The sequence below is a fragment of the Porphyrobacter sp. AAP82 genome (assembly GCF_000331285.1).
Taxonomy (GTDB): domain Bacteria; phylum Pseudomonadota; class Alphaproteobacteria; order Sphingomonadales; family Sphingomonadaceae; genus Erythrobacter.
Genome location: NZ_ANFX01000008.1, coordinates 1 through 57260 on the forward strand (window position 1 = coordinate 1; position 57260 = coordinate 57260).

Annotated in this window: 53 protein-coding genes (1 of these 53 running past the window's edge); 19 read left to right on the top strand and 34 right to left on the bottom strand. The window is 64.7% G+C overall.

What is annotated here, in order from left to right:
- Positions 1-269: 269 nt before the first annotated feature.
- Genes D620_RS0100865 through D620_RS0100885 form a run of 5 tightly spaced genes read right to left on the bottom strand, consistent with a single transcriptional unit; the run spans position 270 to position 9388 of the window.
- The gene (locus D620_RS0100865; RefSeq protein ID WP_017663889.1) at positions 270-2957 is read right to left on the bottom strand and encodes a DEAD/DEAH box helicase family protein; all 2688 of its coding nucleotides are present in this window, start codon (positions 2955-2957) and stop codon (positions 270-272) included.
- Positions 2950-4890, bottom strand: coding sequence for a site-specific DNA-methyltransferase (locus tag D620_RS0100870; RefSeq protein WP_026091849.1), 1941 nt, complete (start codon positions 4888-4890; stop codon positions 2950-2952). The genes D620_RS0100865 and D620_RS0100870 overlap by 8 nt, the downstream gene beginning before the upstream one ends.
- 40 nt (positions 4891-4930) lie before the next feature.
- Positions 4931-7861 (bottom strand): ATP-dependent helicase, encoded by a 2931-nt coding sequence (locus tag D620_RS0100875; RefSeq protein WP_017663891.1) that lies wholly within the window; start codon positions 7859-7861, stop codon positions 4931-4933.
- Positions 7842-8333: a hypothetical protein gene (locus D620_RS0100880; RefSeq protein ID WP_017663892.1), complete on the bottom strand. Its 492-nt coding sequence runs from the start codon at positions 8331-8333 to the stop codon at positions 7842-7844. Before D620_RS0100880 ends, D620_RS0100875 begins: the two co-directional genes overlap by 20 nt.
- Positions 8330-9388 carry an XRE family transcriptional regulator gene (locus D620_RS0100885; RefSeq protein WP_017663893.1) on the bottom strand — a complete coding sequence of 353 codons (1059 nt, stop codon included), beginning with the start codon at positions 9386-9388 and terminating at the stop codon, positions 8330-8332. The genes D620_RS0100880 and D620_RS0100885 overlap by 4 nt, the downstream gene beginning before the upstream one ends.
- Before the next feature lie 351 nt (positions 9389-9739).
- On the opposite strand from D620_RS0100885, the gene D620_RS0100890 reads away from it, so the two are divergent.
- Together D620_RS0100890 and D620_RS0100895 are read left to right on the top strand one after the other, a co-directional pair.
- Positions 9740-10162: a type II toxin-antitoxin system MqsA family antitoxin gene (locus D620_RS0100890; RefSeq protein ID WP_017663894.1), complete on the top strand. Its 423-nt coding sequence runs from the start codon at positions 9740-9742 to the stop codon at positions 10160-10162.
- 125 nt (positions 10163-10287) lie between these two features.
- The gene (locus D620_RS0100895) at positions 10288-10851 is read left to right on the top strand and encodes a hypothetical protein (protein ID WP_155799918.1); all 564 of its coding nucleotides are present in this window, start codon (positions 10288-10290) and stop codon (positions 10849-10851) included.
- A 38-nt stretch (positions 10852-10889) separates the two neighbouring features.
- On the opposite strand, the gene lpdA is transcribed toward D620_RS0100895, so the two are convergent.
- The 3 genes from lpdA to D620_RS0100910 form a co-directional block, all read right to left on the bottom strand.
- A complete protein-coding gene (lpdA, locus tag D620_RS0100900; RefSeq protein WP_017663896.1) occupies positions 10890-12302 on the bottom strand; it encodes a dihydrolipoyl dehydrogenase in 1413 nt (470 codons plus the stop codon).
- A gap of 171 nt (positions 12303-12473) precedes the next feature.
- A complete protein-coding gene (locus D620_RS0100905; RefSeq protein WP_017663897.1) occupies positions 12474-12854 on the bottom strand; it encodes an acyl-CoA thioesterase in 381 nt (126 codons plus the stop codon).
- Between the two features lie 76 nt (positions 12855-12930).
- Entirely contained in the window at positions 12931-14376 is a 1446-nt protein-coding gene (locus D620_RS0100910; protein WP_017663898.1) for a 2-oxo acid dehydrogenase subunit E2, read from the bottom strand.
- A gap of 138 nt (positions 14377-14514) precedes the next feature.
- Between D620_RS0100910 and D620_RS0100915 the strand changes: the two genes are divergently transcribed.
- On the top strand, positions 14515-14967 hold the full coding sequence (locus D620_RS0100915; RefSeq protein WP_017663899.1) for a universal stress protein: 453 nt from the start codon (positions 14515-14517) through the stop codon (positions 14965-14967).
- Positions 14968-14977: 10 nt separating this feature from the next.
- On the opposite strand, the gene rnr is transcribed toward D620_RS0100915, so the two are convergent.
- The 10 genes from rnr to radA all read right to left on the bottom strand — a co-directional run bounded on the left by rnr (position 14978) and on the right by radA (position 26512).
- The gene (rnr, locus tag D620_RS0100920; RefSeq protein ID WP_026091850.1) at positions 14978-17278 is read right to left on the bottom strand and encodes a ribonuclease R; all 2301 of its coding nucleotides are present in this window, start codon (positions 17276-17278) and stop codon (positions 14978-14980) included.
- A 1-nt stretch (position 17279) separates the two neighbouring features.
- Positions 17280-17714, bottom strand: coding sequence for a GxxExxY protein (locus D620_RS0100925; protein WP_026091851.1), 435 nt, complete (start codon positions 17712-17714; stop codon positions 17280-17282).
- A gap of 34 nt (positions 17715-17748) precedes the next feature.
- Complete coding sequence (locus tag D620_RS0100930) at positions 17749-19131, bottom strand: M28 family peptidase (protein WP_017663902.1); 1383 nt, start codon at positions 19129-19131, stop codon at positions 17749-17751.
- Positions 19132-19168: 37 nt separating this feature from the next.
- A complete protein-coding gene (locus D620_RS0100935) occupies positions 19169-20713 on the bottom strand; it encodes an aminoacyl--tRNA ligase-related protein (RefSeq protein ID WP_017663903.1) in 1545 nt (514 codons plus the stop codon).
- A gap of 44 nt (positions 20714-20757) precedes the next feature.
- Complete coding sequence (gene phaR / locus D620_RS0100940; protein ID WP_017663904.1) at positions 20758-21342, bottom strand: polyhydroxyalkanoate synthesis repressor PhaR; 585 nt, start codon at positions 21340-21342, stop codon at positions 20758-20760.
- Between the two features lie 88 nt (positions 21343-21430).
- Complete coding sequence (alr, locus tag D620_RS0100945) at positions 21431-22486, bottom strand: alanine racemase (RefSeq protein WP_017663905.1); 1056 nt, start codon at positions 22484-22486, stop codon at positions 21431-21433.
- Positions 22479-24092: an MFS transporter gene (locus D620_RS0100950; protein WP_017663906.1), complete on the bottom strand. Its 1614-nt coding sequence runs from the start codon at positions 24090-24092 to the stop codon at positions 22479-22481. Before D620_RS0100950 ends, alr begins: the two co-directional genes overlap by 8 nt.
- A gap of 57 nt (positions 24093-24149) precedes the next feature.
- Positions 24150-24590, bottom strand: a complete 441-nt coding sequence (locus tag D620_RS0100955) for a hypothetical protein (RefSeq protein ID WP_026091853.1) — start codon at positions 24588-24590, stop codon at positions 24150-24152.
- The gene (locus D620_RS0100960; RefSeq protein ID WP_017663908.1) at positions 24587-25132 is read right to left on the bottom strand and encodes a CvpA family protein; all 546 of its coding nucleotides are present in this window, start codon (positions 25130-25132) and stop codon (positions 24587-24589) included. Before D620_RS0100960 ends, D620_RS0100955 begins: the two co-directional genes overlap by 4 nt.
- 12 nt (positions 25133-25144) lie before the next feature.
- A complete protein-coding gene (radA, locus tag D620_RS0100965) occupies positions 25145-26512 on the bottom strand; it encodes a DNA repair protein RadA (protein WP_017663909.1) in 1368 nt (455 codons plus the stop codon).
- Between the two features lie 75 nt (positions 26513-26587).
- On the opposite strand from radA, the gene D620_RS0100970 reads away from it, so the two are divergent.
- The gene (locus tag D620_RS0100970) at positions 26588-28903 is read left to right on the top strand and encodes a patatin-like protein (protein WP_017663910.1); all 2316 of its coding nucleotides are present in this window, start codon (positions 26588-26590) and stop codon (positions 28901-28903) included.
- Here D620_RS0100970 and D620_RS0100975 read toward each other — a convergent pair.
- The 3 genes from D620_RS0100975 to dnaK form a co-directional block, all read right to left on the bottom strand.
- Entirely contained in the window at positions 28900-29520 is a 621-nt protein-coding gene (locus D620_RS0100975; protein ID WP_017663911.1) for a DUF6445 family protein, read from the bottom strand. The two genes, D620_RS0100970 and D620_RS0100975, sit on opposite strands and share 4 nt — an antisense overlap.
- Before the next feature lie 9 nt (positions 29521-29529).
- Positions 29530-30666, bottom strand: coding sequence for a molecular chaperone DnaJ (gene dnaJ, locus D620_RS0100980; protein WP_017663912.1), 1137 nt, complete (start codon positions 30664-30666; stop codon positions 29530-29532).
- 72 nt (positions 30667-30738) lie between these two features.
- Entirely contained in the window at positions 30739-32658 is a 1920-nt protein-coding gene (gene dnaK, locus D620_RS0100985) for a molecular chaperone DnaK (protein WP_026091854.1), read from the bottom strand.
- A gap of 167 nt (positions 32659-32825) precedes the next feature.
- Here dnaK and D620_RS0100990 point away from each other — a divergent pair, with 167 nt between their 5' ends.
- The 3 genes from D620_RS0100990 to D620_RS0101000 all read left to right on the top strand — a co-directional run bounded on the left by D620_RS0100990 (position 32826) and on the right by D620_RS0101000 (position 34401).
- Positions 32826-33311 (top strand): copper chaperone PCu(A)C, encoded by a 486-nt coding sequence (locus D620_RS0100990; protein ID WP_033375841.1) that lies wholly within the window; start codon positions 32826-32828, stop codon positions 33309-33311.
- A gap of 62 nt (positions 33312-33373) precedes the next feature.
- The gene (locus D620_RS0100995) at positions 33374-33832 is read left to right on the top strand and encodes a hypothetical protein (protein ID WP_017663915.1); all 459 of its coding nucleotides are present in this window, start codon (positions 33374-33376) and stop codon (positions 33830-33832) included.
- Positions 33829-34401, top strand: a complete 573-nt coding sequence (locus D620_RS0101000; RefSeq protein ID WP_017663916.1) for a hypothetical protein — start codon at positions 33829-33831, stop codon at positions 34399-34401. Before D620_RS0100995 ends, D620_RS0101000 begins: the two co-directional genes overlap by 4 nt.
- Before the next feature lie 7 nt (positions 34402-34408).
- On the opposite strand, the gene D620_RS0101005 is transcribed toward D620_RS0101000, so the two are convergent.
- Complete coding sequence (locus D620_RS0101005) at positions 34409-34681, bottom strand: YMGG-like glycine zipper-containing protein (RefSeq protein ID WP_017663917.1); 273 nt, start codon at positions 34679-34681, stop codon at positions 34409-34411.
- A gap of 165 nt (positions 34682-34846) precedes the next feature.
- On the opposite strand from D620_RS0101005, the gene D620_RS0101010 reads away from it, so the two are divergent.
- Positions 34847-35248 carry a hypothetical protein gene (locus tag D620_RS0101010; protein ID WP_017663918.1) on the top strand — a complete coding sequence of 134 codons (402 nt, stop codon included), beginning with the start codon at positions 34847-34849 and terminating at the stop codon, positions 35246-35248.
- Here the strand turns inward: D620_RS0101010 and D620_RS15600 are convergent.
- From D620_RS15600 to D620_RS14370, 4 genes are read right to left on the bottom strand one after another with little or no spacing between them, the layout of a single operon-like run.
- A complete protein-coding gene (locus D620_RS15600; RefSeq protein WP_051020495.1) occupies positions 35245-36213 on the bottom strand; it encodes a cobaltochelatase CobT-related protein in 969 nt (322 codons plus the stop codon). The two genes, D620_RS0101010 and D620_RS15600, sit on opposite strands and share 4 nt — an antisense overlap.
- A gap of 4 nt (positions 36214-36217) precedes the next feature.
- Positions 36218-36793 (bottom strand): nucleotide exchange factor GrpE, encoded by a 576-nt coding sequence (locus D620_RS0101025; RefSeq protein WP_017663919.1) that lies wholly within the window; start codon positions 36791-36793, stop codon positions 36218-36220.
- 17 nt (positions 36794-36810) lie between these two features.
- A complete protein-coding gene (gene hrcA / locus D620_RS0101030) occupies positions 36811-37854 on the bottom strand; it encodes a heat-inducible transcriptional repressor HrcA (RefSeq protein ID WP_017663920.1) in 1044 nt (347 codons plus the stop codon).
- Between the two features lie 33 nt (positions 37855-37887).
- The gene (locus tag D620_RS14370; RefSeq protein ID WP_017663921.1) at positions 37888-38373 is read right to left on the bottom strand and encodes a hypothetical protein; all 486 of its coding nucleotides are present in this window, start codon (positions 38371-38373) and stop codon (positions 37888-37890) included.
- A gap of 77 nt (positions 38374-38450) precedes the next feature.
- Between D620_RS14370 and rph the strand changes: the two genes are divergently transcribed.
- From rph to rdgB, 3 genes are read left to right on the top strand one after another with little or no spacing between them, the layout of a single operon-like run.
- Positions 38451-39164 carry a ribonuclease PH gene (gene rph, locus D620_RS0101040; RefSeq protein ID WP_026091857.1) on the top strand — a complete coding sequence of 238 codons (714 nt, stop codon included), beginning with the start codon at positions 38451-38453 and terminating at the stop codon, positions 39162-39164.
- A 1-nt stretch (position 39165) separates the two neighbouring features.
- Entirely contained in the window at positions 39166-39687 is a 522-nt protein-coding gene (locus D620_RS0101045; protein ID WP_033375816.1) for a YcxB family protein, read from the top strand.
- Positions 39684-40313: an RdgB/HAM1 family non-canonical purine NTP pyrophosphatase gene (rdgB, locus tag D620_RS0101050; protein ID WP_017663924.1), complete on the top strand. Its 630-nt coding sequence runs from the start codon at positions 39684-39686 to the stop codon at positions 40311-40313. Before D620_RS0101045 ends, rdgB begins: the two co-directional genes overlap by 4 nt.
- A gap of 4 nt (positions 40314-40317) precedes the next feature.
- Here rdgB and D620_RS0101055 read toward each other — a convergent pair whose 3' ends face one another.
- Positions 40318-40872: a CAP domain-containing protein gene (locus D620_RS0101055; RefSeq protein ID WP_017663925.1), complete on the bottom strand. Its 555-nt coding sequence runs from the start codon at positions 40870-40872 to the stop codon at positions 40318-40320.
- 96 nt (positions 40873-40968) lie between these two features.
- Here D620_RS0101055 and hemW point away from each other — a divergent pair, with 96 nt between their 5' ends.
- Complete coding sequence (gene hemW / locus D620_RS0101060; RefSeq protein ID WP_420705275.1) at positions 40969-42102, top strand: radical SAM family heme chaperone HemW; 1134 nt, start codon at positions 40969-40971, stop codon at positions 42100-42102.
- The gene (locus D620_RS0101065; RefSeq protein ID WP_017663927.1) at positions 42099-42989 is read left to right on the top strand and encodes a tyrosine recombinase XerC; all 891 of its coding nucleotides are present in this window, start codon (positions 42099-42101) and stop codon (positions 42987-42989) included. Before hemW ends, D620_RS0101065 begins: the two co-directional genes overlap by 4 nt.
- Before the next feature lie 10 nt (positions 42990-42999).
- Here D620_RS0101065 and D620_RS0101070 read toward each other — a convergent pair whose 3' ends face one another.
- The 4 genes from D620_RS0101070 to rsmI are packed head-to-tail and all read right to left on the bottom strand — an operon-like array spanning position 43000 to position 45896.
- Positions 43000-43617 carry a DedA family protein gene (locus D620_RS0101070; RefSeq protein ID WP_017663928.1) on the bottom strand — a complete coding sequence of 206 codons (618 nt, stop codon included), beginning with the start codon at positions 43615-43617 and terminating at the stop codon, positions 43000-43002.
- A 29-nt stretch (positions 43618-43646) separates the two neighbouring features.
- Positions 43647-44615, bottom strand: coding sequence for a glutathione synthase (gshB, locus tag D620_RS0101075; RefSeq protein WP_017663929.1), 969 nt, complete (start codon positions 44613-44615; stop codon positions 43647-43649).
- A gap of 19 nt (positions 44616-44634) precedes the next feature.
- Positions 44635-45027 carry a YraN family protein gene (locus D620_RS0101080; RefSeq protein ID WP_017663930.1) on the bottom strand — a complete coding sequence of 131 codons (393 nt, stop codon included), beginning with the start codon at positions 45025-45027 and terminating at the stop codon, positions 44635-44637.
- Positions 45024-45896: a 16S rRNA (cytidine(1402)-2'-O)-methyltransferase gene (rsmI, locus tag D620_RS0101085; protein ID WP_233991922.1), complete on the bottom strand. Its 873-nt coding sequence runs from the start codon at positions 45894-45896 to the stop codon at positions 45024-45026. Before rsmI ends, D620_RS0101080 begins: the two co-directional genes overlap by 4 nt.
- A 155-nt stretch (positions 45897-46051) precedes the next feature.
- Here rsmI and D620_RS0101090 point away from each other — a divergent pair, with 155 nt between their 5' ends.
- The 3 genes from D620_RS0101090 to D620_RS0101100 all read left to right on the top strand — a co-directional run bounded on the left by D620_RS0101090 (position 46052) and on the right by D620_RS0101100 (position 50155).
- The gene (locus D620_RS0101090; RefSeq protein WP_233991923.1) at positions 46052-47140 is read left to right on the top strand and encodes a penicillin-binding protein activator; all 1089 of its coding nucleotides are present in this window, start codon (positions 46052-46054) and stop codon (positions 47138-47140) included.
- A 64-nt stretch (positions 47141-47204) separates the two neighbouring features.
- Complete coding sequence (parE, locus tag D620_RS0101095) at positions 47205-49208, top strand: DNA topoisomerase IV subunit B (protein WP_017663933.1); 2004 nt, start codon at positions 47205-47207, stop codon at positions 49206-49208.
- A gap of 131 nt (positions 49209-49339) precedes the next feature.
- Positions 49340-50155, top strand: coding sequence for a hypothetical protein (locus D620_RS0101100; protein WP_155799920.1), 816 nt, complete (start codon positions 49340-49342; stop codon positions 50153-50155).
- On the opposite strand, the gene D620_RS0101105 is transcribed toward D620_RS0101100, so the two are convergent.
- Positions 50149-51246, bottom strand: coding sequence for a glycosyltransferase family 87 protein (locus tag D620_RS0101105; RefSeq protein WP_081596496.1), 1098 nt, complete (start codon positions 51244-51246; stop codon positions 50149-50151). The two genes, D620_RS0101100 and D620_RS0101105, sit on opposite strands and share 7 nt — an antisense overlap.
- Between D620_RS0101105 and D620_RS14375 the strand changes: the two genes are divergently transcribed.
- Positions 51205-52533, top strand: a complete 1329-nt coding sequence (locus tag D620_RS14375; protein ID WP_017663936.1) for a serine hydrolase — start codon at positions 51205-51207, stop codon at positions 52531-52533. The two genes, D620_RS0101105 and D620_RS14375, sit on opposite strands and share 42 nt — an antisense overlap.
- Before the next feature lie 82 nt (positions 52534-52615).
- A complete protein-coding gene (locus D620_RS0101115) occupies positions 52616-53473 on the top strand; it encodes an AAA family ATPase (protein ID WP_017663937.1) in 858 nt (285 codons plus the stop codon).
- Positions 53474-53710: 237 nt separating this feature from the next.
- Here D620_RS0101115 and D620_RS0101120 read toward each other — a convergent pair whose 3' ends face one another.
- Entirely contained in the window at positions 53711-54655 is a 945-nt protein-coding gene (locus tag D620_RS0101120) for a L,D-transpeptidase family protein (RefSeq protein ID WP_267878677.1), read from the bottom strand.
- Positions 54656-54819: 164 nt separating this feature from the next.
- Between D620_RS0101120 and D620_RS0101125 the strand changes: the two genes are divergently transcribed.
- Positions 54820-55902, top strand: coding sequence for a hypothetical protein (locus D620_RS0101125; RefSeq protein ID WP_017663939.1), 1083 nt, complete (start codon positions 54820-54822; stop codon positions 55900-55902).
- Positions 55903-55924: 22 nt separating this feature from the next.
- On the opposite strand, the gene D620_RS0101130 is transcribed toward D620_RS0101125, so the two are convergent.
- On the bottom strand, positions 55925-57260 hold the 3' portion of the coding sequence (locus D620_RS0101130; protein ID WP_026091861.1) for a methyl-accepting chemotaxis protein. 65 nt of this gene lie beyond the right edge of the window; 1336 of the gene's 1401 nt are visible here — the last part of the coding sequence; the start codon falls outside the window, past its right edge — the gene reads right to left on this strand; its stop codon occupies positions 55925-55927.

The following is a 57260-nucleotide window of genomic DNA, read 5'->3' on the forward strand; positions in this document are numbered from 1 at the left end:
GCGCCGATGCGCAAAACAACCGCCAGACTCTAATCCAAGCTGGGGGAAAGCTGGGGGTCACGTCATCGTGGACATGGAGATCTGGGCCACTCGGATACCGTCCGGATCGCCATCGAGCAGGAAGATGTTGATGGAACGGGGTCTCATTTATGCACGACCTTGTCCATTTTCCAATAGTGAGCGGTCTGATCTGTGGGCCTTTATCATCGCGCGTACAGCCATACGTAGCGTCGTATCCTGCAAGACGGCCACATTGAGGATTGAATACATCAATTCAAATCAAGTGTGGCTGCAGATGTCGGGCCACTGTAATTTTGCCAACCAGAGACTTCACTTAGGGAGTCCTGGAAATCGTCTTTCGTAACCAATGCGTAGTGGAATCGACTTCCTTCCGCCAACCGCTCTGCAGCTTCCCTTTTTGCCACCACGACAGGATCGTTCGCTTTCCACCCGGATTTGACCTCCACGAGGTGTGTTGAACCGTCCTCACGCAGGATTAGGAAATCTGGGTAGTAGTTACAGACCGTATGGGATTCCGGGTGGATATAATTGACCCGAAATCCCGATTGTCCGTGCACAAGCATTCCGGTGAAATAGATCTTGTCGCCATCGTTCAGTTTCAAAACTTTCTCGAAGAAGTCGAGCTCTGGCTGGCTATCGAAGCAGTAGTGATCCAGGTGGAAAGTCCGATGTCGCGTTGTTGCGTATTGCGGGAAATCCCTGCTCGCGACGAGATGAGGTTTTGCTTTAAACGTGAACGAAGGCACGCGATTGGCCTCGGGGTTATAGCCCTTCACCAGCTCAATCTGTTCCTCGACCGGATCCTCAAACGTCTTGATCTCAAACAGAGCCTGGAAGACAGCGGGGACGATTAGGTCGTAAATCACATCATTTGACATGTTCACGGCCTCGACCAATCGGCTCAGGCCAACCTCAGTCTCTTCGAGCATCGCGCTGATATCAAATGGCGAAACGTTGTCTCCAGCGAAATAGCGGGCGATTTCAGCGACCAGCGTGTATTCTGAGAACTGACGGTTCTCCAGCTGGTCGGTTACATCTTCCTGTTCATCAATGGCGGCATTCACCGCCTTGCGACGGCGAAGAGTTGCCCGGTATTGTTCCAACGCGGTGTTGGAAAGGTCGAATGAAAGCTTCCCCGGTTCATCCTTCCGTCGCGTCTGGAACAGCTCCCGGCGACGAGTGATCGTCAGAACAATTGGCGGGGGAACTGCGGTGACCGTGTACGTCTCGCTCTCGTCAGATTTCTTGGGACCAATCTCGTCCGTGGTGACCCGGAAATTCTGTTGCAACTCGTCTTTAAGAATCTCCATGTTCTCGGCCGACAGGTAGATATGCCCGGTCTCCTGCGTCTCTCCGATCGCTCGAAGGCAGCGCATGGTCGATTGCAGCACGAAAATGCGGGACTTGGGCTTGCGATAGAGCGCCACGCCGAACAGCGAGCGGCAATTCCAACCCTCTCGGCCCTTGCCGACCAGCAGGATGAATTGCTTCTCAGACTCTTCGGTATCAAGCCGATTGAACTCGCGAATGTCTTCCGCCGTTGTCAGTTTCTCATCACCGACATTTACAAGGATGCGGTTGGTCGGCACACCGAGGTCCGATAGAATTTTTTCCAATGCCGGTCGCAGTTCCGAGGTCAGCTCGTCGATGGTGGAGGCAAAAATTGCCAGCTTTGGCAGCATTCCTTCGCGCCGGTTCTCCCCTTCGCGCTCCCAGAAATCTTGCACTGCCAGCTTTAGGAAGTCGCCCGACTTAACATTGCCGGAGTAGTCCACGAAATCCGGCTGTTTCAGATAGGCTTTGTCGATGGCGGCCTTCAGGCCATAGGCATAGACCACCTCGGGCATGATGGTGTCTTTGACATACGGCGTGCCGGTGAAATTGTAGCAGCCGACGACACTGGTTTTCTTGTGCTCAAGGGCGCGCGCGAGCTCATCGATTGTGGTCCGCAGGGCTGAATCCTGCTTTGCCTGGCCGAGATCCTTCTCGAGTGCCGCACCCATCGAGTGGTGGGCTTCATCGACATAGATGCCGAGTTGCGGCAAGCGAGCAATGCGCTGGAAGCGGGCGTTGACAGCGAGGTCGGCATCGGTCTCCGGAGCGGCTTCGCCCAACATTTCATAAAGCTCGCCATAGACTTCCGAGAGCGTACCGGTCTTCTCCGAAAACAGCTTGTCGGTGACCGTCTGTTCTGCCGAGCGCCGCTTCAGGATGATCTTTTGAGTGTTCGAGATGATGACGTTGAACGACGATCCGTCCTGTGCCCCGATGGTCGACGCGGTATCGTCGAGAAAGTGGAACTTCAGGTTTGACCGCAGGAAATTGGCATATTCGGGCGGGACAACCAGATCTAGATCGAACGTCTGGATTTCCTTCAGCGATTGCAGCACAGTCTTGTCCGGCGCGAACACCAGTGCATTCTTGCAGAACCGCGTGTCCTTGCTAAATTTGTTGGCCAGCAGGAACTCGTAGAAGATGCAGGTTGCCATCAGGATGGTTTTGCCCAGGCCCATGGTCAGCGCAAAAATGTAGTTCGGGTAGGAACGAGCGCGCTCGCTCAGGCGGGTAAAGATCGCCTGATATTGATCTTCGCCCTCCAGTTCCATGAAGGGCAGCAAGGTGCCCTGGCCCTTGCGATCGGCGCCCGTCGTCTGGAATTCTTCGAACAGCCCCGCATTCTTCGCCCATTGCTGAAACAGCTCGTGGACGTGGGCGTTGTCGCCGAACTCCTTCAGGAATACATAAATTTCCAGCGCCTCGAACTGCGGCTTGCGCAGGAAGGCATCCGTGCGAAGATCGGGATCGTTGAAATCCAGGATCTGCTTGGAAAGTTGCTTGTAACGCTTCCGGATCGTTCCGCGATTGTCGGTATAGAACTTGAGCAGCGCCTGAAAAAAGGCGAAGTCTTGGCGGACCGTCTTCTTCCCCTTAGCCATTTTCGATCACACCTTCCCAAGACTCTGAGAGGAGGTCGGTGATCTTGACTCGGATAGTGGCGGCATCAGCGGGGATCGCGTAGCGGCCTGCCACCAGATCGTCATTGCCCGGCGCATCGACGATCGCCGGCGTCAGCACGGCTCCGTCATAGTGGAAATCAACCTTCACGCTTTCAACCAGCTGACGCCAGTCTTCCACCGCGTCGCTTTCCAGCGACAGCTTCTGCAACAGGTTCATCGGATAGAAGCCCTTGATGACCAGCTCGCCGTTTTCGATGGCGAGCCGGGCGTCCGAGGATTTCTTGAAATGCAGATGCGCCTTGTCGCGGATCAGGTCGGTGACCATCACTTCGATATCGAAGCCGGATTTCTTTGCCTCAAGGGTCAGATGCGAGCCGAGGTCGGGTTCGTGGCCCATGCACACTAGATGGATGCGCTCGACCGGTTTATTCGGCGCCTCGACTTTGCGGCGCTCGAAGGCCTTGAAGTCGAGCCCGTTGATAACCTCGTTTAAATCCTGCCGCGTCGCGATACGGTTCACCGGCATGATCTTGACCAGATAACCATCGCGTTGGCCGTCGAAAGCGCTGCTGGGGGGCAACGGCTGCATTTCCATTGCTTCGCGAATGAGTTCTTTTGCTTCCACAGGATTTCGGAACAGGTCGTAATTGTTTACATTATAGACCTCGAAGCCAGTGTAAAGCGTAGTCGGATTCTGGGGATTGTCTGCTGCGAAAAGGTTGCTCTGCCTCTCACTTTGAGCAGTCCTAATGGCATTCAAGCGGCCCACAGTGGTTTCGATCGCGCCAAGGTTAATGTCTGCACCGAGAAATTTGCGGCCGCTTTTCATGGCAACGGCTTGTGTCGTGCCAGAGCCCATAAAGCAGTCGAAAACGATCCCGCCCGGCGGGCAAGATGACTCGATAATCCGTTGAAGGAGGGCAGCGGGCTTCTGCGTCGGATAGTCCACCCGCTCAGCAGCTTGGCTATTCACCGCTTTGATGTCCGTCCAAATGCTTTGAATTGCAGCCCCTTTCAGCTCATCGAGGTAGCTCTTCAAACGTGGCCAACCATCTTCCTTCTGTGGCCAGTAAATTCGCCCCTCGGCATCGAGGCGATCAAGTTCTTCCGTGGCAAACTTCCAATGATTGCCCTTTGCCGATGGCGAAAACCCCCTCCAATCGTTACCCGAGGAGCCATTGCGTAGTCCCGCTTGGGTAGCATTGATTGTTGCAAATCGCCTCCCATCAGTCTCCCGATAGCTGTAGTATTTATCGATATACGACTGCTCATGAGGAATATATATCTGATTAAAATAATAATTATCAGATTTGGAATATATAAATATTACATCGTGGATGTGGTTAAATGTGCTAGAATCGCTGCGGGCTGACGTTCTTTTCCAAACGATCTCATTTACAAACCGCTCCGGTCCAAATATTTCATCCATTATGCAGCGAACGTGATGTGATTTGTGAAAATCACAGTGGACGTAAAATAGGCCATTCTCGGAAAGAAGCTCTCGGCATACGGCTAGCCGTTCAAAAATGAACTGGTTATATTCGTCGTTTGACCAAATATCTTTGTACTGCTTTTCCTCGAAGGCCTGGCTGTCGCTCTCGATATTTTTAGAGAGAAGCTTTATCTTCTTTTTATAGTCGGCGTTAGATGAAAAAGGCGGGTCAAGATAAACGAGATCCACCTTGCCGCGAAACTCGCGCAGCAAGTGCGACATCACCTGAAGATTGTCGCCCCAGTAGATACGATTCCACCAGCCATCCGTCGGATCGCCATAAGCTTCCTTCTTCTGGGCGGGAAAATACTGGGTCGACTTGAACGGGCGCTTGCCCGCCCAGCGCAGTTCGGGGAACCCACGGATCGGAGGCAGATCGAATTCAAATGTCTCAAATGCTTCCGGGTTATCCTTGTTCATGCCGCCCCTTTGAATCCTTGTCGTCTTACTGTGCCAGCCGTCAGGCTCGGCAGAATGTCATGTCGCAGAATGACCGGAAATCGCAGTTCTTGCACAGCTTTTCCGGTCGCTCATGCAACCCATAGTCCTTGGATACGATTTTGCCGATCACGGAATCAACCTGCTCGATTGTGCCCTTGATATCGGCTGTCTCCCTGGGGAAGGTGATCCGCGGATTTCCTGATTCTTCCCCGGTGTAATAGAGCGCCATCCGGTCCACGCGAACTCCTCGCTTTTCCTCGAAGAGGTGGGCGTAGATCTGCAGCTGCCGCCGATATCGCGCCAGCTTTTCGGCATCATCGATCAAGTCGGGTTTTTTCTCAGTCTTGAAGTCGATGATTTCCCAGGCTCCGTCGTCGGCCTGGATCAGGTCGACATTGCCGGTCAGGACATAATTTGCCTTCAGCAGGCTGAGTTCGACCTCAGCCTCGCGCAGCCGGTGCCAGTTGGCGCGCTCCCGATCGACATAGGTCGCGACGTGCCGGCGCGCGATGCGCAGCACCGGCTCGCCTAGATAGACCCGCTCTTTCTGCGAGATGTTGGCATAGTTGGTACGAAACCACTGATCGATTTGCTCGGTGGTGACCTTCCGCTCATCTCCGCGCAGCACCGCCTTGTGAATGTCCTCGATCGTCTGATGGACCAGAGTGCCGAACAGGATGGCGTTGGTCCGCACAGGGGCGAACTCAAGATCCTTGAAAAAACGGTACTGCTGCGGACACGCCTCAAAAATGAGGACGTCCGACGTGAAGGAATAGCTGTGCTTGAGGTTGGCCTCCTTGATCGTGGCCAGCTTGACTGCTGCAGGATCAAAAATCAGCTGACGCCAGCTCTTCAACGGGGTGTAGACCGGCTGAAAATATTGCGATGGCACGTTGCGTTGCCCGCGCCCCTTTGGGGTGTTCTCCTGGCAGGAAAGCACGAGCATGTTCTGGGCGCGCGAAAACGCGGTGTAGAACAGACGCCAAAAGTCAAAAGTCTTGATCCGGTCAAGCGGCTCGAACGGTTCGCCGTCGCTGAATTCTGCTTGGAGCAAATCGTCAAGTGGCGACTGTTGGCGCCGGGGCACGGCATCGAGCGACCCGGCAACCACAATCGGAAATTCCAGCCCCTTGGACTGGTGAATCGTCATGAATGAGACGCAGCCGGAAGGGGCGTACTCTGCCTCGTCCTCATACTCTTCGATTCCGCCGTCCCAGAGGAAACGCAGGAAGTAATTGAACAGCGTCAGCAGGTCGCGTTCAAGGCGCTCCGGCTGGAGAATGATGACGTTGTAGAGGTATTCGTACTTGTTGAGCAGGCGCGAAAATTTGGCGAGGTTGCGCGCCGGTCGGCTGTCTCTCACCCCGGCATGGGCCAGATCTTCGCCAAGGTATCGGCTGAAAGTCGGGAACTGGATCAGGTCGTAGAACAGGCTGGCAAAGGAGTAGTTTGTGTTCTCGGACAGGGTCAGGTGCTGCTTGGCCTTGTCCTTGACCCAAGCGGCGATCTGCTCGTCCGCACCCGATTTGAGGTGGGCGATAAAATCGCCAAGGCAGCGATCGAAATAGGCCCAAACATCGAGCTGCATGCCCTCCCGCGTTGCCCGGATCGCCCCGTATTGGGGGAACAGGAACATATAGGCGCCGATCAGCAGCCGGATCTCGTCACGCTCGAAATACATGTTTGAGCGTGGTGCGTAGATCGGGATGCCTGCGGCCTCGAGGTCGTTGGCAAACTGCGCTACCTTGGGATTACGGACTGACCGAAACAGGAAAGCGACCTGATTCCAGTCTTTGATGATTCCGTCGGCACGCAGCTTGGTTAGGAAGCCGACGGTCTCAGAGGCCCAATTGGCTTCCCCGTCGTCCCCAGACACTTTGAACACAACCGGACGGGTGGCACGATCGTTACCGGCAGCCTCGATAACCTTCGGGAAGCGATAGGAACGCTCAGGACCTTGCCAGTCGGCCAGCCCCATCCACTGATTGTAGAAGTCGACGATGTCTGGGTGCGATCGGTAGTTCTTCGTCAGATAGATCTGCCGGCATTTCCCAGGGGCGAACCTATCGGGAAATTCGAGAATATTTCTGATTGATGCCCCGCGAAATCGATAGAGAGACTGGTCATCGTCACCAACCACGCAGAGGTTGCTGTGGCCCGAAGCCAGCTTCAAAACGATACGTTCCTGGATCGTGTTGGTGTCCTGGTACTCATCGATCATCAGGTAGTCGTATCGCGAACATAGCTGATCGGAGACTTCAGGGAGGTCGAGGAGGCGCAAAATCTCGACCTGAATTGTTGAAAAATCGATATAATTGTACTGCTCGAGGAGGGTCTGGTAGAGGGTGTAGGCCTCGCCAAGGACCTGCAGCTCTTTGGCAGATGCTGTGGCCAGCGCTCTTGGCGCTACAGCTTCCTCCGATATCTTGTTGAGGTATTCGCCCAGCCGCTCTGCCACCCGCCATGACGAAATCCCAGGTGATGGCCGTAAGAAGGCTTCGAGGCCGTCGATCTGCCTGAATTCCGGCATCCTCTGGAACAGGAAATACTGCTGATCAAACTGATCCAGGATGGTGTAATTGCGCCGGATCCGAGAGAAGGCTCGGAACTCATCGATGATGTCGAGAAAAATCGAGTGCAGTGTGCCGACCGTCAGGTCGAGCGGGTTGATCTTTGTGTTCCCTCGTTGAAGCTTATCGGTGATGCGGGTTTTAAGCTCCTTGGCCGCCTTCTCGGTGAAGGTGGAGATAAGAACCCGTTCAGGGGCAACATCGCGTGATGCCAACAGATTTGCGGTACGCTCGACCAGGCAGAAGGTTTTGCCGGACCCGGGCCCGGCAACGATGAGTACAGGCCCGTCGAGGGTGTCGATGGCTTCCTGCTGCTGAAGATTCGGGCTCTGGCTCAATGAGGCACCTTCGTGGTCTGAGTCATTTTCCGCGCCATCCATTCAGACGGGATTGGCATTCTCCGGCTGGCAGCCGAGCTCCATGATCCAGCATCAGTTGAAGCGCGTCGGCAGCAGTCAATGGCTGCAGCACGCCATGCTCGACCATCTGGTCAAGAAGCCAAAGCCCGCCGTGCACCTGCAACCCATCCTTGGATGCTTGCTTTCTGAGCTTGCCGTCGCCGGTGAGAAGTGGCCGGCCAGTCTCAGCAGCAAGAAGGTAGCAGGAAACATCGGCCAATGAACTGTTGTTGTGCGCATCCCTCAAGGCGAAAAGCTTGATGATGCGAGAGTCGTCCATGGATTCAACCATCAAGCCGTTTGCTACAAGATCAGCCTGCGGCAGATCTTGTAGCTCGCGAAGCACGAAATCTGTGCAGCACAACGAAAATGGCAGCTGAAACATGTGATCGAGCAGGCCTGCGTTCCTGAAGTCGATCCATATGTTTGTGTCGCTGATATAAACGACGTTCATAACGGCGCCCCGGATCCCACAACGTCGGGATCCAGGGCGCTGATTGGCCTTTTCAATAGCTCAGCCGCACGAGACTTGCTGAAGATGCCTTCTGCCAGGCCCCAGAAAACCAAGGACTCAAAACGCTGCGGTGGCTTGCAGGGAAGCGGCTCTGGTTCGTCTTTGCGCCACCCTTTCCGGCTGAACTGAATGCTGAGCGACTTGTAGCCGCCATCGCTAAGTAGCCCCAAATCTTTCAAACGACGGACTATTGCCTGCATCGAGAGGCCATATTGCCGTTTGGCGATGAGAAGTTCCTGAGGGTGAACATGCGAGCGCTGATGGCTGCCAAAATCACCGGTGACGCAGTTTGCGGGATAGAGAAAAGCGCCAGCGAAGCGGTGGCAGCATTGTTCTGCGTCCCGCTCAGGCATGTCTGCGGGCAGTTTCATGATCCAATGCCCGAGCTCGTGCGCAGCAGTGAAACGCATACGCTCGCCAGGGCGATCAGCGTTTAAAGCAATCAACACATGTTGATTGTCCTTAGTGACTGCGCATGCGCCATCGAAGTCCTCAAGGCCGCTTAGCAATGCGACTTTGATTCCGTGCTCCTCGAAAAGCTCGGTGAGATTCGCGATCGCATCGCCGCCGATCTGCCACTGCTCGCGCAGTTTCTCTGCTGCCTTCTCTGCCTCATCGACACTGGCAACCGCAATCGCCTGCGACGGGGTCGCGGGATTGCCGATATCTGCTGGGTCAAAGCAGCTCTCAAGCGCGATATAACGCTCAAGGTACTCCCGAATCTGCTCTTCGACCTGCTCCTGGCGGTATTTCGGCATTTTCGCCAGTTTGCGGAATTCCAGTGGCGCGAGCGGCACCGGATCGGGCCGGAAGAAATATTCCGGACTGATGTCCAAGGCGTCAGCAAGCTGTAGCAGGCGAGTGGAGTTCGGGGTGCTATTCCCCTTCTCGAACTTGCTCAAAGCCTGTTTAGAAATGTCGCCAAGCTGCTGCGCTAGGGCGTCCAAGGTGAGGCCACGCAACAGCCTGGCGCGCCGAATCCGATCATGTATCATGGGCTCTCCGTTGGTTGACAATTTTCCATATATCCCCCTTTTTGTCAACCAACGGAGGCAGGCTCTAAGTAGCATCGGCAGCGCGGTGTTCAGGAAGACGTCAGAGCGTGAATTCCTTGACGTTGAGGGCAAAAGGGTGGACGGCCATGCAGCCTCGCCTGCCATGAGTAGGACGAGCATTCGAGGTCGCCGGAGTTAGCTTGGGCGACCTCAGTCGATTTAGCCTACTTCACGGTCGAGTTTTGAGGGGCGGCACGTATCTGGGCCGGCATCGGAGCGGATCGTACGTTGGTCCACGCAGACGCAATTCACCATTCTTGGAGAAACACCACAGTGGTGTTATCAGGGGTTATGATTATCCCCCCCTGCTCGGAAACGGGCCAGCCGATGCTCCGCGACGTTCGGCCGATGACCATCACATACAAGGGGCACCAAGCCACGTTCGACATGCCCGGCTGGTATTGTGATGCGAGCGATGAGAGCATTCACACTGGTGAAGACATGAAGGTTTCGGATCGGGCTCTGAATCGGCTCAAGGCCCAGGTTGAGGACCTGCTCGATCCCGAGGCGGTGCGCCGTATCAGGAAGCGCCTACATCTCACCCAAAAAGATGCCGGCCGATTGATCGGTGGCGGCCCCAACGCTTTCCAGAAATATGAGAGCGGCGACGTGCTAGTCAGCCATGCGGTGATGAGTGCCCTGCTGCTGCTCGACCGGGATCCGTCCGGTCTCTCTGTTCTGAGTCAACGCGCACAGCAGAGGAACTCGACGTAAGTTTCCGTTCGACGGACAAACCAGAATTCGAACTATATTCCCGCCCATTGAAATCAATGGGTTGTGGAATAGAAAGTTCGATCGCAGATTCTCGTCCTCCGCCAGCTTTGCGGAGACTGGTTTCATTGACCGACACGAAAACATTGTTTTCCAACCAGTTCGTATCGCATCAGGATGGCTATTTGTTCTATCCGGGGCGCAAAGCTGGCGGAAGGTTCGTCTCCAACGCCGAATTCCAAGCGCTTGTCGCTCAGTGGCAATCGGTTGCGGGCTTCGCAGGCACGTTGAAAACCGTTCTCACGGTTATCCTGATCATTGCCTTGGGTATGGTCGTCACCGACTTGTTCGATGTTGGAGAATGGGCTGAATACCTCGCGGTGTGCGGCGCGGTCGCTTTTGTCATTGCGCGCGTAATGTGGGCCAGTTTCGCACCCTGGCGACGTGTTGCGGGCAGGCCGGATGCGGTTCCACCTCGCCCGCCCGCGCTATTGAAGCGACAGGCACGAGCGATGCTGCGATGGCGCATGATTATCCCAGTTCTCATCGTCAGCACCAGCGCATTTGCTTTCGGCATTTATGTCACGCCGAAAACGTCGGAGGACTGGCTCTGGCTCGTCGGCAGCGGCGCCATGGCTGCAACCTATGGGTGGATCGCGATCCAGAAATATCGGGATCGCGCTCAAATCTAGCGCATCGCTTCACGCTCCGCAGGAACGCCGCCACCCCATCAGAAATGCAGCGCCCGGCCGTAGGCGTCGAGCACGCTTTCGTGCATCATCTCGCTGAGCGTCGGGTGCGGGAAGATGGTCTGCATCAGTTCGGCCTCGGTGGTCTCGAGCACCTTGCCCACGGTGTAGCCCTGGATCAGCTCGGTGACCTCGGCGCCGACCATGTGCGCGCCGAGCAACTCGCCGGTCTTGGCGTCGAATACGGTCTTCACGAAGCCCTCGGCCTCGCCGAGCGCGATGGCCTTGCCGTTGCCGATGAAGGGGAAGCTGCCAACGCGGACCTCGTGGCCGGCCTCCTTTGCCTTGGCCTCGGTGATCCCGACAGAGGCGATCTGCGGGTGGCAGTAGGTGCAACCCGGGATCGCCGAGCGGTTGAGCGGATGCGGGTGGACGTCTGTGTTGCCGAGTTCCTTGGCGATGGCCTCGGCGGCGGTCACGCCTTCGTGGCTCGCCTTGTGCGCCAGCCACGGGCCGGGCGTGCAATCGCCGATCGCCCACAGCCCGGCGGATTTGGTGCGGCCATAGGGGTCGATCTGGATGAAGCCGCGGTCCATGTCGACAAGGCCTTCAAGGCCCACGCCTTCGGTGTTGGGCACGATCCCGATGGCGACGATCACGTGGGTGAAGTCGCTGGTGGCCGAAGCGCCCGCCTTGTCCTTGATGGTCGCGGTTAGCCCCGTGTCCGAGACCTTGATCGCCTCGACCCCCGCGCCGGTCATGATGGTAATGCCCTGCTTCTTCAGCGACTTCTCGAGGAAGGTCGAGACGTCCGCGTCCTCGACCGGCACGATCCGGTCGAGCATCTCGACCACCGTCACCTCGCTGCCGAGGTCGTTGTAGAAGCTCGCGAATTCGATGCCGATCGCGCCCGATCCGATCACCAGCAACTGCTTGGGCAGCTCGGCGGGGGTCATGGCGTGGCGATAGGTCCACACGCGCTTGCCGTCGGCGGGGGCAAAGGGCAGGTCGCGGGCGCGCGCGCCGGTGGCGACGATCACGTGCTTGGCCGAGAGCTGCTCCTCGCCCTTGTCGCTCTTCACCGTCAGGCTGGTGGGGCCGGTCAGCGTGCCGGTGCCCATGTGCACGGTGATCTTGTTCTTCTTCATCAGGTGCGTGACGCCCTGATTGAGCTGTTTGGCCACCCCGCGGCTGCGCTTGACGATGGCGGCCAAGTCCGCTTCGATCTGGCCTGCGACCTTGAGCCCGTAGTCGCCAGCGTGCTGCATGTAGTGGAAGATCTCGGCCGAACGCAGCATCGCCTTGGTCGGGATGCAGCCCCAGTTGAGGCAGATGCCGCCCAGGTTCTCGCGTTCCACGATCGCGGTCTTGAGCCCGAGCTGCGCGCAGCGAATCGCCGCGACATAGCCGCCGGGGCCCGAGCCCAGCACGATCACGTCATAGGAGGCGGACATTCAGATGATCCCTTTCCGAAGCTGATGTAGGAGACAATGAGACACTGTTCAGGGGCAGAAAACCAGCCGTGCCGACGGTGCCGGAAAAGCGGGGTGCGACGCACGCGCAAAGGGGGCTGCGGAGGATCATCGCGGGCATCATGACAGGCGCGGCGCGTGTAGGAAAACGCTTCATTGCCCGGGATCCGCTGCAAGCGCGCGCGGGCGGCCGTCCTCGCCGATCAGGACGAATTTGAAGGTGCCGCGCGCGACGGTCTGGCTCGCCTCGCCGTTGCGCTCGCGGGCGACGGCCTCGGCGGCGATGGTGAGCGAGGTGGTGCCGGTGGCGAGCACCTCGCAATAGACCGAAAGTTCGTCCCCCACCGCCATTGCGCCCGGAAAGGCGAAGTCGGTGGCCGCAACGACCACCGCCTTGCCCTGCCCGACCCGGCTCGCGAGAGAACCGGCACCCAGCGCCATCTGCGCCATCAACCACCCGCCGAACACCCCGCCATAGGGGTTGGTATCAGACGGCATGGCGGTGACGCGGATCTGGGGGTAGCGGTCGGTCATGCCGCTCTCCTTACCACCGCTGCGCGGCGGGCCCCTTCCTCTCCCGCAAGGGGAGAGGAGGTTTCACCGGGCGTGGTCACACCACCAGCCCCATCGGGTTCTCGACGAGGTTTTTCAGCGCCTCCATCAGCTGCGCGCCGTCCGCGCCGTCGATGGCGCGGTGGTCGAAACTGCCGGTGGCGCTCATCACCGTGGCGACGACGATCTGGCCGTCCTCGACCCACGGACGCTGCTCGCCCGCGCCGACTGCAAGGATCATCGCCTGCGGCGGGTTGATCACCGCGTCGAACTGCTTGGTGCCGAACATGCCGAGGTTGGACAGGCTCGCCGTGCCGCCCTGGAATTCGTGGGGTTGCAGCTTGCCGTCCTTGGCCTTGCCCGCCAGCGCCTTCATCTCGGTGCTGATTTCCGCCAAGCCCTTGCGGCCCGCATCGCGAATGATCGGGGTGATGAGGCCGGAAGGCGCTGCGACCGCCACCGAAATGTCCTGACGGGTGAATTGCAGCAGGGTGTCGCCCTGGTAGCTGACATTGCACTTGGGCACGCGCTGCAATGCGCGGGCGAGCGCCTTGATGAGCAGGTCGTTGACCGACAGCTTCACCCCGTCCGCTTCAAGCGACTTGTTGAGTTCGCCGCGCAGCTTGAGCAGTGCATCAAGGCGGATATCGACCGTGAGGTAGATATGCGGGATAGTCTGCTTGGCCTCGGTCAGGCGGCGGGCGATGACCTTGCGGACATTGCCGAGCTTCTGGACCTCGTAAGGCGCATCGAGATCGCCGCCAAGGCTGGGGACGGGGGCCGGCGCGGGCGGCGCTGCGGGTGCGCTGGCGGCAGGGGCTGGGGCTGCGGCCGGAGCGGCAGCGGCGGCGGCAGGGGCGGCGGGCGTGTAGTTTTCGATATCGTCCTTGACGATCCGGCCATTGGGGCCGGTCCCCTTGACCAGTGCGAGGTCGATCCCCTTGGCACCCGCGATCCGCTTGGCGAGCGGCGAGACGATGATCCGCGCGCCCTGTGCTGCCGGGACCGGAGCGGAGGCGGGGGCAGCCGCGGGTGCAGCCGCAGGGACCGGTGCGATGGGGGGGGAGCCGCCCTTGAGGATCGCGGCCTCGACATCTTCCTTGGTGATCTTGCCCTTGGGGCCCGTGCCGGCCAGCCCCGCAAGGTCGATGCCGTTGACCTCGGCGAGCTTCCTTGCGGTCGGCGTGGCGGCGGGCCCTTCGGCGGCCGGAGCCTCTGCCGCAGGGGCAGCCGCTGCGGCGGGTGCGGGGGCGGCGTCCTCTCCCTCGGCGGTCAGCCGCGCGATCACCGCGCCGACCTTCACGCCCTCGGTCCCGGCCTCGACGAGGATCTCGGCAATCACGCCTTCATCGACCGCCTCGAACTCCATGGTCGCCTTGTCGGTCTCGATCTCGGCCATCACGTCGCCCGAGCGCACGGTGTCACCGACCTTGACCAGCCACTTGGCGAGCGTACCCTCTTCCATGGTGGGCGACAATGCCGGCATCTTGATGTCGAGGGCCATGATCCGCTGAAACTCCCGTAAACGATCCTTGGGGTTTCTCTGGCCAATTCCCTAACGTCCGGCAAGGCGTGGAAGCGCTAGGACTTGCCATTCCATACGAATGCATTGATACGTTCACGCCCAACGGGGTCCGACACAATGCGCACATTTCTGGTCATCATCGACGAGAGCGAGGAGGCGACCTCGGCCCTGCGCTATGCGGCAAGGCGCGCGGTGGCGGTGGGGGGCGCGGTGCATCTGCTCGCGCTGGTGCCGCAGCAGAACTTTTCCGCTTTCGGCGCGGTCCAGGCGACCATCGAGGCCGAAGCGCGCGACCGGGCGGAGATGCTCGCGCACGGGGTGGCCGGCAATCTGCTGGCGGAAAGCGGGATCATGCCGACGATCTCGGTCAAGATCGGACAGGGCCAGAAGATCGTCAGCGAATTCCTTGCCGAACATGCCGAGGTCGCCGCCCTCGTGCTCGGCGCCGCAAAGGGCGCCGCGCCCGGCCCGCTGGTGACGCATTTCTCGGGCGCGGCGGGCAGCCTGCCCTGCCCGCTCTACATCATCCCGGCCGATTACGACGAGACGGGCAACGCGCTCCACCTGTAGGCGCGAAGGCTCATTTCCTGCGGCCCTGATGGCGGATATTGCCGGGCCGCCCGCGCTTGCCGACCATGAACTTGCCCGCCGTCCTGGGCGCTCCGCCTGCGGGTTTGCGCCGGTCTTCGGGCCTGTTCCCGCGCGGCTCGATCGCCCGCGCATCGGCATCGGGGAGCACGAATTTGAGCGAGCCTGTCAGCGGGTTGGCCTCGGCAAGCTTGAGCTTCAGCCGGTCGCCGGTGGCATAGGTCGTCCCGCTGTCGCTGCCGACCAGCGCCTTGGCGGCCTCGTCGTGGCGGAAATATTCGCCGCCCAGGGTCGAGATCGGGACGAGCCCGTCGCCGCCGAGGCCGGTGATGGTGGCGAAGAAGCCGAAGCTCTGCACCCCGGTGATGCGCGTGTCGAACACCTCGCCCACCCTGCCCGAAAGCCAGGCGGCGACATAGCGGTCGATGGTGTCGCGCTCGGCCTCCATCGCGCGGCGCTCGGTCTGGCTGATCGCGTCGGAGACCTGCTGGAGGCTGGCGCGGTCACGGTCCGAAAGGCCGGAAGTGGCAGGAATCGACCCCGGCGGGGCGGGCTGTTCGAGCTTGTAGGCATCAACCAGCGCGCGGTGGACGAGAAGATCGGAGTAGCGGCGGATCGGCGAGGTGAAGTGGGCGTAGCTGCCCAGCGAAAGCCCGAAATGCCCGGCATTGGCGGGGCCATAATAAGCCTGGGTCTGGCTGCGCAGCACCGCCTCCATCACCAGCGCGCGCTCGGCCTCGTCAGAGATGTCCTTGAGCATCCGGTTGAACAGGCCCGGCGTCACCACCTGCCCGAGGGCAAGCTTCTTGCCCATCGTCGCAAGATAATCGCGCAGCGCGATCAGCTTTTCGCGGCTTGGCGGCTCGTGGATGCGGTAGACGACGGGCGCGGTCTTCGCCTCCAGCGCCTTGGCCGCCGCGACGTTGGCCGCGATCATGAAATCCTCGACCACGCGGTGCGCATCGAGCCTATCGCGGATCGCGATCGAGGCGATGCGGCCTTCCTCGTCGAGCACCACGCGGCGTTCGGGCAGTTCGAGTTCGAGCGGATCGCGGGCATCGCGCGCTGCGGCGAGCGCGCGCCATGCGGCCCACAGATTGGCAAGGTAGGCGGGCGCGTTGCCATCATCGACCGCCTTCTGCGCGTCCTCATAGGCAATGTTGTGCGCGATCCGCACCAGGGCGCGGGTGAAGCGGTAGCTCGAGATCTTGCCGTCAGCGTTGATGTGGAGGTGGCACGCCATCGCCGCGCGGTCCTCGCCCTCCTTCAGGGAACACACGTCGGCCGAGAGCACCTCGGGCAGCATCGGCACCACGCGGTCGGGGAAGTAGACCGAATTGCCGCGCTTCCTCGCCTCGCGGTCGAGCGCGGAGCCCGGGCGCACGTAGAACGAGACGTCGGCAATGGCGACCAGCGCGTTGAACCCCCCCTGCCCATCCGGTTCGGCCCAGATCGCATCGTCATGGTCGCGCGCATCGGCCGGGTCGATGGCAACGATCGGCAGATGCCGCAGGTCCTCGCGCGCCTTGTCGGAGAGCTTGAGCTTCGCCGCGCGCGGGGCTTCCTCCAGCACCTCATCGGGGAAGATGTGCGGGATGCCGTGCTTGGCGATGGCGATGAGGCTGAACGAGCGCGGGGCGAGCGGATCGCCGACCACCTCGATCACCTTCACGCCTGCCCGCTCGGAGCGCCCCACCCGCTCGGCGATGACCAGCTGGCCTTCCTCCGCTTCGCCCCGGTCGGCGATGGGCGCGGACTGGCGGACGCGCTTGTCGACGGGAGCGAGCCACGCCTTGCCGGTCCTGTCGATCTCGACGATCCCCATCAGGCCTTCTGTCCGCGCGGGCAGCTTTTTCATGGGATGCGCGATCCACACGCCGCCTGTGGTCTCCTCGGTGCGCGCGAGGATGCGGTCGCCGCGCTTCAGCGCTGGCGGCCGCTTGGCGCCCCGCACCTTGGGCTCGCGCACCGCAAGGCGCGGTGGCTTGCCCGGGGCTTCGGGGTCCCAATTGTCGGGCTCGGCGATCAGCTCGCCATCATCGACATCGACGATCCGGAGCGTCGTCACCTTGGGCACCCCGCCCATGCGGTGGAAGGCGGATTTGGAGCCGTCAATCAGGCCTTCCTCGGCCATGTCCTTGAGCAGGGCCTTGAGCTTGATCTTCTCCTGCCCCTTCAACCCGAACGCCTTGGCGATCTCGCGCTTGCCGGCGGGAATGTCGGAAGACTGGATGAAGTCGAGCACCTGTTGGCGGCTCGGCATCCCCTGGGGGAGCTTGGGAGGTTTGGGCATTTCAGTCTTTTTTGTTCGCGCCAAGCCGCCAAGTCGCCAAGGGGGCTGTGTTGTTGATCAGGCGTTTCACCCCATCCTTGAACATGGGAGTGCCGAAGTTGGTGACGAAGCCGAGGGGAAAGCCACCCAGCATGATATAGGTCAGCGCCTGTTTTGCATGAGCGGGCGATGCCCGCTCGACGGATTTGATTTCGATGACGATGCTTCGTTCAACAAGCAAATCGATCTTGTAAGCGGAAGGCAGGACAATACCATCAAATTTCGCATCGACCGGCACCTGCCGGTCCACCAGAATGCCATCGCGCTCCAATCGTGCTGCAAGCAGAGCCTCATAGGCGCTTTCCAGCAGACCAGGGCCCAAATCGCGATGCAACCTATAGGCCGTATCCACAATCGTGCGCGCCAAAGCGTCAAGGTCTGCGTGTGGCTCTATCATCTTGGCGCCTTGGCGGCTTGGCGCGAAAAATATCTCATTTCCCTACCGGCTCGAATGCTCCGCCGGGAACAGCGCTGGAGACGGGCGAGCAATAATCGCCGTCACAGGCCGAGACGCCGAATATCCAGTCATCACCGCGAAGGGGGAAGGCCTGCTCGTAGCCAGATGCGGTGGTGTCGAGCATCTCCACTGACCAGTCGGGCCAAAACGTGCTCGCATCCGGGAAGTTGTCTGCTGCCATTTCGGAATCACGCCATGAGGGTTCATCTGTGCGGCGAGCGAAGATCTGAAAACGGTTTGCCCCTACCACGTTGCTCCACCCAATCCCGGTATCCACCCGCACCGCCGCATTCACGCTCACCTTGGGCGGCATCGGCGCGCGGGCGAGCGCGTCGAGCGCGCGGACATTGAGCTTCGTCACCCCGGCGAGGTAGGCAAAATCCATCGCGTCGATGGTGTCGCCATAGACCACGCCGTTCTCGGTGCGCAGGTCCTGGTGCTGGTGGTCGTAATCCTCAACCCCGACGGAAAAGCGGATCGCGGGGTAGCCCTTCTGAAGGAACGGCACCTGATCCCCGCCCCGCCCCATGCGGTCGGTGCGCCAGATCTGGCGGACTTGCAGGCCGTCCGGGTGCTTCTCCGCCAGCCCTGCCACCCAGCGCGAGAGGTTGCGCGAGGGCGTGTCGTTCTCGCCCCCGAAACGGGTCTGCGCGGCCCGCAGCTTGTCCGTAAGATCAGCGCGCGGGCCTTCGGAGAAGACGCGCACGATCTTCGGCTCGCAATAGCCGTTGCTCCCGCAGGAATTGCCGACGATGTCGTTGTTGAGCACCGCCTTCACCGTGAACCCCTGCGCCTCTGCCCAGTTCGCCAGGATCTGCCCGCCGTGGAGCCCCTGCTCCTCGCCCGAAAGCAGCGCGTAGATGATGGTTGCGGGGTATTTCGTTCCCGAAAGCACCCGCGCCGCCTCGATCACCAGCGCCGTGCCGCTGCCGTCGTCATTGGCGCCCGGCGCGTCGGAGGCCGCGTCCATGACATCGGAGACACGGCTGTCGATGTGGCCCTGCACGATCACGACCTCGTTCGGCCGCTCGGTGCCGCGCTGGATCGCGACCGCGTTGCGCACCAGCGTCGGCACGGGGACACGCGGACCGGTGACGGTTTCTCCCACCGGCAGCACCTCAAGGCACCCGCCGCATTTCGCGCCGATGCGGCGGAACTCTTCCAGTCCCCAGTCGACCGCCGCGCCGATCCCGCGCCTGGGGTCGGTCTGCAAGGACAGGGTGTGCCGGGTTCCGAAGCTGACAAGCCTGGCAACGTCCTGCTCCAGCCTTTCGGCGGAGACCTCGTCGGCGGGGTGGGGTTCGGCGGCGAGCGGGGCGGCGACGAGGGCGGCGACAAGCAGGGCACGTTTCAACATGCCCCCTGTCTGCCCGCCCTCCGGCAGAGGCGCAAGCCTAGTAGGCGCGGGCCACCAGAATGCGCTCGGTCGCCGGCGCGCCGGTGAAGATGCAGGCGCCGCTCGCCGCCTGCGCGCCGCGCGGCACGTTGCGGATGGTGAGCTTGACCGCCTTCAGCTTCTCGACCACCGCTTCGAGCGCGCTGCCGGTCGGCTTGGCCCACTCGACCTCGACCCAGCCGGGATATCTGCCGCCCTTCTCGAAGTGGTCGACGACCGCCTGCCATGCGGTCAGCCCGCGGGTGATATTGGCATCGCGGCGCGCGCGGGCCTCTTCGTAGAGGCCGTTCTGGATTGCTTCGAGCACCCCACCCGCCGCGGCGACGAAATCGGCATGCTGGGGATAGGTGAAGGCGGGCTTGCCGTTGGCGTCGTTCCACAGCTGGTCGCGGCGCAGGACCGCGATCTTGCCTTCCGCCATGTCGCGCGGGCCGACCTCGATGATGACAGGCGCGCCCTTTCTCACCCAGTCCCAGCGCTTGGCTGCGGCCTTGCCCGGCTTCACGTCAAGCAGCACGCGGACGCGTTCGCCCAGCGCGCTCGTGGCGGCCAGCGCGGCGCGCACGTCTTCGCAATAGGCGATCAGCTCCGCGTCCTCGGGAGCCTCGCGCAGCATCGGGATGATGACGATCTGCTGGGGCGCGATCGCGGGCGGCACCCGCAAGCCGTCATCATCGCCATGCGTCATGATGACCCCGCCGATCATCCGGGTCGAGACGCCCCAGCTGGTGGTGTGGCAATATTGCTGGCTGCCCTCGCGGTCCTGGAACTGGATACCGGCCGCATGCGCGAAGTTGGTGCCGAGATAGTGGCTCGTTCCCGCCTGCAATGCCTTGCCGTCCTGCATCATCGCCTCGATCGACCAGGTCTCGACCGCGCCGGGGAAGCGTTCATTCTCCGGCTTCTCGCCCGCGATCACGGGGAGTGCGAGGTCATCTTCCGCGCACGCCCGGTACATTTCGAGCGCCCGGTGGGTTTCGGCCAGCGCATCCTCGCGGGTCTCGTGCGCGGTGTGGCCTTCCTGCCAGAGGAATTCGCTGGTGCGCAGGAACATCCGCGTGCGCATCTCCCAGCGCACCACATTGGCCCACTGGTTGGTGAGCAGCGGCAGATCGCGCCAGCTCTGCACCCAGCGCGCCATGGCATCGCCGATGATCGTTTCCGAGGTCGGGCGCACCACCAGCGGTTCTTCGAGCTTGGCTTCGGGATCGGGGATCAGCCCGCCCTTGCCATCGGCGATCAGCCGGTGGTGGGTGACGACCGCCATTTCCTTGGCGAAGCCTTCGACATGCTCGGCCTCGCGGGTGAAATTGGCGAGCGGGATGAACAGCGGGAAGTAGCAGTTCGAAACGCCCGCGGCCTTGATCCGGTCGTCCATCAGGCGCTGGATGCGTTCCCAGATGCCGTAGCCCCACGGCTTGATGACCATGCACCCGCGCACCCCCGATTCTTCGGCGAGGTCGGCGGCGGAGATGACCTCCTGATACCACTTGGCAAAGTCGTCTTCGCGCTTGACGGAGAGCGCGTGGCGGATCTGGGACACGGGTGCTGGCTTCCTGCTTGAATTAGGCGGCAGGGCGCATTGCCCTATTTGCCGAGTTCGTCCAGCTTCTTTTGCATCGCCGCCATCTGTTCGCGCAGCACGGCGATCTCGTCGCGGGTTTCCGGCGCCGGCTTGGGAGCGGCGGGCTTGTCCTTGCCCTTGCCGAGCCCGGGCATGAACACATCGGCCGCCGCGCGCATCATCGCCATGTTGGTTTCATGGATCGCGGCAAAGGGCGTCGCGCTGATGCCCTTCTCGAAGGCCTCGCGGATCTTCGACTGGTTCTCGCGGAAATTGGCCATGCTGGCTTCGAGATAGGAGGGCATCAGCGCCTGCATCGAATTGCCGTACATGCCGATCAGCTGGCGCAGAAAGCTGACGGGGAGCATCTGCTGCCCGCCGTTCGCCTCTTCATCCATGATGATCTGGGTCAGGATCTGGTGGGTGATGTCATCGCCGGTCTTCGCGTCGAGCACCTGGAATTCGACGTTCTCGCGCACCATCCGCGCCAGATCCTCGAGGGTGATGTAGCTCGACGAGGCCGTGTTGTAGAGCCGCCGGTTGGCGTATTTCTTGATGATGATGGCATCGCCCGCTTCACCGGATGCTGCCGCTTTCGTCCTGACCATTGCTGTTTGACCCCGCGTTATCTTATCTTTCGTAAGGGGCTTTTAGCACCTGCACTAGCTGCGGTGCAACAACAACGCTGGTGCGGCCTCAGCGCGCCCGCAAGCGGGGGCCGATAGTGGTCAGAAGTTCGTAAGCCGAAAGAGCGTTTTGCTGCGCAGCATCGGCGATGCTCCAGGGCACATCGAGCCAGTCTCCCGCCGCTGCATCGGGCGCTGCGGCAAGATCGACCACCACCATGTCCATCGACACCTTGCCGAGGATCGGCAGCGCCCGTCCGTCGTGGCGGAGCGCATTGCCCGGCCCGCGCTGGCGCAGGAAGCCGTCGGCATAGCCGATCGAGACCGTGCCCACCCGCATGTGCGTGCTGGCGATAAAGGCGCTGTTGTAGCCCACGCCCTCGCCAGGTGCGATCTGGCGGATCTGGAGCAACTGCGCCTCGATCCTGGCGACGGGGCGGATGTGCTCTGCCAGCTCCGCGCGCGGCACCCCGCCATAAAGCGCAAGGCCCGGGCGGGTGACATCGAAGGCGAAGCTTTCCCCCAGCGCGATGCCGGCGCTGTTGGCGAGGCTGCGGCGCCGATGGGCAATGGCTTCTCCAGCCTCGGCGAGAAGTTCGGCCTGCATCCGGTTCATCGCCGTGCGTTCGTCGGCGCTGGCGAGGTGGCTCATCAGGATGTCGATATCGAGCGCGGCGATCGCCGGATCGCCCGCCTCGGCAAGCCCGATCCCGAGGCGGTTGATGCCGGTGTCGACCATCAGGTGGCACCGGCCTGCGCCTGTCGCTGTCCACAGCCGTGCCTGATCGAGCGAGTTGATGACCGGCACCGCGCCCGTTGCTCTCGCATAGGCGCAATCGGCCTCGGACAGCACGCCGTGGAGCACCGCCACCTGTTCGGCCGGCACATGCCTGGTGACCGCGGCAACCTCGCTCCAGTGGGCGACGAAGAAGTCGCGGCAGCCGGCATCGCGCAAGGCGGGGACGCAAGCCTCGACGCCAAGGCCATAGGCATCCGCCTTGACCGCCGCGCCTGCCCTTGCCCCGCCCGACAGCGCATCGAGCGCGCGCCAGTTGGCCGCCAGCGCGCCGGTATCGACGACGAGGCGCAAGGTCGGCGGCGGCAGCGGGGCGGCCCGATCAGTCATCCGCAAAGTCTTGCGGTGGTCCATCCGGCAGGCCCCACCACGCCACGGCGACACCAAAAGCGACCACTGCCCAGGTGTACCATAGGCCCGAATAGACATTGCCGGTGGTAGCGACGATGTAGGTCGCGATCAGCGGCAGGAACCCGCCGAGGTAGCCTGCACCGATGTGGTAGGGGATCGACATCGAGGAATAGCGGATCTGCGGCGGGAACATCTCCGACAGCAGCGCTGCGACCGACCCATAGGTCAGCGCCGACAACACTCCCATCGCGAGCAGCAGCAGCACGATGCCGATGATGTTGACGAAGGGCGGCACCTGCTTGGCAAAGCTGTAGCCGCGCGCTTCGAGCAAGTCCTGCACCGCCGTCTTCTGGTCCGCGGCGGGCGTGGCGGCGAGATCGAGCCGCTCGGGCCCGACCGTGACCGCAAGGCCCTCGCCAGCAGCCAGGCTGTAGGGAACGCCGAGCGTGGTGAGGTCCTGGAGCAGCCTGCCGCAATCGGTCGCCTGCTTCTGCGCGAAGGCGTCGAAGTCGCACTGCGTCCCGACCACCGCCACGGGGGCCGTCGCGGCTGCTTGCCGCAGCCCGGGATTGGCGAGCGCGCCCAGCCCCCAGAAGACCGGGAACAGCAGCACGAGGGTCGCCAGCGCGCCGACGATGATCGGCTTCTTGCGCCCGATCCGGTCCGACCACCGCCCGACCAGCACGTAGAAGCCCATCGACAGCAGGCCCGAGACCAGCAGGACGAGGTTCACCACCTGGTCGTCCATCCGCATCGGCCCCTTGAGGAACGACATCCCCGAGAAAAACGCCGTATACCAGATCGTCGTCAGCACGCCGGTGATCCCGAACAGCGCGACGAAGATGCGCTTCTTGTTGCCGGGATAGGTGAAGCTTTCGATGAAGGGGTTGCTGGCCATCTCGCCCGCTTCCTTCATCGCCTGGAACACCGGGCTTTCGGAGAGCTTGAGGCGCATCCACAGCGAAATGCCGAGCAGGATCAGCGAGAGCAGGAAGGGCACCCGCCAGCCCCAGGCCTTGAAGGCTTCGGCCGGGATCAGGAGCTGGCAGCCGAGCACGACGATGATGCTTAGCACGAAGCCGCCGACCACGCTCGCCTGGATGAAGCTGGTGTAGAAACCGCGCTTTTCGGGCGGGGCATGCTCGGCGACATAGACCGCCGCCCCGCCATATTCGCCGCCGAGCGCGAGGCCCTGGAGGATGCGCAGGAACAGCACGATGAGCGGCGCGGCAAGCCCGATCGAATTGGCGGTCGGCACAAGTCCGACGCCCGCGGTTGCGATGCCCATCAGCGTCACGGTGACAAGGAAGGTGTATTTGCGACCGAGCCGGTCACCCAGAAAGCCGAACAGGATCGCGCCCAAGGGGCGGAACCCGAAGCCGACGGCGAACCCGGCCCATACCAGCAGCACCTCGAGCGTCGCATTGTCCGAAGGGAAGAAGGCCGCGCCGATCAGCCCGGAGAGCGTGCCGTAGATGAAGAAATCGTACCACTCGAAGATCGTGCCGGCGCTCGAAGCGCCGATCACCAGGCGGATTTCGCTCTCGCTCGGCTCGCGTATGCCAAGCGCCTGCGCCTCTGACATGTCCCTCGTATCCCCTCTTGTCACTGGCTGATGCGGCCCTGTTTCCGGCACCTGCCCCTAGCGAGTGCCAGCCCCTTGGAATAGCGCCGTGCGCGCCGCCGTCCACGGCAATATCAGCGCGCCGTGGCGTCCGGGGTGCCCGAGCGCCGGAGCGAGCGCGGCAATCCCCGGCCAATCGGGGAGCGCGCCGCTGCCGGAGAGCCATGCCTCGAGGTCCTCGGCGGCCGCGGCTACAGCCTCCGGCCTGCGCCCCGCTGCCGCCTGTGCCAGCAGGGCCGCGGATGCCTGTCCGATCGCGCAGGCGCTGACTTTCATGCCGACCCTTGCGATGTGACCGGACCTGTCGAGGGCGAGCCCCACCGTTATCACGCTGCCGCAACTGCGCGAACGCGCCTCGGCCCGCAAGGGCAGGTCATCGGCGAGGGGAAATGCCGCAAGGCCAGTCGCCAGCCCCAGCAAGGCGGGCGAATAGAGCCTGGCCGCCCTTTGCGCGCTCACTTGCGGAACTTGGCCGCCGCCGCGGCGCGGGCGTCCTCCTCGCCGCGCAGCTGGTCACGCCGGATCGCGATCGCCGGGAGCAGCTGGCGCGAGAAGGCATCGGCCGCAGCATAGGTGCGTGCGGTGGTGATCCATTCGGGCCGGCCCTTGTAGCCCCAGCTGTCGTCGAAGCCGGTGACCAGCATGGCGAAGGCGAACACCGCCATCAGCGCGCCCTTGACCCCGCCGAAACCGAAGCCGAGCACGCGGTCTACGGGGCCGAGCACCGCGCCGTCCGACGCGCCGCTGGCGGTGCCGATGATGACCTTCATCGCCGCATAGGGGATGAGCAGCAGCAGCGCGAAGGCGAACAGCGAAACGGTCGGCTCGGAGCGGTAGAAGTTCTTGAGGCCCTCGGTCAGGTCAGGGTGGAGGAAATGCAGCGCCATTGCCGCCATGATCCACGAGGCAAGGCTCAGCACCTCCTGCACCAGGCCGCGCGCAAAGCCGCCGATCGCGGCGATCGTGACGATGATGGCGATGATGATGTCGAGGACGGCCATAGTCCCTGACGATTATGCGTTGCCCATCACCTGGTCAACGACGTTCGCAAGTGCAGCAAGCCCGCGGTAGTCGGCACCGCGCTCGCCATTGGCCGAGCCCGCCGGACCGTAGCAGCGTGCAAAGCCAAGCTTGGCCGCCTCGCGCAGGCGCAGCGGGGCGTGGGCCACGGGGCGGATCTCGCCGGCAAGGCTGACCTCGCCGAACCACGCCGTCTTGTCGGGCAGTGCCCGGTCGGCGAGCGCCGAGACCAGCGCGGCGGCCACTGCGAGATCGGCCGCCGGGTCGGTCAGGCGGTATCCGCCCGCGATGTTGAGATAGACCTCGGCCGAGGAGAAGTTGAGCCCGCAGCGCGATTCCAGCACCGCAAGCAGCATCGCCAGCCGCCCGCTGTCCCACCCCACCACCGCCCGGCGCGGGGTCGCGCCCGATTGCAGGCGCACGATCAGCGCCTGGATCTCGACCAGCACGGGCCGCGTGCCTTCCAGCGCCGGGAACACCGCGCTCCCGGCAAGCGGCGTCTCGCGGCCCGAGAGGAACAGCAGCGAGGGGTTGGCGACCTCCTCCAGCCCCTCGCTCGCCATGGCGAAGACCCCGATCTCGTCGACCGCGCCGAAGCGGTTCTTCAAGCCACGCAGAATGCGGTACTGGTGCGAACGCTCGCCCTCGAAGCTCATCACCACATCGACCATGTGTTCGAGCACGCGGGGCCCCGCGATGGTGCCATCCTTGGTGACGTGGCCGACGAGAACCAGCGCGCAGCCGCTTTCCTTGGCGTAGCGGATCAGCTCCAGCGCGCAGCCGCGCACCTGGCTGACGGTGCCGGGCGCGCCCTCGATGGTGTCGGAATGCATCGTCTGGATCGAATCGATCACCAGCAGTGCGGGCGGCTCGCCTTGCCCGAGCGTCGTCAGGATATCGCGCACCGAGGTTTCCGAGGCGAGCCGGATCGGCGCATCGGCCACGCCCATGCGCGCGGCGCGCAGCCTCACCTGCCCGGCGGCCTCCTCTCCGCTCACATAGACCACATCATTGCCGCCCCGCGCGATCGTTGCCGCAGTCTGGAGCAGCAGGGTCGATTTGCCGATACCGGGATCGCCGCCAAGCAGCACCGCCGAACCCGGCACCAGCCCCCCGCCGAGCGCGCGGTCGAACTCGGCAAGGCCCGTCGACTTCCTCACCGGCAGCGTGGTGGGCGCATTCAATGGTTCGAAGGCGACGGCCCGCCCCCCGCTCGACAAGTCGTGCTTCTGCGAGAACACCGTCGCCGGCACATCCTCGACCAGCGTGTTCCACTGCCCGCAATCGGCGCATTGCCCCTGCCAGCGGTGCGACACGCTCCCGCATTCCTGACACACGTAGCGGCGCTTGGTTTTTGCCATATGCCCTGCCTCTTAACGAGAACAGATAACGAACGCAATTGCATTGCACCGCCCGCTCGCGCTAGACACCTGTCGATGCGCCAGAAGGAACTGCGCCTTGCTCTCGTGTGCTACGGCGGGGTCAGCCTGGCGGTCTACATGCACGGCATCACCAAGGAGGTGTGGCACCTTGCCCGAGCGAGCCGTGCCTTCCACCACCCTGCGGCCGTCAGGCTGGAGGGGGTGGCGGCGGCCTATCGCGACTTTCTCAAGGCCATCGAGCGCGATCACGGACTGCAGATCCGCGTGCTCCCCGATATCCTCACCGGTGCGAGCGCAGGGGGGATCAATGCGGTGTTCCTCGCCCAGGCGATCCACGCCGGGCACAGCCTCGAGCCGCTCACCGACCTGTGGCTCGCCAACGCCGATGTCAGCGAGCTGACCGATCCCGGCGCCGAGCCGATGTGGCGCTATGCCAAGGTCTGGGCGCAGCCGATCGCCGAATGGTTCCTGTCGCGCCCCGGCAATGCGGTGAGCGCGACCGTTTCGCCCGAAACCCGCGCCGAGGTGCGCGCCAAGGTGTCGAAGCTGGTGCGCGGGCGGTGGTTCAGCCCGCCGTTCTCGGGCGCGCGCTTTTCGGCGATGCTGCTGGAGGCCTTCATGAAGATGGCCGAGGAGGGCGATGGCATCGCGTTGCTGCCGGAAGGCTATCCGATCGACCTCGCGGTGACCGCCACCGATTTTCGCGGCCACCCCGAAACGCTGCGTCTCAATTCGCCCGCCCAGGTTGAGGAGACCGAGCACCGCCTGCCGATCAACTTCCGCGCGAAAGTGGGCGAGAATGACTGCGCGCCGCTCGCCGATCCGCTCGAACTGGTGCTCGCCGCGCGCGCGACCGCGAGCTTTCCCGGCGCCTTCCCCCCGCTCACCCTTTCAGAGATCGACGCGCTGGCCGAGGCCGAGGGGCACGCCTGGGACGGACGCGCGGCCTTCCTCCGGCGCATCATGCCCACCCATGTCGAACGCGGCACGGTGGGCGAGGTCGCGCTGATCGACGGGGCGGTGCTGGTCAATGCGCCGTTCGGCGCCGCGCTCGCCGCGCTGTACGGCCGTCCCGCCCAGCGCGAGGTCGACCGGCGTTTCGTCTATCTCGACCCGCGTCCCGAAGGAACCCCGCCCGCCCCAGCGATGCGGGCCCGCGAGATCGGCTTCTTCGGCGCGATCTTCGGCTCGCTCTCGACGATCCCGCGCGAACAGCCGATCCGCGACGATCTGGAACGCATCGAGCAGCAATCGCGCGATGCGGCGCGGATCAAGCGGATCGTGATGGACCTGCAAGGCGACATCGACCGCGCGGTGGAAAAGCTGTTCGGCTACACCTTCCTGCTCGACCGCCCTACCCCCAAACGCCTCGCCGCGTGGCGGGCCAAGGCGCAGCAGGCTGCGGCCGAGCGGGCGGGCTATGCCTTCGGAGCCTATGCGCTCATCAAGTTCGATGCGATCCTGCTCCAGCTTGCGCAGCTGACCCTCAAGGCGGCAGGGCAACCCCTGGCCGATCCGCTGCCGCTGGTGAATGCGCTAAGGGGCGAGCTCGAGGTGCGCGGGCTCGGGGTGCTGACCGATGCGGGCGGCGGGGCGACGCACGGCGCGATCGCCTTTTTCCGCGCGCATGACACCGGCTTCCGCATCCGCCGCCTGCAACTCCTCGCCCGCAAGCTGGCGCGCGACTGGCAGGTCGGCCCCGAAGTCGCCGAGGACGCCTTGGACCGCGCCCGCGACCGGCTCTACGAGATCCTCGCGCTCTATCACCGCGCCGATGCCGATGTGCTTCAGGCCGCCCATTTTCGCGGCCTTGCGGCAGACGGCGCGGCACAACCGGGCGCGGTGCTCGATTACCTCGCCGCCCAGCGGCTGCTCCCCGCAACCGATCTGGCCGCCGAGGAAATGCTGATCGACGCGCTCGAGGACATGCCCAGGGCGCTCAAGCGGCGGATGCTGCTGACCTATCTGGGCTTTCCCTTCTACGATGTCGCCACCTTCCCGCTTTCGCGGCGCGAGGGGCTCGATGAATTCAACCCGGTCAAGATCGACCGCATCTCGCCCGATGATGCCCTGAGCATCCGCGAGGGTGGAACCGCGGCAACCCTGCGCGGCATCGAATTCTACAACTTCGGCGCCTTCTTCAGCCGCGACTACCGCGAGAACGATTACCTGTGGGGACGCCTCCACGGGGCGGAGCGGATGATCGATCTCATCGCATCCACGGTCGCGGGCGGTGTCTCGGCGGAGGCCGTGCGTGAAGGCAAGCGCGCGGCGTTCCTTGCGGTGCTGGAGGAGGAGGAGACCGCCGGTCGCTGCCAGCGCGGGCTGGTCGAGCAGATCAGGGCCGAGGTGCGCGAGAAGCTGGGTTAGGCTTTCGGCCCGAAAAACAGCAGCATCACCAGCCGCGAATCCTCCGCCGTCCGCCCGAAACCCGGGGCGGCATTGTGGAACTGCCAGGGCGAGAACAGCAGCAGCCGGTTGAAGCGGGCGGGCACGCGCAGGGTGCGTTCCCACTTGGCGGGGAGCGTGGTGTCCTTGTTGACCACGTCCTCGACCAGTGCATTGATATCGCTGTAACCGCTTGCCGCAATCCTGGCCGGGTCCTGCGGGACGGCCTCGAGCCCGGTGCGCTTGTGGCGGAAGAAGTCGGTGCCGCCCGCCTCGGGCCTGGCGCAATCCTCGGGGCGCGAGAGGTAGAGAATGCCGGAATAGGCCGCCGGGTCGATATGCACCCCGCTGCGTCCCCTGGCGCCCCTCGGGGTAAGGCGGCAATGCCCGTGCTGGGTGCCGCGCTGGGAACCCAGGCTCAGCCCCAAGAGCCGCGAGACCGCAGCATCGATCGCGTCGGTATCGAGCGGCGCGGAGGAATTGAGCCCGGGGAAATTGCCGTGCTGGCGCGCCGGATCATAGTCCAGCCCGAGGGCCGCGCGCCGTGCCGCCCACGGGTCCTTGAGGAAATCGTCGATGACGAGGAGCGAGGGAAGCACTGCGCCCCCTCAGCCCCCGAAGGCGTCCTTCAGCTTGGCAAAGAAGCTGCGGCTTTCGGGGCATTCCTCGCCGGTTTCGGTCGCCTTGAATTCCTCGAGGATTTCCTTCTGGCGGCGCGAGAGCTTGGTGGGGGTCTCGACGATGATCTCCGCGACCATATCGCCGCGCCCGCGCCCTTGCAGCACCGGCATGCCGGCGCCGCGGATGCGCAGCTGCTTGCCCGACTGGATCCCGGCGGGGATTTCGAGCCGGTTGGTCGAACCATCAAGATCGGGAATCTCGACACAGCCGCCAAGGGCTGCGGTGGTGAAGCTCACCGGCACGCGGGTGCCCAGCGTCGTGCCTTCGCGCTCGAACAGGGTGTGGGGCTTGACGTGGAGGAAGATGTAGAGATCGCCCGGAGGCGCGCCGCGCTGGCCTGCCTCGCCTTTGCCGGACAGGCGGATGCGGGTGCCGGTGTCGACGCCTGCGGGAATATCGACCTTGAGGGTCTGGGCCTTGTCGACGCGGCCCTCGCCCCGGCATGACCGGCAGGGGTTCTCGATCACCGTGCCGCGCCCGTTGCAGGTGGGGCACGGGCGCTCGATCACGAACAGGCCCTGCTTGGCGCGCACCGAGCCCATGCCGTGACACAGGTTGCACTGGCGTTCGCTGGTGCCCGGAGTCGCCCCGCTGCCGTCGCAGGTCTCGCAGGACTGCGAGACCTCGATCTCGATCTCGGTCGACTTGCCGTGGAACGCTTCCTCGAGGGTGACCTGCATGTCGTAGCGCAGATCCGCGCCCCGGCGGGTCTGCTGGCGCGGCTGACCGCCGCCGCCAAAGGCGCTGCCGAAGATCGTCTCGAAGATGTCGCCGATATCGGCAAATCCGTCGCCGCCGCGACCGCCACCGAAGGGGCCGCCGCCGTTCATCCCCTGGGTGAAGGCCTCGTGCCCGTAGCGGTCATAGGCCGCGCGCTTCTGCGGATCCTTGAGACAGTCGTAAGCCTCGTTGATTGCCTTGAACCTGGCCTCGGCGCTGGCATCGCCCGGATTGCGGTCGGGGTGCCACTTCATCGCGAGCTTGCGATAGGCGCTTTTGAGCGTCGCCCCGTCGGCATCGCGGGCGCATTCGAGCGTGGCGTAATAGTCGGTCTGGGTAGCCATTCTTTCGCCCCTTTGACCCATCCGTCACCCCCGGTCTGGCGGGAATGACGGGTGGGTGCTCAGGTTGCTCGCTCAGCCCTTCTTGTCTTCGTCGACCTCGGAAAATTCGGCGTCGACAACGTCTTCGGCCGGAGCCTCCTCGGCTGCCGCAGCCTCGCCTTCGGGTCCGGCGGCCTGCTGGGCCTCGTAGATCTGCTGGCCCATTTTCATCGCGCTCTGCGTGAGGGCCTGCGCCTTGGCGTTGATGTCGTCGGCATCGCCGCCCTCGAGCGCGGTCTTGACCGCAGCGATGGCTTCCTCGACCTCGGTTCTGGTCGCGGCATCGATCTTCGCACCGTGCTCCTCGAGCTGCTTTTCGGTCGCGTGGACGAGGCTGTCGGCCTGGTTGCGCGCTTCCGCGGCCGCCCGGCGCTTCTTGTCCTCTTCGGCGAACTTTTCGGCATCCTTGACCATCTGGTCGATGTCGGAATCGCTGAGACCGCCCGAAGCCTGGATCTTGATCGTCTGCTCCTTGCCGGTGCCCTTGTCGCGCGCCGCCACCGACACGATGCCGTTGGCGTCGATATCGAAGGTGACTTCGATCTGCGGCACGCCGCGCGGCGCCGGAGGAATCCCGATCAGGTCGAAATTGCCGAGCAGCTTGTTGTCCGCCGCCATCTCGCGTTCGCCCTGATAGACCTTGATCGTCACCGCGTTCTGGTTGTCCTCGGCGGTCGAGTAGGTCTGGGTCTTTTTGGTCGGGATGGTGGTGTTGCGGTCGATCATGCGGGTGAACACGCCGCCCAGCGTCTCGATGCCGAGCGAGAGCGGGGTCACGTCGAGCAGCAGCACGTCCTTGACGTCGCCCTGGAGCACGCCCGCCTGGATGGCCGCGCCCATGGCGACGACTTCATCGGGGTTCACGCCGGTATGCGGCTTGGCACCGAAGAACTGCTCCACCACTTCGCGCACGCGGGGCATGCGGGTCATGCCGCCCACGAGGATCACCTCGTCGACCTGGTCCTTGCTGATGCCCGCATCGCTGAGCGCCTTCTTGCACGGCTCGAGCGTGCGCTGGATCAGCGCGTCGACCATCTTTTCGAGGTCGGCGCGGGTGATCGTCTCCACCAGGTGCAGCGGCGTGGTGGTGCCGCCTTCCATGCGCGCGGTGATGAAGGGCAGGTTGATTTCGGTGGTTGCCGCGCTCGACAGCTCGATCTTGGCCTTTTCAGCGGCTTCCTTGAGACGCTGGAGGGCGAGCTTGTCGGTCTTCAGATCCATCGCTTCCTTCTTCTTGAAGGAATCCGCGAGGAACTCGACGATCGCATTGTCGAAGTCTTCACCGCCGAGGAAGGTGTCGCCGTTGGTCGACTTCACTTCGAACACGCCGTCCCCGATCTCGAGGATCGAGACATCGAAGGTGCCGCCGCCAAGGTCGTAGACGGCGATGGTCTTGCCATCTTCCTTGTCCATCCCGTAGGCGAGCGCTGCCGCGGTCGGCTCGTTGATGATGCGCAGCACTTCAAGCCCGGCGATCTGGCCTGCGTCCTTGGTCGCCTGACGCTGGGCGTCGTTGAAATAGGCGGGCACGGTGATGACGGCCTGCGTGACGGTTTCGCCGAGATAGCTTTCGGCGGTTTCCTTCATCTTCTGGAGGATGAAGGCCGAAACCTGCGACGGGCTGTAGTCCTCGCCGCCGGCGTTGACCCATGCATCGCCGTTCTTGCCCTTGGTGATCTTGTAGGGAACGAGGCCCATGTCCTTCTTGGTCAGCGGGTCTTCGAACCGGCGACCGATGAGGCGCTTGATCGCAAACAGCGTGTTGTCCGGATTGGTGACCGCCTGCCGCTTGGCCGGCTGACCGATGAGGCGCTGGCCGTCCTTGGTGAAGGCAACGATCGAGGGCGTGGTGCGCGCGCCTTCCGAGTTCTCGATCACCTTGGGCTTGCCGCCGTCCATGACAGCAACGCAGGAGTTGGTGGTGCCGAGGTCGATACCGATTACTTTACCCATTGTTTCCCCATCCATAAGGACATTGTTGGACACCGCTGCCGTCGGCTTCCCGGTGGTCGGCAAAGCACCTTGGCGGCTCGTTTGTGTCGGCGATATAGGTGTGCTTTCGCTTGGCACAAGAGAGCGGGGCCCCTAGATTTGGGGCGATCCACATGGGAGAGATCTGCATGAAATCTGTTCTGAGCACGGCATTGGCGGTGCTGGGGCTTGCCGTACTGCCCGCCTGTTCGCCCGCAGCCGATGCGCCTGCGGGCGATGCGGCAACCGCTTCGCCGGGCGCAGGCCTCGCTGTCAGCAATGCCCGCCTCGTCCTCGCGCCGGTCGCCGGCAACCCGGCGGCCGTCTATTTCGACCTTTCCTACAGCGGCGCGCCGGGCCTATCGCTCACCGGCGTCGCAGTCGAAGGCGCGGGGATGACGATGATGCACGACTATGCCGAGGGCGCGGGCAAGATGCAGATGGTGATGATGGACGAGGTTCCGCTCGCCGAAGGTGCGCCTGTCAGCTTCGCGCCGGGCGGGCTCCATGTGATGGTGATGAAACCCTCGGACCGGCTTAAGCCGGGCACCGCCGCCAAGCTCACGCTCACCCTCTCGGACGAGACCACGGTCACCGTCGATGCGCCGGTGCGCGCGGCGGGGGACGAGCGCTGAACACCGCGCCGGCCGGAACCGGAGGGCCCTTGCCTCGCCTCTGCCCTTCCGGCGGCACGCGTGTGCTGACCCCAGGCGAAGTCGGCCTCGCCCGCTCGGTGTTCGGCGATGCGATCGACTATGCGCCCGTCATGGTGGTCCGCCGCAAGTTCTTCCCCCTGCAACCGCGCGGCGTGACCATGGCTCCCATGGGGAGCCTCCACTTCCACCCCGCCGCGCCGCATTACTGCGACGACTTCGCCGCTGCCTCGCTGGCAAAACAAGGGCACTTCATCCACGAGATGACCCATGTCTGGCAGGCGCAGCGGCTCGGCCGCTGGTATCTCGTGCTGCGCCGCCATCCCCTATGCCGCTATGATTACACCCTCAAGCCGGGTTGGCCGCTGGCGCGTTACGGGCTCGAACAGCAGGCCGAGATCGTGCGCCATGCCTTTCTGCTGCGCAATGGCGAGCCCGTGCCCGGGGTCTCCGACAAGGCCGCCTATGCCGCGCTGGTCGCCTTTCCGGGAGCGCCCGCGTGAGCCAGTTCGAATTCGTCTTCGTCCTCTACAGCCTCGTCCTCGGCCTTTCGCTGGTCGAGCTTTTGAACGGCCTTGGCCGCACCCTCGAATTCATGCTCGCGCGCGAGGCCGGGGACCGCACCTTCTCGATCGGGGTGTTGACCCCGCTGCTTGCGCTGTTCGTCATTCTCGACCTGCTATCTTTCTGGATCTTCGCGTGGATCGTGCAGGAACATGTCGCGGCCGACCGGTTCACCGTGCTGGGGGTGCTGGTGTTCTCGAGCGCCTATTTCCTCGCCAGCCGCCTCGTTTTCCCCACCGACCCCGAGAACTTCACTGATCTCGATACGCACTACTTCCGGGTGCGGCGGGTGGTGTTCGCGATGTTGCTGGTGATGGTGGCGGTGCAATGGGCCTTCCTGCTGTCGGTCCCCGATCTTGCCGCGCGGCTGATCACGCCTGCCGGCATCGGCTACACGCTCGTGCTCGTCGGCCTGATGGCGGCGGGGATGATCGTGCGGGGCAAGCGGGCGAATGTTGCGGTCCTGGGACTGCAGATCGCCCGCTACCTCCTCATCTACTCGCTCTAGGACCCGCCTAGTCGGGACAGCGCACCGCATACTCGCGCCCATCGGAATCGATGCGGTAGCATTCGCCATTGTCGCGCTTCTTGATGAGCGTGCCGCCGACCCCGCCCGCCGCCGCGCCGATCGCAGCACCCGTCCCGATATCGCCGCCAGTGGCCGCCCCCACCGCAGCCCCCGCCGCAGCGCCCACGGCAGCGCCTTCGACGGCGTAATTGTCAGCGCACGCGCCAAGCGAAAGCGCTGCGGCAGCGCCAAGCAGGATCGGGGGGAAGCGATAGGTCATGGGTCTCTCCGGGGCATTGATCGATGCGCAGGATTACCCGAGCGCCGCCGCCGCTGTTCCGCAGCCTGCCGCGCAGGCAGGTGATCGCAGCGCCATGCGTGCCGTGCTTGCGGCAACCGAAAGTTGAGACTGCGGTGCTATCCCGTCTTCCCGAAGGAACCGCCGATGGACCGATTTGCCCGCACGATCGCATTCGACAGCACGCATTTTGCGCGCCACGCGCGCGACGCGGAGCTTGCCAATGCCGAAGAGATGTTCGGTTTTGCGCTTGCCAGCTATATAGCCGAGGCCCTTTCGGCTCGAGGCATCACCGTCACCGCGACGATCGCCGAGGACTGGGGCTGGTATTGCGAGATCCGCCTGCCCGAAGCGGCGATTGCCTATGGCGTTACGGGCGGGCCGGATGACGACGCGTTCCTGATCCAGTTCATTCCGCATCAGCCGTATGTGCGAAAGCTGTTCCGCAAGATCGACATATCGGAGCCCCTCGCGCGGCTTCAAGACAATGTCTTCGCCATCCTTGAGGCGGCGCCGTCGAGCAGCCCGCCGGTGTGGAGCGAAGGCTAACCGCGAAGATCCTGGGTCACAGCGAGGATCGCCGCGCACAGCCCGTCATCGTCGCCGGCCTGCCGCGCGACCGGATAGAGCGGCGACACATCGTGCCCGATCCCGACCGCACCGAGCGCGATTTTCCCCCGCTGCGTTATCCCGGCGACGGTCCGGGCGAGATCGTCCCACAGGTACTCCGCGCAATTCTCCGTGAGCGTGCTGTCGTCCACTGGCGCGCCATCGCTGACGACCACGAGGCACCGCCGCGTATGCGGTAGCGCCAGGAGCTGCCCGTCGGCCCATGCGACCGCCTCTCCGTCGACATTCTCGAAACAGATTGCGTAGCCGGTCAGCGGCAACAAATCCTTGCGCGTGGTCGGCCTGTCGGGCCCGGAGTAGATCACGTGGAGCAGGTCACACAGCCGCCCCGGGTGGATCGGGCGCCCCGCCTTGCGCCACTGCCGCCGCGCGCGGCCTCCGTGCCATCCAATCGTTGTGAAACCGGCCAGCAGCGTGGTTGCACCCGCCGCCTCCAGGCGCTCCAGCGCCGCAAGCAAACCGCCCGCGACCCGCGGCATGCGACCAGCCATCGACCCTGACTGGTCGAGCAGGATCATCACCGCTACCCCGCCAAAGTCCGCGGCGGGATCCGACAGGCCGGCCGTGGCAGCGGCATAGCCATCGTCGAACTGGCGGCGCCGTCCAGCGGGATCGGGATCGCCCGAATGCCGCGATGCACGGCGGTTCAGCGCCCTGGTCGCCAGCACGCGCTCAAGCTCGCGTCCCTTGCACACGACATCGAATGCGGTCGTGAAAGCATGGTAGGGGGGTCCGACCGGAGGCTGTTCGGGATAGCGCGGCTCTGGCGGACGCGGCGGCAGCGGGCGGGGCACCCTCTCTCCTATCATCCGCAAGATACCGATGCACCCGAGGATCGCCGCCAGCAGGGCGACCCCCGCGCCAAGCAGCGCCGACAGGCTCACGCCATCAGTCAGGCTTTTTCGCCACCGCCACCATCGCCGCGCGCAGCAGGCGGTCCTTGATCATCCATCCGGCCTGCATCTCCGAGACAATCGTCCCCGGCTCGTGATCGGCCGAGGGCACCTCGATCATCGCCTGGTGCTGGTTGGGATCGAGCGGCAGACCGACCGCCGCGATGCGGGTGATACCGTTGTTGGCGAACACCTTTTCAAGCTCGCGCTGGGTCGCCTCGAGGCCGACGACGAGGCCCTTCATGCTATCTTCCTCGCGCAGCGACGGCGGGATGGCGTCGATCGCGCGCGACAGGTTGTCGGCGACGGACAGGATATCACGGGCAAAGCCGGTCGCGGCATAGGCGCGGGCCTCGTCCTTCTCGCGTTCGAGGCGGCGGCGCACGTTCTGCGTTTCGGCCTGGGCGTAGAGCACTTCCTGCCGCGCACCTTCCAGATCGCGCTTGAGCGCTTCAACCACTTCGGCGAGCGGCGACGATGGCTCCTCCCCGCCGCCCTCGTGCAGATGTTCGGGCACACCCTTCAATTCGTCGTCCACCGCCTGATCCAGCGGCTTGTCGTTCTCGGTCATGTCGTTTGGCTTTCCATTCAAGCGATCAGCTTGCCCAGCGATCGGGCGGTGAGGTCCACCATGGGGACAACCCGCGCATAATTCAACCGCGTGGGGCCGATCACGCCGAGCACGCCGACCACGCGCCCCTCGCGGTCGCGATAGGGCGAGGCGATGACGCTCGAGCCTGACAACGCGAACAAGCGGTTTTCGCTGCCGATGAAAATCCGCGTCGCTTCGGCCTCGCGCGCCGAATCGAGGAGCTGGGCGACCGACTGCTTGTTCTCGAGATCCTCGAGCAGCATCCGGACCCGCTCGATATCGCCGAGCGCGGTTTCATCGAGCAGGTTCGCCGCCCCGCGCACGATCAGCACCGGGCGCGCGGCGGCATCCTGGCTCCACACCGCAAGGCCGCGCTCGACCAGATCGCGCGAGGCGTCGTCGAGCTGGGTCTCGCCTGCGGCAATCTCCGTTCGCATCGCCATCGCTGCCTCGGCGAGCGTGCGTCCAGCAAGGCGCGCGGTGATGTAGTTGGACGCGCGGTCGAGCGCCACGGGGCTGAGCGCGCCGCCCATGGTGAGCACGCGGTTTTCGACCCCGCCATCCTCCCCCACCAGCACCGCGAGCGCTCGGCCCTGCCCGAGATCGACGAGACTGAACTGCGCAAGCCTCTGTTCGCGCGGGGCCACCAGCACCATCCCGGCCGCGCCCGAGAGGTCGGAGAGGATCGCGCTCGCCTGCTTCAATGCCGCTTCGAGCGGCCCGGCTTCGGCCAGACGCGCCTCGATCGCGGCCTGTTCCTCGCGCGTCGGCTCGGCCACGCGCATCATCCCGTCGACGAAGATGCGTAGGCCCGCATCGGTCGGCATCCGCCCCGCGCTGGTGTGCGGCGCGGCAAGCAGGCCCGCCAACTCCAGATCGGCCAGCACCGAACGGATCGAGGCGGGCGAGAGGTTCAGCGTGCCATCGGCCGCCAGCGTCTTGGAGCCGACCGGCTGCCCGCTGGCGATATACTCCTCGACCACGCGCTGAAAAATGTCGCGCGCCCGCTGGGTCAGTTCGGTGACGGGGAGCGAGGTCATGATGCCATTTGAACTTGATTCCGACCGTGTCTGTCAATCGTCGCTCATGGTCTGAGACTGTTCTGCCGTGCTGACTATAGCCCAGAAACGATCCTCGGCGGCCCGCAACTCGGGGAATTGCGAAGAGCACGGATAGTAGATCCGGTAGGCCTGGCCGCCGTCCCAATGAAACTCGCCGCTGGGGCCATCGGTCGGCGCACCACTGCAATAGCCCGGCGATTGGGCCGTGGTTCGCAGCACTTCAAGCGCAGCAATCGCGTTGCGGTGCGCATCGGGATCAAGTCGCGTGCGTTTGGCCACGGTTTCCTTGCCCGTATTGAAGTCGAAATCGCGCCTTACCATCAGGCCATCGGCAGTGATGGTAAGATTGCCGACCGTGCGCCCCCACGAGGTCACGCGGTGCTCTATCACCGGGAAGGGGTCGTGCTCTTCGGCACCTTGTGGCGCGGAAGCCTGTCCCCGCGAAGCACTCGCCATGGTTATGGACACGAGGCACGCCGCAACAATCAATGTCCGCATGGCATAACCCCTAAGACCGGACTTCCCACGTTCAGACAGCCCGTATACTGGCGAGCCTGAACAACCAAGGAATGATCATGCGCCCTTCAGGACGCGCGCCCGATGAAATGCGCGCCATCACGATCGAGACCGGCTTCACCAAGCACGCCGAAGGTTCCTGCTTGATTGGCTTCGGTGACACCAAGGTGCTGTGCACCGCGAGTATCGAGAAGGGCGTCCCGCCATGGCTGCGCGGCAAGGGCGAAGGCTGGGTGACGGGGGAATATTCGATGCTCCCGCGCGCGACGCACACCCGGGGGCAGCGCGAGGCGGCCAAGGGCAAGCAATCGGGCCGCACGCAGGAAATCCAGCGTCTGATCGGCCGCTCCTTGCGCGCGGTGGTCGACCTGCAAAAGCTCGGCGAGCGGCAGATCACCTTGGATTGCGACGTGATCCAGGCTGACGGCGGCACGCGGACTGCGTCAATCTCGGGCGCGTGGATCGCGCTGCGGCTCGCGATCAACGGGTTGATGGCCTCGGGCGACATCAAGCATGATCCGATCACCGCGCAGGTCGCGGGAATTTCCTGCGGCATCTTCAAGGGCACGCCGGTGCTCGACCTCGACTATGACGAGGATTCGAATGCCGAGGCCGACGGCAATTTCGTGCTGCTGTCGGGCGGCAAGATCGCCGAGGTGCAGGCGACTGCCGAAGGCGCGACTTATGACGAGGAAGCCCTGCTGCGCCTCCTGCGCCTTGCGCGCATCGGCTGCGACCGGATCTTCGCCGCGCAGTTGGATGCGGTAAAGTGATGTGAGCCTGCCGGAACGAGTGATCTACCGGGTGGTAGAGGACGATTACCTCGCCCTCAACGCGCTGGTGTTCAGGCGGACGTGGATCCGGTGCTTGTGGCTGACCTTGCCGACCGGCGCCATCATCGCCGTACCGATCGCAGTGTCGGAGCAATCGGTCATTCATGGGATCGTCCTGATGCTGGTGGGCATTTCGGGTGCGAGCCTTTACGTCCTCCTCATGCGCCTCTTCCTGAAGCCGAGAGTGCGGCGGATCTACCGCGAGACGTACGCGCTACAAGAACAGGCGACGCTGTTTTTCGAGGAGGGTGGCATCCGGGTCGAGCAGGCATCCGGAATGCAACGCGCACAGTGGGGCCAGCTGGTTCGCTGGGACGAGGACGAGAAGATATTCGCGCTCTTTCCCAACCGGCTTCTGGCCCTGAGTTTTCCCAAGCAGCAGGTGAGCACAGAGGTGGTGGATTTCATGCGTGACCAGATAAGGCTTTCGGGCCTGCCGCGCCCTTGGACATTGCGCAAATGACCCGCCGCCTCGGCTCCGGCAGCCTTGTGATTGCAACGCACAACGCGGGCAAGCTCAAGGAGATTTCCGCGCTGCTCGATCCCTATGGCGTTCGCTGTATCTCGGCCGGATCGCTCGGCCTGCCGGAGCCCGAAGAGACCGGCGTGACCTTTGCGCAGAACGCGCTCATCAAGGCGCGCGCGGCGGCGGAGGCTTCGGGCCTTGCTGCGCTCGCCGACGACAGCGGATTGAGCGTCGCCGCGCTCGATGGTCGCCCCGGCGTCTACACCGCCGACTGGGCCGAGCGCCAGTGGTTCGAGGGCGCTCCGGGGCGTGATTGGTACATGGCGATGGGCAAGGTCGAGGGAATGCTCGCCGAAAAGGGTGCGGATGTCGACCGGCGCGCCGCGTTCCACTGCGTGCTTGCGATCGCCTGGCCCGATGGCGAACATGCGATTTACGAAGGTGCCTGCCAAGGCGCCCTCACATGGCCGCCGCGTGGCGCGCTCGGCTTTGGCTATGATCCGGTATTCGTGCCCACCGGCAGCGCGCTCACCTTCGCCGAGATCGCGCCCGAAGCGAAGCATGCCATCAGCCACCGCGCCGCTGCATTCGCCAAGCTCGTCGCCGAACAGTTCGGAGTGTAAGGTCTCAGCGGCGGGTCAGGCGGGGGGCCGGATCGAGGCGGTAGCCCATGACATTGCCCGCCGACCAATAGCGGCACACCAGCACCTCGTGCTTGGCGTTGAGCGCGGTGGCGCAGCCGACTTCCTCGGTCTCGGGCCAGATGATCTGGGTGTAGTGCCCCACATCCGCCCAGCGTCCGGTCGTGGAAACGTCGGGGAATGTGCCGGGCCGGAAGATGGCGCGTTCGGCGAGGAAGCCGTCGATCATCTGCCAGGGGGCATAGCGTTCGCGCGTCCCCATCCACAGGTTTTCGCCCTGCCTGACTTCAAGCAGATCGGGCGAATGGTGGAAGGCGCGGCGGCGGGCGAGGTCCTCGGCCCAGGCTTGCGCATCGGCGCGCAGCTGGTGGTTCCAGCGCAGCGGCGCAAGGCCGACAGCAGCACGCGCCTTGTTGTGTTCGCCAAGCCATTCCTGCTCGGCCGGAAACAGCGGGCGCTGGTCATCACGGGCGTCTTGCGGCAGGGCGGGCGCGGCTGCCATAAGCAGCGCGGCGCAGGCAACGCGGGCAAGCAGGGACATGAAACGGGAGCTCCGCATGATGTGGGTCTATGCGTCAACGGTTAAGCGAGGCTAAAAATTCCACCCCCGACCTCCCCCGGCCCCCGCGCCCTTTATATCCACTGGCCCTTCTGCGCGAAGAAGTGCCCCTATTGCGACTTCAACTCGCATGTGCGCGGCGGCGTGGATGTGGCGGCATGGCAGGCAGCCCTGATCGCCGACATGCGCGCCGAGGCCGCGGTGGCAGGAGGCGAGAGCCTTGCCTCGATCTTCTTCGGCGGCGGGACGCCCTCGCTGATGCCCCCTCCCCTTGTCGCCGCGCTGATCGCCGAAGCGGAGACGCTGTGGGGCTTTGCGCCGGGAATCGAGATCACGCTGGAGGCCAACCCGTCATCGGTCGAGGCGGCGAACTTCGCCGCGCTGGCCGCGGCCGGGATCAACCGGGCGTCGCTGGGGGTGCAATCGCTCGACGATGCGGAGTTGCGGTTTCTGGGAAGGGTGCACGGGGCTGACGAGGCCTTGCGTGCCCTCGAGACCGCGCAGGCGCATTTCACCAGGGTCAGCTTCGACATGATCTATGCCCTGCCCGGCCACACCCCCGAACTGTGGGAGGCCCGACTTGTCCGCGCGCTCGCGCAGGGAACGGGGCATATGTCGCTCTACCAACTCACCATCGAGCCCGGCACGCGCTTTGCCAGTGACGTGCGGCGCGGGCGGCTGATGCCGCTGGATGATGACGCGGCGGCGGCGCTGTTCGACATCACGCAAGCCTTGACCGGCGCGGCGGGCCTGCCTGCCTACGAGACCAGCAATCACGCCCGCGCGGGCGAGGAGAGCCGCCACAATCTGACCTATTGGCGCTACCAGGATTACGCCGGAATCGGCCCGGGCGCGCACGGACGGCGCGGCGCGGTGGCGACGGTGCGGCACAAGAAGCCCGAGAACTTCCTCGCAGCCGTCGCACGGCAGGGCGATGGCATCGCCGAGGCGCGCGCGCTTTGCGCTGCCGATCAGGCTGCCGAAGCCCTGCTGATGGGCCTGCGCCTTGGCGAAGGCGTCGATCTTGCCGGGCTCTCGGCCCGCTTCGGCTTGCCGCGCGATGGCATGATCGACGAGCGGGCCCTCGAGCGCTTGCTGGGGCTCGGGATGATGTGGGCCGCAGACACCCGGATCGGGGTGTCGCCGGAAGGGCGCGGGGTGCTTGATGCGCTGCTTGCCGAGGTGGTCGCCGACACATTGGTCGCCGCATGAGTGCTGCCGACATGATCGAGAGCTGGCGCGCGCATCTTGCCGATAATCGCCGCCGCTCGCCCCATACCGTGCGCGCCTATGTGGCGGCCGCCGCGCGATTGCTGGCGGCGCGGGGCGCCGGGGACTGGGCGCAGATGGCTGCGACCGAGGCCCACCATTTGCGCGCCCATCTTGCCGCGCGCCGCGCCGAGGGGCTCGGCAATGCCAGCACCGCGCGTGAACTGTCGGCGTGCAAGGCCTTCATCGCCTTTGCCCGGAGCCAGGCTGGCGACCCCGATCCTGCGGCCCCGCGGATGCGCGGGCCGCGCCTCAAGAAGGGCCTTCCCCGCCCCGTCACCCCCGACGAGGCCGAGAACCTTGCGAGCTTCGTCGACGATTTTGCCAAGGAGGACTGGATCGGCGCGCGCGACAGGGCGGTGTTGCTGCTGCTCTACGGATCGGGCCTGCGGATCGCCGAGGCGCTCTCGCTTTCGGGCCGCGATGCATCGCTGGGCGAGGTGTTGCAGGTGACCGGAAAGGGCGGCAAGCCGCGGGTGGTGCCGGTGCTGCCGGTCACCCGTGCGGCGGTGGCGGAATATGTGCGTCTGTGCGAATTCCCGCTGACCCCTTCCGGGCCGCTGTTTCGCGGCGCCAAGGGCGGCCCGCTCTCGCCCGGCATGGTCCAGCGCGCAATGGCGAATGCCCGCCGCGCCCTCGGTCTGCCCGACAGCGCGACGCCGCATGCGCTGCGCCACTCCTTCGCGACGCACCTTCTCAGCGCGGGCGCCGACCTCAGGAGCCTTCAGGAACTGCTCGGCCACGCCTCGCTCGGATCGACCCAGATTTACACCCGCGTCGATGCCGCCGCGCTGCTCGAGAATTACCGCAAGGCGCATCCGCGCGGATAAGCGCGCCCGCCTATTCTCCGCGCTCGTGCGCCTCGACCGGCTTCCAGGTCACCACGCGGTAGATGTAGAACAGCACCCCCGCGAGCACGAACAGCACCACGCCGTAGCCGGCGAACTTCTCGAAACGCTCGATCAGCGGTGCGGCGGTCTTGCCGCCGAAGATCAGCACCGCATTCCAGATGCCCGATCCGAGCGCGGTGAACAGGCAGAAGCGCCACAGCTTCATCCCTGCAAGCCCGGCGGGCAGCGAGACGATGGTGCGCAGGATCGGCGAGAAGCGCAGCAGAAAGACGATCCAGTCGCCATACTTGCAGAAGATGTCGCGCGCCTTGGTGAATTCGTCCCATTCGAAGGTCAGCCACCGGCCCCAGCGGTCGATGATCGTCTTCAATTGCTCCTCGCTCCAGCGCACCCCGATCCAGTACCAGAACAGGTTGCCCGCCACTGTGCCCAGTGTGGCGACGATCCACACCGCCCAGAAGGCCATCTCGCCCTTGGCGACCAGCACGCCAGCCCCGCCCATGATCACTTCCGAAGGGATCGGCGGGAAGACGTTTTCGGCCGCCATCAGCAGGAAAATGCCGAAATAACCGCCCTGATTGAGCAGTTCGAGGAGGAAGTCGGTCATGTGGTCCCAGTCGTGCGTTTTGGGGAGCGTCAAGTGTCCGCGCGGCGCCCGGCAAGGCGCCGTTCGATCGCATCCCAGATCATGCCCGCCGTATCAGTGTTGTTGAAGCGGTCAATCGCCACGATGCCCGTGGGAGAGGTCACGTTGATCTCGGTGAGCCACTTTCCCCCGATCACGTCGATGCCGACGAATGTAAGGCCGAGGCGCTTGAGATCGGGGCCGAGCGCGGCGCAGATCTCCGCCTCGCGTTCGGTCAGCTGCGTGGCCTGCGCGCTGCCGCCCATCGCCAGATTGCTGCGGAACTCGCCCTCCCCCGGCACGCGGTTGATCGCGCCCGCAACCTCGCCGCCGATCAGCACGATCCGCTTGTCACCGTGTGCAACCTCCGGGAGGAAGGGCTGGATCATGTGCGGCTCGGGCCAGGTCTGGTTGAACACCTCGAACAGCGCGGTGAGGTTTTCGCCGTTCTCGCCGATGCGAAAGATCGCCTTGCCACCGTTGCCGTGGATTGGCTTGACCACGATCGCGCCGTGCTTGGCCATGAAGCGCCGCACCTCCTCGACCGAGCGCGTCACCAGCGTCGGCGGCATGAAGCGGCGATAGTTCAGCACCATCACCTTTTCGGGGCTGTTGCGCACATTCGCCGGGTCATTGACCACCAGCGTTTCCCGCCCGATCCTCTCGAGCAGGTGGGTGGCCGTGATGTAGCCCATGTGGAACGGCGGATCCTGGCGCATCAGCACTACATCGACATCGCGGCCAAGATCGAGCCGTACCTGTTCTGCCCGCGTGAAATGGTCGCCCTTTGTGCGTCGGACCGTCACCGGCCAGGCATGCGCGAAGAGGCGGTCATCCTCGTCCAGCGTCAGGCTTTCGACGTGATATTCGTACACGGTGTAGCCCCGTGCCTGCGCCGCCAGCATCAGCGCAAAGGAACTGTCACCGGCAATGTTGATGCTGTCGATGGGGTCCATCTGGACGGCGATACGCAGGCTCATTTGGGGCACTCCGGGAGGATCAGCCGAAAGGCATCCAGGCATTTTCGATGTGGGTGGGCTTCTGGCCCGGTGCAAGCAGGATGACATCGATGCGGATGTCTTCGTCCTGGGTCGCATAATCCTGCCACACCATCTCGACCGCGTTGGCAACGCGCGTAAGGCGGCGTTCGTCGATGGCATCGGCAAGCGCAGCCGTGCGGGCGCGCCACTTGACTTCGACGAAGGCGACAAGGCCGGGTTTGCGGACGATGAGGTCGATCTCACCCGCCTTGGTCTTGAGCCGCTCGGCGAGGATCCGCCAGCCCCGCTGGGCCAGCCACATCGCGGCTTCCGCCTCGCCCTGCCGTCCGCGGCTGTCGGCTTCGTGGCGCTGTTCGCGGGTGCGGGGAACGGGGGGGCGCGGCTCGCTCATGCGCCCTTCAATTCCAGCGCGCGGGCATAGAGCGCGGCGCGGTCGATACCGGTCGCCCTGGCCACCACGCCCGCTGCCTTGCCCGGCCCCGCCTCGGCGAGCGCCGCGCGCAGCAGCGTGTCGGTATCGAACACCGGCGCCTCGCTGTGCGAGGGCGGCCCGACCAGCAGCACGATCTCCCCCTTGGGCGGGTGCGCGGCGTAGTGCGCGGCGAGCGCTGCGGCCGTGCCGTTGCGGCATTCCTCGTGAAGCTTGGTAAGCTCGCGCGCGACGGCGACCGCGCGGTCCGGCCAGACTTGCGCAATCGCAAGCAGCGACTTTTCGAGGCGCGGCGCGGTCTCGTAGAACACCAGCGTCGCAGCGACACCCGCCAGCCCCTTGAGCGCCTCGGCCCGTGCCTTGTCCTTCACCGGCAGGAAGCCCGCAAACAGGAAGCGGTCGCTGGGCAGTCCTGCCATGGCCAGCGCCGCGACTGCCGCACAGGCGCCCGGAATGCTTGTCACCATCACGCCCGCCGCGCGCGCCTCGCGCACCAGACGGTAGCCCGGGTCCGACACCAGCGGCGTGCCCGCATCCGACACCAGCACAACCGCCGCCTGCCTCGCTTCGTCGATCACCCGCGCGCGGATCTCGGGCGGGGCGTGGTCGTCCAACCGCTGAAGCCTTGCCTTGATCCCGTAATGTTTCAGGAGTTTACCTGTGACCCGCGTATCCTCGCAAGCGATCAGGCTCGCGCCTTGCAGGACCGCGAGCGCGCGCAAGGTGATGTCGCCGAGATTGCCAATCGGGGTCGCAAGGATATACAGCCCGGGTGCGGGTTCCCACGCGGGAAGGGATGGCAGCTCCGGGTTCATGTCGCGTGAGTCCATGGAGCACGACTGAGGGGTCGGCAAGAATGAAGCTTTGGACACGTCCGAATTGGGCGCCGAATTGGGCCGGATCGCTCGCCGGCGCGCCACGGGGCCTGCACGTCCGCAATCTTGCATTGGCCGGCGCGGCATTGCTGGCAAGCGCCTGTGCGGTGGTGCCCAAGACCGACGTCGCGACCGCCCCGCCCCCGGTGCCGGCGCCCGAACCTTCCGCGACCGCGCTCCCCACCGATACCGGCCGCCACCGCATCGCGCTGCTGGTGCCGCTGTCGGGCGACACCGCGCCGGTGGGGCAAGCGATTGCCAATGCGACGACCATGGCGCTGCTCGATACCGGCGCGGACAATCTGCGCATCACGACCTATGATACCTCCGAAGGCATCACCAGCGCCGCGAGGAAGGCCATTGCCGACGGAAACAAGCTGATCCTCGGCCCGCTGACCGCCGATGCCGTGCCGCAGGTCCAGGCCGCCGCCCGGCCCGCAGGCGTTCCGGTGATCGCCTTCGCCAATGACGCGAGCGTCGCGGCAGCCGATGTCTTCGTAATCGGCCACCTGCCCGAACAATCGATCCGCCGTTCGGTGCAGTTCGCGCGCAGCCGGGGGGCGGCAAAGTTCGCGGTGCTTGCGCCCGAGGGCGATTATGGCACCCGCGCGGTGTTCTCGCTCGAGAATGCGCTGCGCGACTACGGCGGTGCGCTGGTGCGCAAGGAGGGCTATGCGCGGGGCAACACCTCGATCGTCAGCGCGGCGGCGCGGCTGCGGGCCGCGGGCGGCTATGACACGGTGCTGGTTGCAGATTCGGCGCGGCTCGGGATCGATGCCGCGGGCGAATTGAACAAGTCCGCGCGCAGCCGCACCCGCATCCTCGGCACCGAACTGTGGAGCGGCGAGGCCGCCCTCGCCCGCACGCCGGGCCTCGAAGGTGCGTTGTTCTCCGCCGTATCCGACCAGCGCTTCCGCCGCTTCGCCGAAAGCTATGCGAGCCGCTTCGGCGGCCAGCCTTTCCGCGTGGCGACCTTGGGCTACGATGCGGTGCTGCTGACCCTTCGCGTTGCGCGCGAATGGAAGGTCGGCACGCCGTTCCCGCGCGAGCAGCTTTACGACAAGGGCGGCTTCCTCGGGGTCGACGGCGCGTTCCGCTTCGGCCGGGGCGGCGTGGTCGAACGCGCGCTGGAGGTGCGCGAGGTCAGAGGCGGCGATGTCGTCGCGGTCGATCCGGCGCCGAGCGGCTTCGGCAAGTGAGTGCGTAAAACACCGGGGGGGGTGGCTTGTGAGGCAGGGCGCGGCGGCCCTATAAGCCGCCCCCATGGCCGCAGAACCCTCCCCCGACGATCTCTTCGCCAACACGCCCAGCTCGAGCGGCGATTACAATGCCTCCGCGATCGAGGTACTCGAGGGGCTCGAACCGGTCCGTCGCCGGCCCGGTATGTATATCGGGGGCACCGATGACCGGTCCTACCATCACCTTGCCGCCGAAGTGCTCGACAATTCGATGGACGAAGCGGTCGCCGGGCACGCGACCCGGATCGAGGTCAGGCTGGATGAAGGCAACCGCCTGACGATTACCGACAATGGCCGCGGGATGCCGGTGGACGAGCACCCCAAGTTTCCAGGCAAATCGACCCTCGAGGTGATCTTGTCGACGCTCCATTCGGGCGGCAAGTTCTCCGGCAAGGCCTATGCCACCAGCGGCGGCCTGCACGGCGTGGGGGTGAGCGTGGTCAACGCGCTGTCATCCTTTACCCGCGTGGAGGTCGCGAGGGACAAGCAGCTCTATGCGCAGGAATTCTCGCGCGGGATCACGCAAGGGCCCCTCCAGAACCTGGGTGCGGCTCCCAACCGGCGGGGAACCGCCGTCAGCTTCATCCCCGACACCGAGATTTTCGGGGATCGCAGCTTCAACCCCAAGCGGCTGTTCAAGCTCGCGCGCTCGAAGGCCTACCTCTTCGCCGGCGTGGAGATCCGCTGGAAATGCGCCCCATCGCTCGCATCCGAGGAGGTGCCGGCCGAGGCCGTGTTCAAGTTCCCGGGCGGGCTTGCCGATCACCTGGCCGAACAGGTCGGCACGCGCGAATGCGTGACCGCGCAGCCCTTTGCCGGATCGCAGGATTTTCCGCAGGTCGACGGTATCCAGCAGGGACGCGCCGAATGGGCGATCGCCTGGCCGCTCTATTCGGACGGCGCGACGAGCTGGTATTGCAACACCGTGCCCACCCCGGATGGCGGCACGCATGAACAGGGCCTGCGCACCGCGCTGACCCGCGGACTGCGTGCCTTCGGCGAGCTGGTCGGGGCCAAGAAGGCCAAGGACATCACCGCAGACGACGTGATGACCGGCGCCGAGGTGATGCTTTCCGTTTTCATCCGCGATCCGCAATTCCAGTCGCAGACGAAGGACCGCCTGACCTCGCCCGAAGCCGCAAGGCTGGTCGAGAACGCGGTGCGCGACCACTTCGACCACTTCCTCACCGACAACATGGAGCGCGGGCGCGCGCTGCTTGGCGAGGTGATGGAGCGCATGGACGAGCGCCTCAAGCGCAAGGCCGAGCGCGAGATCAAGCGCAAGACCGCAACCAACGCCAAGAAGCTGCGCCTGCCCGGCAAGCTCACCGATTGCAGCGGCGAAGGGGGGCGCGAGACCGAGCTGTTCATTGTCGAGGGCGACAGCGCGGGCGGCAGCGCCAAGCAGGCGCGCGACCGCAAGAGCCAGGCGATCCTGCCGATCCGCGGCAAGATCCTGAACGTGGCCAGCGCCACTGCCGACAAGATCCGTGCCAACAGCGAAATCGCCGACCTTGCGCTGGCGCTGGGCTGCGGAACCCGCAAGGACTGCAATGCCGATGCGCTGCGCTATGACCGCATCATCATCATGACCGACGCGGATGTCGACGGCGCGCATATCGCGACGCTGCTGATGACCTTCTTCTTCCAGGAAATGCCCGATATCGTGCGGCGCGGCCACCTGTTCCTCGCTCAGCCCCCGCTCTACCGGCTCACTGCGGGCAAGGAGAGCCGCTATGCCCGCGACGACGCGCATCGCGCCGAGCTCGAGGCGACGGTGTTCAAGGGCAAGAAGGTCGAAGTCGCGCGCTTCAAGGGCCTTGGCGAAATGAACCCGGGCCAGCTGCGCGAGACCACCATGGCGCCCGAGACCCGTAGCCTGATCCGGATCACCCTGCCTGCTGAATTCGAACAGCGCGCCGGTGTCGCAAGGCTGGTCGACGAACTGATGGGCCGCAATCCCGAACACCGTTTCAACTTCATCCAGAACCGCGCGAGCGATGTGGACCGCGACCTGATCGACGCGTGAGCCTCAAACCACGGATTTATGGTTGCAACGGGCCTGCCGATGGCGATGATCGCGGCACCATGAAACGCATTGCCTTGTCGCTCGCCGCCCTCGTTCTCGCCGTTGGGTCCGGGCCGCAGATGTCGCCGCCGGTGACCGGATTCTCAAAGCTCCACACTGCCGCGGGCGATACGGCGGTAGTCGGCACACAGCGGGAGGTGCGTCCGGGCGAAGTGCTATTTGGCACCACTCTGGTCCAGCCCGATCTGGCGATGCTTTCCCGACGCGTCACCGGCAGGGTGCACGGCATCGATCCGCAGCTCTCCCCGCTCACCCCGCTGCGGCGCGCCACGCTGTCGATGCCCAACCGTTTCGGCCTGACGCTGTCGGCGAAGACCTATTGCGCCAAGAGCCGACCGCTTTCGGATGACGAACGCCGCAGTGGGCCCGCAGTGGTCAGCGTCAAGGGCCGCAGCAGGGGTCCCGTCAATTTCGACGCCGAGGCAAGCTTCTGCCTCATCGACGAGACCGGAGACGGAACTTTCGAGCGCGCCTTCATCATGGGGGCTCGCGGGCGCGACGTCGCCCATGACGTCCCGATCACGCCCATCGGCTATACGCGCCTCCAGAACCTGACTTTGCCGAACCGCTATCTCCGGCTCGAATATGCTGGGACCGGGAGCGTGTTCGGGCCGGTGATCCGCTACAAATCGAATATTGACGGGGTCGACAAGGAAGCGGCTCTGTTCGTCTACGATGACAAGGGGGTGCTGCAACTGGTCGATGCCCGCAAGGGGATCAGGGGCAATACCTATCCCAAGGTGCTCGATCTGGGGCTGGTGCAGATCACCCTGCTCGCCCGCGATCCCGAAACCGCTGCGATCACCTACCGGGTCGACCGGACCTTCGCCTTCCGCGAGGTCCAAATCAATGTCTCGGACGGGGCCTACACCACGACTTATTACTGAGCAGCGCCCTCGTCCCGCACTCTGCGCCACACGCAAGCGAACAGCGCGGCCAGCAGCAGCGGCATGATGGGAAGGCCGGTGTTCAATGCCAGCGGCCGCGCGAAAGCGGCGCCGGCAAAGACGGCGGCAATGGTGATGCGCTCCCAGTCGGCAAATCCCTCGCTGCGCGCCCGCGCGAACAGATAGGCGAGCGGGAAGGCGGTCAGCACCATGTCGTAATCCAGCACGAAGGGCGTGGCGAGCGGGGCTCCGGCGAGCACCAGCGCGGCGAGGCCCGGCGTGAAGGCGCGCCGCCAGCCTGCGGCGATGACCGCTCCTGCCAGCGCCAGCGAGACCGCGCCCTGGACCGCCATTGCCGCTGCCGCGGGCATGCCCATGAGGCTGAGACCGGCGAACACGCTCACCATCTTGGCAAAGCTGATATTGCCTGCCGCGGTCGCGGTGCTGGCGGTGCGCGTGATGGCGAGCCAATCGGCCCAGATCTGCGGCCCGAAAGCGAGGCTTGCCAGCGCTGCGAGCGCCAGTGCCGACAGGGCAGCGCCCGCGATGGTGCGCCACTGCCCGCTCGCCAGCAGCGCGAGGGGGACCAGCAGACCGAATTGCGGCTTGATGGTTGCAAGCCCGATCAGCGCGCCCGCCAGCCACGGGCGCCGCTCCACCAGCAGCAGCCCTCCCCCCAGCAGCGCGGCGAGCAGAAACGACGTCTGCCCGTGGGTCAGCGTCACGAACAGCGGTGGAAACGCCGCGACGAGCACCGCCGCGGGCCCCTTGAGCCCCATTGCCCGGAACCACGCGCGCACCGCCGCAAGGAACGCCGCTCCCGTTGCCGCCAGCCACACCCCGAGCGCGGGGAAATAGGGCAGGAACCCCAGTGGCCAGACAAAAGGCAGAAAACTCGGCGGATAGAAGAAGGCGGTATATTCGCCCGGGATCGCGTAGAATTCGCGCTGGGCGGCGATGTGCGCGGCCGTTTCGTAGACATTGGCGCCTGCGTGCAGCATCCTCCCGGAGGTCCAGAAGCTGATGAAATCCGTGCCGAGCAGGAAGCCGTGGGCATCGACCCCGCCTTTCTGCGTCGCCAGCAGGAACATTGCCGCGCCCGCATTGACCAGCGCAAGCAGCAGCAGATATCGCCGCCCCCCGCACCGGAAGCGGCGGCACAGCCAACCCCGCTCGAAGCGCGCAGCCGGCAGGTTGTCGAACTGCTCAATGGCGAAGCGGCTCCGGAGGAACTCTTCACCGCCGGTTTCCGCGCGGCGATTGCCGATGCGCAGATCAGGACGCTGTCGGCCAATCTCACCGCGCAATTCGGCCGGGCGCTCGCGGTCAGCCTGCTTCTCCCTCGCGATGGCACCCGCGCGGCGTTCGAAATCCGCTTCGAGCGGGGGCTTGCCAAGGGCGCGCTCGCGCTCGACCCTGCGGACAACAACCGCATCGACGAATTGCGCTTCACCTCGGTGGATTGGCTCGCGGTGGCAGGCGACACGCCCGAGGCCATCGCCGCCGATCTTGCAGCCCTGCCGGGCAGCGTCAACGCGTGGTTCGGGCCGCTTGGCGGTGCGCCGCTCATCAGCCGCAATTCCGACCGGCCGCTCGCGCTGGGATCGGCGTTCAAGCTCTTCGTCCTTGCCGCCCTCGCCGAGGATGTGAAGGCGGGCAAGCGCAGGTGGAGCAATGTCGTGCCGCTCACCCAAAGAAGCTACCCCAGCGGGCAATTGCAGGACTGGCCGCAAGGCGCGCCGGTGACGCTCCACACGCTCGCCAGCCTGATGATCTCGGTTAGCGACAACACCGCGACCGATCAGCTGATCGCGGTGCTTGGCCCCGACCGCATCATCAAGCTGATGAAGGACAGCGGGCATAGTGATCCGGCGGCTAACGATCCGTTTCTCACCACCCGCGAACTGTTCGTCCTCAAGGCGAGCGAGCCGGGGATGATCGGGACGTGGTCCGCACAGGACAAGATCGAGAGACAAGTGACAATCGCGTCGGTCAATGCGCTGGACTTCATCACCCCGGTTTCGCTCGACGAGGTCAATGCCGCTTTCGGCAATGGCCCCAAGGCGCTCGAGATCGAATGGTTCGCCTCCCCCGCCGATCTCGCCCGACTGCTTGCCCATATGCGCAAGACCGCCGACCCCGAGGCCTTCGCAATAATGGCAATCAACCCCTCGGCCACCGATGCGATCAAGGCCAACTGGCGCTACATCGGTTTCAAGGGCGGCAGCGAGCCGGGGGTGCTCAACCTCACTTGGCTGCTCACCGACAAGGCCGGGCGCGACTGGGTGCTCACGCTGGGCTGGAACAACCCGGAAGCCGTCGTCGACGAGGGCAAGCTGGAAGCCATCGCCCAGCGCATCTTGCTGCTGCCTCGCTGATTTGCCAGCCCCCTCCCCCCTTGCGCAGCGCGCTGCGCGCCCTTATCGCTGGCCGCCGAATTAAGTCCCCAAAGGAAACCCGATGAGCGAGCAGCAGCGTTTCGAAGGCACCAAGTCCTATATCGCGACCGAGGATCTGAAGGTCGCGGTCAATGCCGCCGTCACCCTGCGCCGCCCGCTGCTGGTCAAGGGTGAGCCCGGCACCGGCAAGACCGTGCTGGCCCACGAGATTTCGAAGGCGCTGGGCGCGCCGCTGATCGAATGGAACATCAAGTCCACCACCAAGGCGCAGCAGGGCCTCTACGAATATGACGCGGTCGCCCGCCTGCGCGACGGCCAGCTGGGCGAAGAACGCGTCCACGACATCCGCAACTACATCAAGAAGGGCAAGCTGTGGGAGGCCTTCACTTCGCCCCAGCTTCCGGTCCTGCTGATCGACGAGATCGACAAGGCCGACATCGAGTTCCCCAACGACCTCCTCCAGGAGCTCGACCGGATGAGCTTCGACGTTTACGAGACGCAAGAGAGGATCGCTGCCAAGGAACGCCCGATCGTCGTCATCACCTCGAACAACGAGAAGGAGCTGCCCGACGCCTTCCTGCGGCGCTGCTTCTTCCACTACATCAAGTTCCCCGACCGCGAGACGATGCAGGACATCATCGACGTCCACTTCCCCGGCATCCAGAAGACGCTGGTGAAGAAGGCGATGGACATCTTCTACGACCTGCGCGAAGTGCCGGGCCTCAAGAAGAAGCCCTCGACCTCCGAACTGCTCGACTGGCTCAAGCTGCTGCTGAACGAGGACATGCCGCTCGACGTGCTGCAAAACAGCAATCCGGCAAGCGCGATCCCGCCGCTGCACGGGGCGCTGCTCAAGAACGAGCAGGACATCATGCTGTTTGAACGCCTCGCTTTCATGGCGCGGCGGAACCCGAGCTGAGGCGAGCCGGTCGCCGTGCGTCAGTGCTGATGTCGCCGGCACCGGCAGATTGCTGCGGGTAACGCCGCCAACAATGCTATCTTCCATGCCGATGCCGTCCGCTTTGCGGGCAAGCTGCATCCGGTAGGCTGGCGGGCGGATTTGGGCACCCGCGGGGCTCAAGGGTTCTGCCCGCCTTGCGCGGCCAGGGCCTTCGCCCAGACCCCGGCGCGCCCGCAGTTCAGGGCCGTGCGCTGCCTAGATCACCGGAAAGCAGGCGATCCCGGCGCGTTTCAGTGCTTTGCAGGTCGCGTGGGCATCGGGGGCCGAGGCGCGCAATCGGTAGTATTGCTTGCCGTTCACCATCGCCGGGATGACCGCCATCCGCATGCCCTTCAGCACGGGGCGCTGCGCTGTGAGCGTCTCCCACTGCGCCGCCGCCTCCGCCGCCGAAAGCGCGGCGGCGAGCTGGATCGTCTGCTGCCCGGCAACGCCGGTTGGCGATACGGGGATGGTCCGGGCCGCGGGCAAGCGCGGCGCGGGACCAGTCGGTGCAGCGGCAGCCAGCGCCGGGCGCTCGCGCTGTAGCAGCGCCGGCGCGATCGGCACCACGGCGTCGCTGCGCTGCGCCAGCGCCAGCGCCGCCCCGCCATCCGCAAGTGGCTCATCGGTCACGATGACCGCGGTCGTCGTCGGCCCGGTGATCTTGAACAGTTCGGCGGCGAAAGCGGCGGGGATGCGGATGCAGCCGTGCGAGGCCGGATAGCCGGGCAGACGTCCGGCATGGATCGCGATCCCGCTCCACGTCAGGCGCTGCATCCACGGCATCGGCGCGTTGCTGTAGAGGTTCGAGCGGTGGTAGCGCTTCTTCTGAAGGATCGCGAAAGTGCCGGTCGGCGTCCGCTTCCCGCGTTTGCCGGTGGAGACCGGGCTCGACCGCCACAACACGCCGTCCCGGAACACGTGCATTTGCTGCGTTTTGAGGCTGACGGTGATGACGACGCCGCTCTGGAGCACCTGCCCCACCGTCCTTGAGAGCGGCGGCGCAACGGCCGGTACCGGATCGGCCGCTACCTGTTCGGCCGCAAATGCGGGCGCGCTCACTGGCGAGGCGCCGCCTGTTGCAACAACGGCGGCAAGGCTCGCCAATGCCAGAAGCGCGGCAGGCAGCAGCCAGACACTATAGAGCCGCAAGCGCCGCACTGCGCACCTCCGTTAATCCGAAGAGTTAACGGTTAAGCGGTTGCGAATTTCCGGGCAAGACCCGTTCGCCCCTGGCAGGGGCCTTGCGCATATCGGACCGGGCGCGCGCCCTCTTGCCTAACACAGGCCCAGGCTTATGATGCAACCGACAAGAGAGGGACATCATGTTTGCATTCAATCGCTTCGTTGCATCGGCAGCGCTCGCTTCTGCGGCGTGGACCGGAGCCTCGGTGCCGCTCGCCGCGCAGGAACAGGCTGCCCCGGAACGCCCCGCTGCGACCTGGCGCCACGACCGCAGCGGGCTGACCCTTTCCGCCGTTCTCGCCGGTTTCACGCGCGGCGACAGCAAGCAGTTCGATGCGGAGGGCTACAATATCGGCATCAACTTCCGCGATCCGCAGAGCCGCAGCTGGGCGGACCTCTACATCTATCGCGCCGCGCCTGCCTCGGTCGCGGTGTTGGGCGATCGCGCGGCAGCGGGCATGTTTGCCAACCCGATGCTCGGCGATGTCGATGCGAACGCGGTCAGCATCGTGCGCTTCACCCCGCCCGCAGGCGCGGGCGACAAGAGCGGTCTCAGGATCGTCACGCCGACCAAGGGCGAACTCACCTCGAGCGGGCTGGCAATCTGGCTTCACGATGGCTGGCTGGTGAAGCTGCGGATGAGCTCCAAAACCCTGGATGCTGCCACCCTGGAGGCGCGGATGAGCCAGTTCATCGCCGCAGTGACATTGCCCGCCGCCACCCGCCCAGCCCCTGCCTTCGCCGAGCTGCGCGATTGCGCCGCGCCGATGAAGCCGGGGAAGAAGGCCAGGCTGGTAGAGCTCGACGTGACGGGCTCGATCATGATCGGCGGGCTGCTCGGCGGAGCCAGCGAGGAGTTGGCCGAGACCGGAGTGTCGGTGGCCGATGGCGCCGCCGATCCGGTGTGGTGCCGCGACGCCGGATCGCAGCCGCAATATGGCATTTACCGGCGCGAGGGCATAGCCGAGACCTATCTGATCGCGCTTGGCGACACCGGCACCAGTCTGTCGGTCGCGGGCTATGATGCAGGGCCCTTGATGAAGCCGTCCAAGGGCTTCCTCGTGACCCAGTCGAACGGTGTAACCGAGCAGGTCTACCCGCCCTTCGACAGGCTTCCCACCCCCGAGCAGGCGCTGGGCCTGCCGGGCAAGGTCAGCCCGGTCTTCTCGGCCGGCCTGCTCGCCGAGAACAAGGGCACGACGATCATGGTGACGGGCAAGTGACCCCTGTGCGAAGCCGGGTGGATCAGTCGAAGCTGTAGGCCAGCTCGAAGTCGCCCCAACGCCGACCGCCGAAATAGAGCGGGACGTAGACGTTGCGCACCACCACGTAGCTGTCGCCGTCGCCCTCCTGGCGGTAGACCGCCATCATGTAGGGCGCGGAGGAAACCTTGGCCTTGCGGTCGATCGCCTCGAGCATGATGCGGCCATTGCGGCAGAACTGGGTGTCGTGGTTGAGATCGCCGGTCGGGGTGCGGCTGCGTTCGGAAAGGTGGGTCGGCAGAAACCCGTTCATGTCGGTGCAGGCGGCGGCCAGCACGCGCGGATCGCTCGCCTTGCCGCGGTCGAGGAAGGGGCGCCATTCGGCATGGGCCCAATCCGTCAGGCGGGTGCGAAACAGCGGCGGATTGGTCCCCGGCACGCTCTGGTAATCGGTATCGAACAGCGCGGCGATGGTTATCGCACCGCGCGCCAGCGCCGCTTCGGTGTGCTGGCCCAGCTCCTGCACCATCGCCTGAGCCATTGCGACCATGGCGCTGTCCTCGGGGCTCAGGCCCGCGTGGACAATGCGGTCGAACATCTCGGAGGCGGTAATCTCCAGCTCTTCCATCTTGCGGTGCGCGCCGTGGAGCCGGTCCTCATTGGACCGTGCGGCGGCATCGAAGCCGGTCAGCACGCGCTGGACCTTGTCCACATGGCTGCTGATCGTGCCGGTGGAGCGGGCGATGACGTCGTTCTGCTTGTCGACCTCTTCCACCAGCGCGCCGACATTGGCGATGGTGCTCTCGATCCGCGCGACAGAAGCGCGCGCCTCGCCGCTGGCCTTTGAACCCGCCTCGATCCGCCCGATCACCACCTCGGCCTCGCCGCCCAGCGCGTCGATGGTGTGGGCGATTTCCTCGGTCGCCTTGCGGGTGTCGTTGGCAAGGCTCTTCACCTCGCTTGCAACCACCGCGAAGGTGCGGCCGGCATCGCCTGCCCGCATCGCCTCGATCGTGGCGTTCAAGGCAAGGATGTTGGTCGTCTCGGCAATCTCGCCGATGTCATGCGCACTGCGGCGCACCTGCTCCATCGCGGCCGAGAAGCTGGTGACATGCTGCCCCAAGGTGTCGACCAGTTCGATCAGCGAGGCGATCTGGCCCAGCGAGGACTGGATCAGCGCCGTGCCTTCGGACAGGCGCTCGATCGCCCGTTCGGACAGCAGGCGCGCCTCGTCGGAGGCTTCGGCAACCTTGGTCTGGTCGGCCTCCAGCGCGCGCACGGTCTCGGCCAGTGCCTCGTGCTCGGACCGCAGCGTTTTGGACGAGGCGATTACCGCTTCGACGACGCCTGCCACATCGGTGCAGCCGACAGTCACCGCC

Coding starts and splice junctions, on each gene's coding strand:
- D620_RS0101125 (WP_017663939.1), top strand. CDS start 54,820: ATGTTTGCATTCAATCGCTTCGTTGCATCGGCAGCGCTCGCTTCTGCG.
- D620_RS0100950 (WP_017663906.1), bottom strand. CDS start 24,092: ATGTCAGAGGCGCAGGCGCTTGGCATACGCGAGCCGAGCGAGAGCGAA.
- hrcA (WP_017663920.1), bottom strand. CDS start 37,854: ATGACCTCGCTCCCCGTCACCGAACTGACCCAGCGGGCGCGCGACATT.
- radA (WP_017663909.1), bottom strand. CDS start 26,512: ATGGCAAAAACCAAGCGCCGCTACGTGTGTCAGGAATGCGGGAGCGTG.
- rdgB (WP_017663924.1), top strand. CDS start 39,684: ATGACCCGCCGCCTCGGCTCCGGCAGCCTTGTGATTGCAACGCACAAC.
- D620_RS0101005 (WP_017663917.1), bottom strand. CDS start 34,681: ATGACCTATCGCTTCCCCCCGATCCTGCTTGGCGCTGCCGCAGCGCTT.
- D620_RS0100970 (WP_017663910.1), top strand. CDS start 26,588: ATGCGCCAGAAGGAACTGCGCCTTGCTCTCGTGTGCTACGGCGGGGTC.
- D620_RS0100875 (WP_017663891.1), bottom strand. CDS start 7,861: ATGGATGGCGCGGAAAATGACTCAGACCACGAAGGTGCCTCATTGAGC.
- rph (WP_026091857.1), top strand. CDS start 38,451: ATGCGCCCTTCAGGACGCGCGCCCGATGAAATGCGCGCCATCACGATC.
- D620_RS0101105 (WP_081596496.1), bottom strand. CDS start 51,246: ATGTTCCTGCTGGCGACGCAGAAAGGCGGGGTCGATGCCCACGGCTTC.
- D620_RS0100905 (WP_017663897.1), bottom strand. CDS start 12,854: ATGACCGACCGCTACCCCCAGATCCGCGTCACCGCCATGCCGTCTGAT.
- D620_RS0100885 (WP_017663893.1), bottom strand. CDS start 9,388: ATGATACATGATCGGATTCGGCGCGCCAGGCTGTTGCGTGGCCTCACC.
- D620_RS0101115 (WP_017663937.1), top strand. CDS start 52,616: ATGAGCGAGCAGCAGCGTTTCGAAGGCACCAAGTCCTATATCGCGACC.
- dnaK (WP_026091854.1), bottom strand. CDS start 32,658: ATGGGTAAAGTAATCGGTATCGACCTCGGCACCACCAACTCCTGCGTT.
- alr (WP_017663905.1), bottom strand. CDS start 22,486: ATGACTGATCGGGCCGCCCCGCTGCCGCCGCCGACCTTGCGCCTCGTC.
- D620_RS0100930 (WP_017663902.1), bottom strand. CDS start 19,131: ATGTTGAAACGTGCCCTGCTTGTCGCCGCCCTCGTCGCCGCCCCGCTC.
- D620_RS0101065 (WP_017663927.1), top strand. CDS start 42,099: ATGAGTGCTGCCGACATGATCGAGAGCTGGCGCGCGCATCTTGCCGAT.
- D620_RS0101010 (WP_017663918.1), top strand. CDS start 34,847: ATGGACCGATTTGCCCGCACGATCGCATTCGACAGCACGCATTTTGCG.
- lpdA (WP_017663896.1), bottom strand. CDS start 12,302: ATGTCCGCCTCCTATGACGTGATCGTGCTGGGCTCGGGCCCCGGCGGC.
- parE (WP_017663933.1), top strand. CDS start 47,205: ATGGCCGCAGAACCCTCCCCCGACGATCTCTTCGCCAACACGCCCAGC.
- D620_RS0100990 (WP_033375841.1), top strand. CDS start 32,826: ATGAAATCTGTTCTGAGCACGGCATTGGCGGTGCTGGGGCTTGCCGTA.
- phaR (WP_017663904.1), bottom strand. CDS start 21,342: ATGGTCAGGACGAAAGCGGCAGCATCCGGTGAAGCGGGCGATGCCATC.
- rnr (WP_026091850.1), bottom strand. CDS start 17,278: ATGCCCAAACCTCCCAAGCTCCCCCAGGGGATGCCGAGCCGCCAACAG.
- D620_RS0100870 (WP_026091849.1), bottom strand. CDS start 4,890: ATGAACAAGGATAACCCGGAAGCATTTGAGACATTTGAATTCGATCTG.
- D620_RS0100960 (WP_017663908.1), bottom strand. CDS start 25,132: ATGGCCGTCCTCGACATCATCATCGCCATCATCGTCACGATCGCCGCG.
- D620_RS0100915 (WP_017663899.1), top strand. CDS start 14,515: ATGCGCACATTTCTGGTCATCATCGACGAGAGCGAGGAGGCGACCTCG.
- D620_RS0101025 (WP_017663919.1), bottom strand. CDS start 36,793: ATGACCGAGAACGACAAGCCGCTGGATCAGGCGGTGGACGACGAATTG.
- D620_RS0101070 (WP_017663928.1), bottom strand. CDS start 43,617: ATGACCGACTTCCTCCTCGAACTGCTCAATCAGGGCGGTTATTTCGGC.
- D620_RS0100865 (WP_017663889.1), bottom strand. CDS start 2,957: ATGGCTAAGGGGAAGAAGACGGTCCGCCAAGACTTCGCCTTTTTTCAG.
- D620_RS0100910 (WP_017663898.1), bottom strand. CDS start 14,376: ATGGCCCTCGACATCAAGATGCCGGCATTGTCGCCCACCATGGAAGAG.
- rsmI (WP_233991922.1), bottom strand. CDS start 45,896: ATGGACTCACGCGACATGAACCCGGAGCTGCCATCCCTTCCCGCGTGG.
- D620_RS0100925 (WP_026091851.1), bottom strand. CDS start 17,714: ATGATAGAGCCACACGCAGACCTTGACGCTTTGGCGCGCACGATTGTG.
- gshB (WP_017663929.1), bottom strand. CDS start 44,615: ATGAGCCTGCGTATCGCCGTCCAGATGGACCCCATCGACAGCATCAAC.
- D620_RS0101080 (WP_017663930.1), bottom strand. CDS start 45,027: ATGAGCGAGCCGCGCCCCCCCGTTCCCCGCACCCGCGAACAGCGCCAC.
- D620_RS14370 (WP_017663921.1), bottom strand. CDS start 38,373: ATGCGGACATTGATTGTTGCGGCGTGCCTCGTGTCCATAACCATGGCG.
- D620_RS0100880 (WP_017663892.1), bottom strand. CDS start 8,333: ATGAACGTCGTTTATATCAGCGACACAAACATATGGATCGACTTCAGG.
- D620_RS0100890 (WP_017663894.1), top strand. CDS start 9,740: ATGATTATCCCCCCCTGCTCGGAAACGGGCCAGCCGATGCTCCGCGAC.
- dnaJ (WP_017663912.1), bottom strand. CDS start 30,666: ATGGCTACCCAGACCGACTATTACGCCACGCTCGAATGCGCCCGCGAT.
- D620_RS0101055 (WP_017663925.1), bottom strand. CDS start 40,872: ATGTCCCTGCTTGCCCGCGTTGCCTGCGCCGCGCTGCTTATGGCAGCC.